Genomic DNA, 57,671 nt, shown 5'->3' on the forward strand with positions numbered 1-57,671 from the left:
TTGAACAATCGCCCCAGAAAACGACTTGGATATCAAACGCCCAATCAGGTATTCTTCGAATCAACAGGCCTTGCACTTCAAACTTGAATCCGCGAAAACAAGTTAATTTTAGCACCATATTTTTCAGCGCTGACGTAAATCCAGCGCTTTCGAAGTTTGCGGGTATTTCGGCCAAGGGATAGCGTTAGTGAGTTCTGGTAAATCATGGGATATTTTTTGTAACGTCATTGATAACTATGGCGATATTGGTGTCTGCTGGCGACTGGCTAGGCAATTATCTTTGGAGCACCAATTGCAAGTACGCCTGTGGGTGGATGATTTGGGGAGTCTCGCAAAAATATGTCCGGGCATTGATCCGTTTGCAGATATCCAGTTTTTCAAGGGTATTGAGGTTTGTCACTGGGTTGTCTCTTTTCCTGATGTGAATCCGGCGAATGTGGTGATTGAGGCCTTTGCCTGCAAGTTGCCAGAAAGTTATATCCAGAATATGGCCGGGCTTGAAACCAAGCCTGTCTGGATTAATCTTGAGTATCTGAGCGCGGAAGACTGGGTTGCAGGCTGTCATGGTTTACCTTCGCAACATCCCCGACTGCCTTTGGTGAAGTATTTCTTTTTCCCCGGCTTTAATGCTAAAACAGGGGGGGTATTGCTAGAACAAGGCTTGATTTCCAGGCGTAATCAGTTTCAGCAAGATAGCTTGGCGCAGTCCAGATTCTGGGAATCTTTGGACGTTTCCCCTCGATGTACTGATGAAATCAGGGTTTCACTCTTTGGTTATGAGAATAGCGCTCTAGCCAGTTTGTTTGATACCTGGGCCAATGGGTCGCAATCTGTATTTTGCCTGGTTCCGGAAGGCAAGATACTAAGCGATGTCACTCGTTATTTTGGTCTTAACGCATTACAGACGGGAGCTGCCAAAAAAAGCGGTAATCTGACTGTGCAAGTGCTTCCTTTCGTTGAACAGGCTCGCTATGACGAATTGCTCTGGGCTTGCGATTGTAACTTTGTTCGGGGTGAAGACTCATTCGTACGTGCGCAATGGGCAGCCAAACCGTTTGTCTGGCATATTTATCCTCAGGATGAAAATGCACATATGAAGAAACTTATGGCATTTCTTTCTGTCTATTCAAAAAATCTGCCTCAGGAAACTGCAACAGATTTAAGGCGGTTTTGGGAGGCATGGAACCGAGCAGCAGGGGCAGGTGATTTATGGCATGCTTTCTGGCAGCACAAAGCGCTGTTTGAGGCTCATGCAGGGCAGTGGGCTAACTGTTTGGCAGAAAACGGAGATTTGGCATTAAATTTAGTGCAATTTTGCAAAAGTAAGTTATAATTTCGGGTTTTATAACCCGCTTTCAGTAGGGCGCAGTGTACATATGAAAACAGCTAAGGAAATTCGTTCAGGTAACGTCATTATGATTGGCAATGACGCAATGGTTGTTCAAAAGGCCGATTTCAGTAAATCCGGACGCAATTCATCCGTGGTGAAAATGAAACTCAAGAATCTGCTTACAGGTTCACCAAGCGAGAATATCTATAATGCAGATGAGAAATTCGAACTGGTTGTGCTTGAACGCAAGGAAGTAACCTACTCTTACTATGCAGAACCTTTGTACGTATTTGTGGATGATGAGTATAACCAGTACGAAGTTGAAGAAGACAACATGGTAGATGCACTCAACTATCTGGAAGATGGTTTACCTTGTGGTGTGGTTTTCTACAACGACAAACCAATTTCAGTTGAATTGCCGAAATATGTTGTACGTGAAATTATCTACACAGAACCAGCTGTTCGTGGTGATACATCCGGCAAGGTCATGAAGCCAGCCAAATTGGCTACCGGTTTTGAACTGCCTGTTGCCGCTTTCTGTGAAATTGGTGACAAGATCGAAATCGAAACTGAAACAGGTGAATTTAAGCGACGCATTGCAGCTTAAATTACTGCTGCAAATTTAAAATAAAAAAGGGACGCTACGCTGTCCCTTTTTTATTTCAATAATACATAGTTAAGCTACAAGTTATATCTCGTCCTGATTTCCCTTCTTTGTTGGGGCTTCTACAAGTTTTTCAAGAAGATCTGCAACACTCGATTTGTCAAAAAAATATGTGTATAGCTGTTTAGGTATATCGTCAATCACCAAAGCTGTCGGTTGATTCAGGCTCTTCTCAACATGGTCTTTGGTCAGTCGAAGTAATACGGTAGGCATTGCTCTATTTGAATCCTTCTCTTTGCCAAACAACTCAAATCCAAATGCATTGTGAAAGAATAATTGACGGCGGTTACTGGTTTCAACAAGTATATCGGTACATCCGTGAATGCGGGTGGCGTAAAGATAGGCTATATGGAATAGTGAAGATAGCACGCGTTTTGAACGGATATTCTGATCCAGAGCAATCTGTGTGAATTCACATACACGATGTCCCCGCTGACGAAGCAGGTCCATCTCCCTTTTATATAAGACATCAGCAGCCAGCCCGGCAGGAGAGTCGATGCTAAGCGTGATAGTGCCGATGGCAGTTTCACCAAAAAACATGGAAAACGTAATTTTGTTAGGGTGACGATTAAAATTGGTTACCGTCGAATTGCCCCATACATAGGCTTGTTTTATCAGCAGCGTCGCCGTCTGACATTGATCGCTACTGCATGGTAATTTGAGTTTGATCAGTTGGGTGGATAGTATTTTTTCTGATTTGTCGAGCTGTTCTAACCCTGGCATGGAAAGCGGCATCAGTCGACCGGCTGCAATGGCAATAGAAGTGCTGGTCTGGCTAGTTTGGTCATGTTTAGAGCTTTGCATTTCGTGCTACTCCTGAATACTTACTTTATCTAGTGAGTTGCACAGAACGTGCCAGCTTTTATATAAAGGGATATTTTCCAGCAGGCGTATAGCATTTCGTGAAAAGTTGGGTAAGCAGGTATGTAGCGATACTTACCAAAATCGTATTAAGCTGACAATTATGGGCACATTGCTTGGTAAGTACTTGCCATGGTTAAGGTCGAAATTAATAACTGATGATCAATGCAGATTGTCTACTTTGGCCCAATCTGATGCATGATGTTGAGTGCCAGTGCTTCAGCTACCTTGATACCATCTACTGCAGCTGAAAGAATTCCGCCTGCATATCCCGCCCCTTCTCCAGTAGGGAAAAGGCCTTGGGTGTTTATACTTTGAAAATCATCATTGCGTTTGATGCGGATAGGTGAAGAAGTTCGGGTTTCAACGCCGGTCAGCACAGCGTCGTGCATGGCAAATCCCTTGATTTGTTTTTCAAAGGCGGGTAATGCTTCCCTGATGGCTTCTATCGCAAAATCTGGTAGTGCTGTACTGAGGTCTCCCAGGTGCACGCCAGGTGTATACGATGGCTGGACTGAACCAAATGCTGTTGAGGGTTTTCCGGCAATAAAGTCACCTACAAGCTGGCCGGGTGCCTGGTAGTTTCTTCCGCCCAATTCAAAAGCACGCTCTTCCCATTTTCGCTGGAAAGCCATTCCGGATAACGGGTCGCCGGGATAATCTTCAGGGGTGATACCCACTACGATACCGCTGTTTGCGTTACGCTCATTACGTGAGTACTGGCTCATGCCATTTGTGACAACGCGACCTGGTTCAGAAGCAGCGGCCACCACAGTGCCACCGGGGCACATGCAGAAGCTGTAAACAGAGCGGCCATTTTTGCAATGATGCACGAGTTTATAATCTGCAGCACCCAGCAAAGGATTGCCCGCATATTTGCCAAAACGGCAATGATCTATCAGGGATTGAGGGTGTTCGACGCGGAAACCGATAGAAAAAGGTTTGGCTTCGATATACACCCCTTGATCATAGAGCATTTGAAATGTATCACGTGCGCTGTGGCCAATGGCAAGGATAATATTATTCGTGGCAATGCGTTTGCCGCTGGATAACACAACCCCGCTGACCTGCCCATTGTTGATATCAATATTATCGACTCTGCTTTGGAAGTGAATTTCACCTCCCAATGCTTCAATGGTAGCTCGCATTTTCTCTACAACACCGACTAATCTGAATGTTCCGATATGTGGTTTGCTGACATATAGAATTTCTGGTGGAGCGCCAGCTTTGACAAATTCGGTCAGCACTTTCTTGCCGTAATGTTTCGGATCTTTGATCTGGCTGTGTAGCTTGCCATCGGAAAAAGTACCCGCACCACCTTCACCAAATTGCACGTTTGATTCCGGATTAAGTACGCCCTGCCGCCATAGAGCGAATGTATCTTTAGTGCGTTCCCGTACTGCTTTTCCCCGTTCCAGAATGATCGGGCGAAAACCCATTTGTGCAAGAATAAGGCCGGCAAAAATTCCCGCCGGACCCATGCCAATAACCACTGGGCGCGTGGTTAATTGCGCAGGTGCCTGAGTGACAAACTGGTATTGGGTATCAGGTGTTAGCGAGAGGTGTTTGTCACTTTTAAGTCGTTTGAGTATGGCTTGTTCATCTTTAACTTCAACATCCAGGGTATAGATGAATGTGATATTGGATAATTTACGGGCATCGAAACCGCGTCTGGTAATAGTGAAGCTGATAAGTTGATCTGCCGGGATACATAGCCGCGTAAGTATGGCATCCTTGATATCGGATTCAGGGTGTTCAAGGGGGAGTTTAACTTCTGTTATTCGTAACATGCACAATATTCCAGATACATTAAGCTGTACAACCGTCAAGCAATGGTCATCAACCAAGATTCTCACATTTTACCTCAATGAGGTTGTTGAGGCATTAAAGACTGGAATAATGTGTGTTTGAGTAGTTGTTCTCAAGACATGCCGGGGGTATGATCATAACTGACTGCTGCTTATTGGCGGAAGATAATGAGTAAAGATTTTATTTTTTCAGAGGGGAATCCACGATGATACTTAGTCTTGTCCTCTCAACGATTGCTTTTTTTGTGGCTGCTTTTTATCTCAGGCGCTATCTGGATACGCAAGGAGTTAATAAGGGGTTTACACGTAGCGTGCTGGTATTTTTACTGGCTACTATTGTTTCCATAGGTACTTCATCAGTAATAGATTTTATCAGCACTGCGTTAGAGGGTGAACAATCACAAGTGGCAAGTACAGACCCACTTCAAATAAGCAATATAAACCAGTTAATGCACTCGCTTTCTGCCGTTCAGGGACGTCAGGCGCAGTAGGCTGGTTTCGGTTCTACTATTGAGGGCAGAGCATACAATGAAAAATTTCAAAAAAGTATGGTACTTCTATGGCTTTCAATAATTTCACTTTAGAAAAAGAAGGTGGTGAATCTTATGACGCTGAGCGTTATAAGCGAAAGGTTCTGCTCGAACAGTATTTTGAGCAGATTGATTCGGTTATTCTGTCTCGACAAAACCCCATAAGCGGTTTACTTCCTGCAAGTACCGCAATCACTGCCCATGGTGATTATACGGATGCCTGGGTACGTGACAATGTCTATAGTATTCTCGCTGTATGGGGCCTGGCACTCGCGTACCGTCAATTGGACCACGATGATGGCAAGGGATACCACTTGCAGCAGAGCGTTGTTAAGCTGATGAGGGGGTTGCTTGTTTCCATGATGAAGCAGGCAGACAAGGTTGAACGCTTCAAACACTCGCAACATACCGTTGATGCACTTCATGCGAAATATGATACCCAAACGGGAGATCCGGTTGTGGGCGATCAGGAGTGGGGGCATCTGCAGGTAGATGCAACTTCACTATACCTGTTGATGCTGGCACAAATGACCGCATCCGGTCTGCGTATTATTTTCACGATGGATGAAGTCAACTTCATCCAGAATCTTGTTTATTACATTGGTCGCGCCTATCGTACCCCTGATTATGGAATCTGGGAGCGGGGCAACAAAATCAACCACGGTATCGCTGAGCTTAATGCGAGTTCGGTAGGGATGGCCAAAGCCGCCCTGGAAGCGCTGAATGGGTTTAACGTATTTGGTGTGGAGGGTGGACAGGCCTCGGTTATTCATGTGGTGCCTGATGAAATAGCAAGGGCGCGCGTTACCTTGTGGTTCTTGCTTCCAAGGGAGTCCAATTCCAAGGAAACCGATGCGGCGCTGCTAAGCATCATCGGATATCCAGCCTTTGCGATGGAAGATGCGAAATTAGTTAAACGTACTCGCGATGTCATCCTGAGTAAACTGGGGGGGCGCTACGGCTGCAAGCGTTTTATGCTGGATGGCCACCAAACCATGCTGGAAGATGCCAGCCGGCTGCATTATGAACCATCCGAACTGAAGCAATTTGAGCACATTGAGTCTGAATGGCCGTTGTTTTTTTCTTATCTGGTGCTGGATGGGCTGTTTCGTGGTGATGAAGACCAGGTCAAAGAGTACAGCGTCAAACTGGAGACGCTTTTTGTTGAACAGAACGGGCAGCGACTATTGCCGGAACTTTATTATGTGCCAGCTGACAAGGTAGAAGCAGAAAGAGAGCAGCCGCAAAGTCAGGAGCGGGTGCCTAATGATAATGTTCCACTGGTTTGGGCTCAGAGTTTGTACTGGCTTGGAGCATTGATTCAGGATGGATTGCTTACTCTGTCGGATATTGACCCACTCAACCGCCGAAGCCGCCTTGGATACAATCGCCAGGTAAGAGTGCTTGTCGCACCAATGGCTGAAAATGAGAAGGTGAAGTCTCAGCTCCAATCTCAGGGTATCCAAACTCAAACTTTGGATGAGGTGGCGCCATTTAAGGTAAGGCAAGCTGAAGATCTGGCCAGCGCTTTTTTACATGTGGGTAAGAATGCAAAGTTAGGCCTTACAGGCCGACCTATGCGCAGACCTCGCGGTTTAACAACAAGCCATGTATACATGTTACGTGGGGAAAAAGTCGTTTTTCTGCCACAATTCATGGATAAACGTAATTTTTATTTAACCCTTGATGATCGTCTTATGGTTGAGCGATTTACGGGTGAATTGGCTTATCTTGCCCGGCACTGGGATAGTGCCGGGAACCCGCTTATCGTATTGTTGATTGATGAATCCATGCTCACCGACGAGTCGGCGGACAGATTAATAAATTGCATGCGTGAAATGCAAACCGGAATGTGTAATGGTGTGGCAGTGCGTGTAGGGGCATTGACTGATCTGGCCAAAGTGGCGGGAAAAGAGAGAATAGATTATGTGCCTGAATTTGCTTTTTCACCTGCTGCCATCACCCCTGAGTTACCCCGATGCAGTCTGGTACGTCATGATCCGGAACTGTGCCGGGTGCTGAGTGTACTTGAATTACCGGGATGGCAAGAAGAATTTGTGACAAAAGACGTGATTGTCCGTTTGTGGGCGAGCCGTAATTTACATGAACAAATTGCATTGCTGAGTTTGTTGTGGAAAGAACTGGGGCCTGATGCCGAAATCGGCTCTTCTGATAGTCCATGCACCATTCGTCAGTTTGTTGCTGAAATTTATGAGCTGGCTGGTGAAACGGATATATGGGCTGTCATTCGTCAAGCGGCAGGTTTGCTGGGCTTGCATGATGCGACTCTGGAAGATGCCGTTGTGATTATTGTCGTACGACAAAAACAGCTGGCTGTGGGTCGGTCCTATAGCAGCAACACACTTATTTCAAAGCCCGAGTGCAATGCGGACATTTTGGAGAAAATTGCGTTATCTTGCGGAGATGATGAGCGTGAGCGCATTTTGAATCAGGAAGTGATTTTGTATCTTGCCATGCTGATCAAGTCCGAAGCTTACTTGTTTGAGGGTATGCGTACCTTGCGCCCAGGTCATTTGTTACAACTGATAACCGGGCAGCTTGCTATGCAGCACGCAGTGCCACAGCATGCTGCATTCGATTATTTGGTAGGGCTGAGTCCGCATTCTTTGCTGGAAAACTTGCGTGAAGTACTCAGAAGTTATCAGGACATGGTCAAAGCATTGGCTAAAGTAGAATCCCTTAATGTTCATGGTGAGCCGGGTAGTCTTGCCTGGGTGCGATTTGATGCTGAAGATGACCCTTTAGAGTGTTCTGATACTCAGGCCTGGCGTGCCTGGCGAGAGTCACACGGCGTGATGACGCGAGTACGAGAAGAATTGTTTGAAGATATCTGGAACGCACTTGAGCATTGCAAAGGGATCATCATTGGGGACAGGTTTAACCCCGGTAATTGCCTGGATAGCGAGGTGATTCATGGTCAGATGACAGCAGGGGAGCGTAATTTTGCATTTCTGGTGGATCATCTGCTAAACAATATTGCGGCTCCAGATTACCGTCATCTCACCATGGAAGCGCTATCTGCACTGACAACCATTATCAAGGCTAATCCGGAAATACATTTGGATGATTATATTGTGCTGGATGTGTTGATTGGATATGCAGTTAGGTTAACCTGGCTTGACATGCATCCGACAGATACAGAGATATACAATGAAAAGCGAAGTGATGCGTGGGCGTATTTTTACCAGTGCTCACCCCATCAGGTGGGTAATGCGATTATGGCAGCATTTGCCTTCCTGGTGAAGAATGGTCGAGAGGCTGATTTGGAACCTGCATTGCTCGAACAAGAGCAATAACTGAAAGCCCGGGGCTTTCAGTGCAGTAGCCAGTTTGGCTAGAAGGTTAGATAAACTGAAATGAGTTTAATGTGCGGGCTAAAGCGATAAGATTTGCTGTTTAGGCGCTGCGCCATGCGTTGATCGCTCGTTTACCAGCAGTTTTGTGGCTTCTTCAACAGGTAACGGTTTGCTGAATAAAAAGCCTTGTATCTCACCGCATTTGAGTGTTCTCAGAAAGTTCATCTGCTCTTCTTTTTCAACCCCTTCTGCAATCAATTCAAGTTTCAGACCGTCGGCCATTGAGCACAATGCAGTAACAATCGAAGAGTTATTGGGATTTCCAGGCAGATCATGCACAAAGCAACGGTCAATCTTGATGGTATTAATAGGGAATTTCTTGATATATCCCAGTGATGAATAACCCGTCCCAAAGTCATCCAGAGCGATTCTGACGCCAAGTTTAGATAACTTTACCAACTTATCGTTGGTCATATTGATATCTCGCAGAATGGTGCCTTCAGTAATCTCAAGTTCAAGAACATGACCAGGTAAGTCAAACTCTTGCAGTAACTCCGAAATATAATCAACAAAATTCGGTTGTTCGATTTGCTGGCTGGAAATATTGACAGCAACTCTTAGCGGGTGCAAATTCATTTTTTCCCAGATTTTTGCTTGCTTGCAAGCACTGCGCAGCACAAACTCGCCAATGGGTACAATTAACCCGGTTTCTTCGGCAATAGGAATGAAATCATCAGGGGAAAGCATACCATGCAAAGGGGAACGCCATCTTATCAGTGCTTCCATTCCAGTGATGGTGTTGGCATGGGTCAGCACCTGAGGCTGGTAGTAAACGATAAATTCGTTTCTTTCCAAAGCCTTTCGCAGCAGATTTTCCAATGAGAGCTTTTCAGCAAATGAAACGTTCATTTCCTTGGCATAGAACTGGAAGCGGTTTCGTCCTTTGCCTTTGCTGTCATACATCGCAATGTCAGCATTTTTGATCAGTGTATCAATGGATTCCCCGTCCGTAGGATAGATAGAAATTCCCACACTGATTGAAGCGTAAACTTCATGGTTTTCAATTTCAAAAGGGAGCGCAAGGGAATCGACAATTTTGCTGGCAGCAGATTCGGCGTCTTCCCTGTCTTTAATCTGTGGCAATAAAATAGTGAACTCATCGCCACCCAGTCTGGCAAGGGTGTCGCCTTCTCTCAGACATTGTTTGAGCCGCGAAGCCACTTCAACCAGTAACAGATCACCAATTCCATGCCCAAGTGTGTCATTCACAACCTTGAACCGATCCAGATCCAGGAACATGACTGCAAACATATGGTTATTGCGCTTGGCTTGCGCCATAGCTAGTTCCATATGGTCTTTAAACATCATGCGGTTGGCCAGTCCGGTCAAAAGGTCATGATAGGCCTGGTAGTTAATCATTTGTTCCGCTTTTTTGCGCGGACTGACATCTTTTGCAACTCCGTATGTGCCTACATAACGTTGTGTTCCGCCAAGCTTGTCTTGTTCGTAAATACCAAAAGAGCTGAATTCGAGGGTAAGTAATTTGATTTCTTCACTATCGTCTTTGAACTCATTAAGGCATTTGACACGGATTTCCGTATTGCGTGTAGCGCGCTCCTCCGTCCTTTTTTCGTTCAGTGTGTAATTGGCGGTTTCCAGGTCTTCGTGGTATACGATATGAGAATAATGCTGGCCGATTAACTGTTCGGTTGGATACCCTAAAAGTGCTTCAGCACGGTCGTTCAGAAAATTAAAGCGACCTTCGGAATCCAATGTGTAAATAATGTCCGGGGAATTGTCTACAAGATAACGGTACCAGCGTTCTGATTGTTCCAGTTGTTGGACCAGATTTTCGTTTTCCTGTTCCAACTGTCTTTTCTTTAACGCGTTATCAACTGTTTTGAGTAGTTCGTCAGGTTCGTAAGGTTTTCTGAGGAAACTATAAGCACCACGATGCAAAGCGCTGATTGCCGAGTCGATGGATGTGTCGCCACTGACGACAATGATGGAAATGTCGATCAGGCTCTCGATGATAAAATCCATTACATCATGGCCGGTTACCTCGGGCATAAACAAGTCGAGCAGGACCAGATCAAATTGAGCGAACTTCAGGAGTTCGATTGCTTCCTGTCCCCCATTGGCACTCGTTACCGAGTACCCCATTGAGGTTAAGAGCGACTTCAAACTGTTTAGTAGTCGTGGCTCATCATCCACAATCAAAATTTCAGGCGTACCAGTAGCGCTCCTGAAATTGATAACTTCCGTCATTTTTCCCATCCTCCCTGCGAGCAGGCTTTATTGCCCGTTCGCAATGTGCTTTATTACAAAGTAATACACTTAAAATTGGTATTACTACTCCGCAAAAACTGTTTTTATAATTATTTTAATTTATTGGTATTAGTATGGTGAAAGTTGTACCTGATTTTATATCACTTTTACAGCTAATTTTACAATCCAGTTCATCTATGATGCTTTTAGTAATCGTGAGCCCCAAGCCGGCATGGCCTTTCCCCTTGGTTGTAGAAACAGGCTCAAACAGGTGGTCAAGGATTTCCTGCGGAATACCAGGCCCATTATCCTTGATAATGATTTCACAATAATTAAATTTATTTTTAACCACATTGTTACGGCTTGAGATGAACAGTTGTCCGCCTCTGCTCATTGCCTCTACTGCGTTTTTGATAAGATTGATCAGAACTTGTTTGAACTTGTTCTTGTCAGTCATGATGTGTGGCAGAGATGAGTCAAGATTTGACTCTACTTTGACTTGATTCGGTTCGAAAAGTGATTCCTGCATTATTCTGATCAGATCAAGGATGATGCCGTTGATATTTAACTCAGTCAGGTTGATCGCAGCATCAGTTGATTCGGTCAGTTGACGGATGATTTTGGCAACCCGGTCGATCTCTTCGTTTAGTATAAGCAAATCTTCTTGCGCGGGGTCCGCTTTATCCAGTTTTACACCCAGCGCTTTAATGTAGTTTTTCATGATGCTTAAGGGATTGTTTGCTTCGTGAACAATCTGCCTTGCTTTGGCACGCGTTGCAGTCAGCGTTTCAAGCTCGATGAGTTTGGTTTGTTCGTCACGTGCATGGCAAGCCGCCAGAGAATGGGTAGCTTGTTGGGCGAAAGCGGTAAGAAGCTTGGTCTGTTTTTCCAATCGGGGAAGCTGCGATTTGTGAATACCAAAAATAGCGACCCCTGCCTGAGTCTGCCTTGAAGTCATGGGTATACAGAAAATCCCCTCTGCTCCAGACAGTCGAACAATTTGCTCATCAATTAATGAGAGGTTCCCCTCATCCTGATAACTGAAAGAGTTTTGCGGTGACTTGCTTAAAAGCGCATCGGCAAGCATATTCTTGCCTTTTTCAAGCGGCATAACCAATTCATTAATCAGTTCGCTTTGGCCACCCATATTGTTGCCATAGATGATGTCGTATTCCTGGTCATAGAGGAAAAACATCGCATTTTGCAGGCCAAACAGGATATAAAAACTGCGTTGGATAGAAACCAGAGTGCTTTCTTGCGTAGCAATTCCGCAATTCAGGCTGGTTCCTTCTATAAGACTAATGTCCCTCACTTCCCGCGCTAACTGCAGTCGTTTCTGATTATCAACTTCAGATTTTGTAATTTTGGGTTCTTTAGAAGTAGTGACAGCTGCCGCTCGAAACTTTCTACGTTCTGACGCTTCCGCTGCGGGCAGAGCCTCCTGAAGCGGTTCTTCTTCAGTATTGGTATTGATGTCAATATCAAGGGACTGAGCAATAATGGCTACTTGTTCAGTAGCTGTTTGTAACATGCTTACAACGTCTTTTGCATCTATCCCAAGTAGCGATTCGGCGAGTGACACTCGATATTCCTGATCAAATTCATCAGAAGTTAAAACGTGTGCCAGCCGTGTGATTTTGATCAACGGGTGCGCATCTTGAATTCTTTCTTGTGGTTCATGATGATATAAAACGGCATCTGACATAAAAGAGCTCAGATTCCAGCTGTTGATAAGCCATGAACCCACTTCGTAATGGGTAATTCCCAGTTGCTTGGTTTCTAATAAACTAAATTCTGTTTCATTTTCAGATGAACCAAGCAGAGAAGCATATTGTTTAGGAAAGTTGCTCCAAAGCACCAACTGTCCAATGTCTAATAACAGGCCTGAAAGATAGGCTTCATCAGGGTAGGGGAAATTGACTTTGTGAGCAATCAGCTTGGCTAAAGTGGCTGAAGTCAGTGAGTTATACCAAAAGCGCTTAAGTGCGAATTCGGAGCTAAAGGTAATATTGCTGAAAACTTGCAGCACAGATGAACTGATTGCGATGGACTTAATTGCATCCAGACCAAGCAATATGAGCTTTTGTTCAAATACAGTAATTTTATGCGGTCTGAGATAATAGGCCGAATTAGCTGCGCCAAGCACCTTAGAGCTTAGCGCTGTATCTTTATTGATGATTTCCGCCAACGTCCTGAAAGATGAATTATCTCGGTTGCATGCTTCCAGCAATTTCAATAAAACATGAGGCAACGAAGGGAGATTCGTTACCTCAAGTCTTTCCAGTAATAGGGCGGAATTTTGATTCATAATATGATTTTTTATAATATTATCAGTCACTAGTCAACTAAATTCTGAGGGACTGCTTTAAGAAATGCATAAAGCATGCTCATTTAATTGAATATTAGTAATGGGTAAAATTTATTGCTAACCTTTATTTATCGACTGAAGCAAGACATTCTTGAATGAAATATTCTGAAGTTTGGAGGTGAGCTGTGAATTTTTATGGAATGGGGCGTTTCTGGATATTGCTGACGTTGAATTTAAAATCGTGAACCGAGTGGTTATATTATTGAGTTGTATTTTTTACTTTTTAACCGTCCATCCTTGTTTTTTTAATTCTTCTATCAAGTTTAAGCAGTGATCACCTTGTATTTCAATAACACCTTCTTTAACAGTGCCACCGGTTCCACATTTTTTTTTAAGTTGTTTGCTGAGTTCAGTTAGTTCAGGTAATGCGAGTGGCAATCCAGTTATGACAGTAACGCCTTTGCCTTTCCGCCCCTTCGTTTCAAGGCTTACCCGAACAATTCCGTCGGTATCTACGGGTGATTTATGTTGCTTGCAAATACAGTCGGCAACAGGTTGGCTACAGACTGGACACATCTTTCCATGTTCTGTTGAATAAACTAGTCCACCTGATCCGGAATTTTTTGATTTCATAGGACTTTTTTTCTCGCTTCAAGGAGAGTTAAATATGAATAATAGTGTCGCTATAGCGAGCAACAGTGTCATCGTGGGTGATAAGTCGCATTGGCTCGACAAGTGCTTGGGCCACTAAAAGTCGGTCAAAAGGATCCTGGTGATGACCAGGGAGTTCCTCTATTGCTACAGCATGCTCCGGCTCAATTGGAAGAAATCGGTACCCTGCCTGTGAGAAGTAATCTAACGCATCTCTGCCAGAAACAGGCATATCGCGTCGTCCCAAGCTATGTTTGATGGAGATTTCCCATATGCTGACAGAACTTATCCAGATTGTATTGCGCGCAGCCAGAATTAATTTTCGTGCTTTGTCAGATAAATTTGGATTGTCTGTGATGGCCCACAAAGCCACGTGAGTATCTAGCAAAATATTCAAGTTGCTGTACCACCAAGAAAAAGTTTCGCTACTTCGTCATTGCTTGCATCAATATCCGCAGGAATATCAAATGTACCCTTGGCTATCCCAATTCGCAGACCGGGTAGAGCAGTATCTATTGGCACCAACTTTGCTGCCGGACGACCGTTTCTGGCGATAACGATTTCACGTTCATTTCCTTGCTCAATTGCTTCAACTAGGCGAGACAAGGTGGATTTTGCTTGCAACATATTTACCGAATGCATAATTTTCTCCTAAATTATATAGGACTTAGTCTAGTCTAGCTAATATAAAAAATCAATGTGTCTGTTATTTGAACGCAAGGATCCATATTCTAATCACAAGTCAAAATGCAATTATATTGAATATTCAACAACAGCATTATTAAAGGAGGGTATGGATGTCGCAATATGATAAAAAACCAGAGAGCAGTATCTGGGGACGTGGGTTGGGCATGATTGTATTGGGTATTTTATTTAGCCTTGCGGGTACTGTCTTGTTCGTGGTTGCTGTGTTTCAGTTTGTATGTGTGCTGGCAGGCAATGAGCCCAATACCCGATTACTTGTTTTTGGGCGTAGCTTGAGTGTCTATATACAACAACTCGTTGATTTTCAGACTTTCAACTCAGAAGTAAAACCATTCCCGTTTAGTGACTGGCCATAATAATCCGTGGTGATGAAGGTGATAGTTAGCGAACACTATTGCCTTCATAGTGTTCCCAACGAAAACAGTAACTGAATTAATTTAAATTTGGACTTGGAGGTTTTGATTTGCGAGTTCTCGTGTTAAATTTGCCGAGGAGTGAATCAAAATTTAATCGCGTGGGTTAAAATAAGCCCAACTATAATCGCAACAAATGCAAACGAGTATTAATGAGTAAGTCATATTCAGATTCTTCAATCCGCGTTTTACGTGGTTTAGAGCCGGTAAAACAGCGACCTGGAATGTATACACGCACGGACAACCCGCTGCATATCATTACCGAAGTTGTTGATAATTCTGCCGATGAAGCCTTAGCCGGCTTTGCTAAAGTAATTGCCGTCCGTTTACACGCAGATAATTCGGTTTCTGTATCGGATGATGGTCGCGGTATCCCGGTTGGGATTCATCATGAAGAGGGGGTGCCAACCGTTGAGGTGGTGTTTACCCGATTACACGCAGGTGGAAAATTTGATAAAAAGGCAGGGGGGGCTTATCAGTTTTCTGGTGGGTTGCATGGCGTCGGTGTTTCTGTAACCAATGCCTTGTCTCATCGCCTTGAAGTGGAAGTCACTCGTGATGGTGGTGTGCACCGCATGGCTTTTGCCGGTGGGGATGTGGTTGAGCCGCTTGCCATGCTCCGCACTGCAGCAAAGCGCGCCTCCGGTACATCCGTACGCGTTTGGCCAGATGCCCAGTATTTCGATAGCGGAGAAATTCCCCCATCGCAATTAGAACGTGTGCTGAAAGCTAAAGCCGTTCTGCTACCGGGCGTACTCGTTAAATTGGCCATCGAAGGTAAAGATGGGCAGCTTAAAGAAGAGAAAGAGTGGATCTATCAGGACGGCCTTTCAGACTATCTCAAGTCGCAATTATCTGAATATCTGATAGACGGCCTTTTCTGGAAATTATCCAAATATGCGCCAGCATCCCATGAAACGTTTGCCGAAGGCGAAGGTGCTGAGTGGGCCGTAGCGTGGACGGACGAAGGCTCAATCGTGCGCGAATCCTACGTTAATCTGATCCATACCCCATCAGGTGGTACCCACGAATCAGGCTTGCGCGACGGCATATACAACGCCGTCAAGAGCTATATTGATCATCACAGCTTGCTACCCAAAGGAGTGAAACTCACGGCTGATGATGTGTTCAGTCGCGTTTCTTTTGTACTGTCGACCAAAATGCTGGACCCTCAATTTCAGGGGCAGACCAAAGATAGGTTGTCTTCGAGAGATGCATTGCGTTTAGTGACGGCTATGGTGCGCGATCCTTTAGAGTTGTGGCTCAATGAACATCAGGAACAGGCAAAAAAGATTGCCGATTTCGCAATCAAGGCCGCTCAGGTAAGACAACGTGCAGGTCAGAAAATCGAAAAACGCAAGTCATCCGGCGTGGCAGTGCTACCAGGTAAATTGGCGGATTGCCAGTCAGATAACCTGGAAGAACGCGAACTCTTTCTGGTCGAGGGTGACTCAGCTGGCGGCTCTGCCAAGCAAGGTCGCAATAAAGACACACAGGCTATTCTGCCATTGCGTGGCAAGGTGCTGAATACTTGGGAGCATGAAGCAGACCGTATTTTTGCTAACAATGAAATCCATAATATCGCTGTAGCACTGGGGGTTGATCCTCATTCGCCTGACGATACGCCGGATATGTCCAATTTACGATACGCCCGCGTGATTATTCTGGCGGATGCTGACGTGGATGGAAGCCATATACAGGTGTTGTTGCTCACGCTGTTTTACCGTCATTTTCCAGCATTGATACGCGCAGGCAGGGTATGTGTCGCTCAGCCACCGTTGTATCGCGTAGATGTGCCAGCCCAAGGCAAGAATAAACCGGCACGTAAGTTTTATTGCCTGGACGATGGTGAACTGGAAGTTACGCTGGACAGATTGCGATTGGAAAAAGTACGGGATGGATCGTGGCAAGTATCGCGCTTTAAAGGATTGGGTGAAATGAATCCGGTGCAGTTATGGGAAACCACCCTTAACCCCGATGCGAGGCATTTATTGACACTGCGTACCGACGATTTTACTGGCTACGTCCGTGAAGTATTTAATAAACTGATGGCAAAATCCGAGGCTGCATCACGTAGAGCGTGGATGGAGGAAGCAGGCCATTTGGTTGAAGCTGATGAGTGATGCTGTTTTTAATAGGCGCATCAATATTTTTAGCTGAAACACTGTCAGTCGATAAGCTCAAGTAATGACATAAGATAACAGAAGGTTCCCTCGCCCCTTGTGGGAGAGGGCAGGGACAGGGGGATTCTCCTCAAAACCCATTCCCACATGTATAGACTAAAGATTATGAGTAATAAAATGAAGGATTCAATCGATAACAATACCCCGGATCTATTCGCAGAACCGGAAGGCCTGCCTGATGCCCATTCAGATGTCGCTCTGGAAGAACCTGCGCAGCCACCTGTGCCGCCCATAATTACAGATGAACCAAACGGCGAAGAACCGGATGAAGAACTGGCAGCCTATGCCAAATCAGCATATCTCGCTTATGCTATGGCCGTATCTAAATCTCGTGCGATCCCAGATGTGCGCGACGGACAAAAGCCGGTACAACGACGCATACTCTTCGCTATGCGCGAAATGGGCAACGAGTGGGACAAACCCCATAAAAAGTCAGCGCGTATCGTCGGTGATGTAATTGGTAAATACCACCCACATGGTGACAGTGCCGTATATGAAGCTGCAGTACGTATGGCACAAGATTTCTCGCTTCGCTATCCATTGATCGATGGTCAGGGAAACTTTGGTAGCTTGGACGGCGATTCTGCCGCTGCCATGCGTTACACTGAAATTCGTCTGACACCGATAGCTGAACTATTGCTCTCTGAGCTGGATCAGGGGACAGTCAGTTTTCGGCAGAATTACGATGGCTCATTCCAGGAACCAACCGTATTGCCGGCTCGTTTGCCTTTCCTGTTACTGAACGGCGCGTCTGGCATTGGCGTGGGTATCGCCACTGAAGTTCCGTCACACAATCTACGAGAAGTCTGCGAAGTGGCTGCCCAGATGGTCGAAACTCCTTCGTTTACCGAAGCCCAGATGCTCGATATGATTCCAGGGCCGGATTTCCCGGGTGGTGGTCAGATTCTCTCCAGCGATCAGGATATTCGTAACGCTTATACCTCAGGTCGCGGATCGATTGCAGTCAGAGCGCGCTACATTTTCGAAGAAATGGCTCGCGGACAATGGCAGATGGTCATAACAGAGCTACCCCCTGGGGCTTCTGCTGCCAAGGTGCTGTCGGAAATTGAAACCCTCACCAATCCCCAGCCAAAAATGGGGAAAAAAACCATTGATCAAGGGCAAACACAGACAAAAACCTTGTTGTTGTCCTTGCTCGATACTGCTCGTGATGAATCAGACAAAGAACAATCAGTCCGTATCGTGTTCGGACCCAAAAGCTCTCGAATCGACCGAGACGAATTCGCACGTACATTGCTAGCTTATACCAGTCTGGAAACCACCGTTTCCTTCAACTTGGTTCAGGTGGGACTAGACGGCAACCCGATGCAGAAATCGTTGTTCACGATTCTTACTGAGTGGTGCCAGTTCAGGGTGGCTACGGTTGAAAAACGTCTGAAATTCAGATTAGGGAAAGTCAATGACCGTATCCATATTTTGGAAGGTAGACACATTGTCTTCCTGAATATTGATGAAGTGATCCGGATAATTCGTCAGTCCGATGAGCCAAAGTCAGCCCTGATAGAGCGATTCGCGCTTTCTGACAGGCAAGCCGATGACATCCTTGAAATACGCCTGCGCCAGTTATCGAGACTGGAAGGCATCAAGATCGAGCAAGAAATAGCCGAACTGATGAAAGAACGTACAAAGCTGGAAGCCATACTAGCCAGTCCAGCTAAAATGAGAACTCTGGTAGCTAAAGAAATCCGTGAAGATACCAAGAAATTTGGCGATGATCGGCGCACATTGATTCAGACAGAAAAGCGCGCCTCGTTATCCGAAGCCGCAGTTTTGGACGAGCCAGTCACAATTATCCTCTCCGAAAAAGGCTGGCTAAGACAACGTCAGGGGCACGGCATAGATATTGCCACATTATCCTTCAAAGAGGGCGATAAACTCTTCGCCTCAATAGAGTGTCGATCACCAGATTCGCTCATTCTGCTTAGCTCAGATGGTCGTTCCTTCACGCTGATCGCGTCACAAATCCCCGGTGGAAAAGGGGATGGTGTGCCAGCTCCTTCGGTGGTTGGCATACAGGCAGGCACCAGTATCGTCAGCATCATGACCGGCCAACCAGAAGACAGAGTATTGCTATCAAATTCTGGCGGTTATGGTTTCGTCACCAAAATATCCGAAATGCTCACGCGCCAGAAAGCGGGAAAACTGCTCATGACACTTGAGGAAGGTGAGAAAGTTTTACCCCCAGTATTGCTACCAAGTGGATCTCTTGAATTACAGCGTTATGTAGCTTGCGTATCCAGCAGTGATAAGTTGCTTGTGTTCCCGTTAGGTGAAGTCAAAGAAATACCTAAAGGCAGAGGTGTGATATTGATGGGTTTGAGTAATCAGGAATCTTTAAAGCTGGTTTGTGTTTTTGAAGATTTACTTACTGCAAAAGGTGTCAGGAGAGGTAGGTCGATTGAGGAAGCGCCATTATTTGAAATAGGCAAACGTGCACGCAAGGGAAGTCTGCTTAATTTGAAGGTAGAAGGGTTGTACGCAACCACCGTGTCTAAATGAGTTGCTTTCAACCGATCTCTTTGCAAATAAATTGATATTTTAGCGTATAGGTATGTGAGTTAAGGAAAGTAAGTTAAAGTCGGTTGCAGCGTGATAGTGTTGCCGCTTATATCGTAAACTTGAGCGCTTATGATGCTGAAAGCTGGCGAACCGGAAAGACCGCGGGGGTGTACTATAAAAAACTGTAGGTAGCGTGGGTCAATCCCTTGAGGTGCGATGATATCAACGTAAAGCTTTTGTCCATCTTGATGCCAGTAAACCATTCGTTGAGTTTTACCAAAAGCGTCTGGTGTGGTCGAGCTTTTTCGCACTTCAGATTCAGGCACATAAATATTAAGGTCGTTTGGATTTAAGATGGTTTTGTCGAAGTCAATTATCATCGAAACGGCCCCAATAAGAGTGGTGCCGCTGAATTTCACTTTTGCGTTTGGTGCGGGTTCTAGTTTGCTAAAGTCAGCGGAAACACTACCACTACTGACTTGGTGCTTGAATTGATCGGAGTTTCCATTGCCAGAAATAATTTCCAACCCAACGTTGAAAGGGTTGCTTGCCCCAGAGCTATTATCGCTAATACCATTAAGTGCAACCGTTAAGCTGCCTTGCCCCGAAGCTACCCCCAATGGTAAGTCAGTTACTAACATGGTTTGTAGGGGTTCATGACCAAAAATCCAAGAGACATAACTATCTAAATAAGATGAATAGTGCTGTCCATATGCACGGCCATCTGTACGGAGATTAAATACAGACCGAACTAGACCCAGAGCTTTTAAATCCCAGTTCTGACCGTTAGCATCTTTAAAAGAGACGCTGACATTGTCTTTGCGTGCATTTTCAGACCCGCCAATCATTAGGGATATAGTGTCTCCAGGCCGTGCTATTCCCGGAAAAGTATTAAGGCTTGTGCAGCCGACAAAAAAAGTAGAGGCACACAAAGCAAATACCCCAAGTAATTGGGTCAAATATTTCATAAATTTCTCTTTAAAATCCTAGCAATCGCCGCATGAGTAAAACATCCCTTATGTCCAACACTCCATCATTGTTCATATCAGCTAGTAATTTCTCTCTTATTGTAGGTGTGTCCAGCCCTTCTACGAAACGAGTTAATATTAGCAAGTCAGAGATATTTACTTTGCCGTCAGGTGCACCTTTTGGCGAAATATCACCCTTGTTTGAAACAGTAGGATTAGTGCCATAAGTGAATATCTCTGCCCAATCAGATAAGCCATCTCCATCGGTGTCTGCGTTAATCGGGGAAGTACCATAAAATAACTCGTCATCATGATTGAGTCCATCGCCGTCAGCGTCAAGACTAATCCGCCCAAACCCTGTTCGGAAATCAAAGCCAGCAGTGCTGATATCTTTAACGGCAGCTTGAATTGTTGCTCTCAACTGGGGTGGGGTCATGTTGGGGTTTTTGGCCAGCAGTAGAGCTGCGGCCCCAGCTACGTGGGGTGAGGCTGCAGAAGTGCCAGCAAAAGAACTTGTAAGAGATGTCTGTACCCTGTTAGGTGCGGATATTTCAGGTTTTGGATTGCCATTGGTTGTGGGGCCTTCTGAGCTGAAATATTCAACTGAGTCGTTAAGGTCTACAGCCCCAACGCCTAACACATTAGCGCAGTCAGCTGGTTGTAGAAGGCTGCTGGCTGGCGTGAATTTACCTAATTCTGGACCTGTAGAAAATAGCGTTAGAGGCAAATTCGTAGTTGATGAACTTACTTTTTTTACAACGATATAGTATGTCCCGTTTGAAGGCGGCGTGTAATCTATAGACTCATATGGATAGGGGAAATAGGATGGACCGCTCCCTGATTGCTTATTTTGAGAAGAAGCGACTAACGTGCCGCCATTATCCGGATTCCCATTATAAAGGTAAAGATTGTAATCCACTTTTGTTGATGGGTATGCATCCCAGTTAAGTATCAGCGATACTGGGAATCCGGCAGAAAGGATAATTGTGTTGAAGTTTTGACCTGTTGAAAACTCATGCCGTAAGTCGTTGTTTATGTCAGTAAAGGTGCCAAGATAATGTGCGGCGCGAGCATTTCCCATGGCATTTACCCACTGAATTCCTTTGCTATCAGCGCTATTGGCTGTGGTGCAAATAGAACCAGTGCCGTCATAAAATGCCGCACCAAACCAAGCAACAGAATGGTTAATAACTCGTACGCCAGCAGCTGCCATGTCATTTAAAGCTTGAGAAAGCTGAACTTCAGTACTGATTTTTGCAAGATAGAGGGAAGCACCAGGTGCCATCTCGTGGACGATCTCAGCCACATTTGTACCGTGATCAATTCCTCCTGTTCCTGTACCTGTATAGTCAATAATACTTAAATTGGAGGGTAAGTCCCCTGAAGCCTGAGCGGTGGATAAACTGGCAAATCCAAGGTCAATGATGCCAATTTTAATCCCCGCGCCCGAATTGCCAATAGCTTGCATATCAGCTGCACCCGTTTTAGCTACGCCTTGTCCAGTGACGGAAACCGCTTCGTGATGGTAGGGAAATCGAGCCAAGGTTGTTGATGGGAGACGCGAGAGTAGTTTAGTTAACTTGCCGGCCGGGATGGAAATCTCATGTAATCGTCCTTGATTATAGCGTACCACTCCACCTTGCGCTTCTACATCAGTCGCAAGCAGAGTATCTGTTTCAAGAATGATAGTAACGGGTTTTGACGCCAACGCAGGAATGTTGGAAACACGATTCACATGCTCGCTTACCCTACCTTCGATCATGGCGCCAGTCTCTATAGGAGGGGCGGCAAAGGAAATAGTAGTGGCAAAAAACCCTGCCAATGAAATGTAAGTTATGTTTTTCAGCTATGTCTCCTCAAGCTGAGAAATGTTCTATTAGGGATGGAACATTAGGTTTTTAGAGAAATATATTATTATATGATTATAAATTAGCTGAATTATCTACCTATTTCAGTTTCATGGGCAATAAAAATTAAATTTCGAGTAGCAAAATTGCATTATTTTTTTGTTAAAAAACGATATTTGATTGTACGTGGTTAAAGATAACCCATGATGATTTTGTTAAATATTAGCAATTGTTTAAACAATTAAATATAGTGAAATATATAGTAAAAACAAAATGTTAATTGTATTTTAAGATATTGGCTAGTTGTTTCAGTGGAGGTTTCTGCGTTAGTAATTATTGCAATTTTAATGGTGAGTTTGCTGATAAAAATGTCGAAAATTTTTACAATCTAATATTCAAAATGAATAATTTTTATATTTAATATTATCAATCCGTTGGCTATTATATTTAATATTTTTGATTCAGAATATTTGATAAGTTTATCAAATATTAACTCAAAATTTGTCGAAAAATTTTACATATTTTTGCAAAAGTATACTTTTTTAAAAAATATGGTTAGCTAATGTAATGATATTTTGTGACAAAATTATTATGGTACAGAATTTGCTAGATTGTTTGGAGTGCTTAGTAATAAAATACTAATCAAATTAAGTGCACACATACTAAAAACAAAATGGCTTATTAGTATTGGAGATGAAACCTATAACTTGATATTTTTTTCTATGTTTAAACTTATTCAATGCAAATAATTTAAAATTTAATAGGGTGTTGTTTTTTTTTTTGTGGCTTGCGTTTTTATGTGTTCGTATTAAAGTTAGTTTTTATGCGGTATTTTATTTTAATAACTGGAGGGGATTTATTATGATTAGAAACATTAAAAAAATATTGGTGATGGTTGCCATGATGGCTTGGGTGCCATTCGCCTTTGCAATGTCCCCTTACATTAAGGGTAATAGTTTGGCAGCAGGAGACATTAACAGTGTAATGTCGCAGGCAGAGACAAAGTTGAAAGCCGCTGGTTTTAACGTAATAGGCGCATACCAGCCTAAAGGTATTTCCGATAGCGGCGTAGTTGTAGTCACTGATAAAGCCATTCTGGATACCATTGCAAAAATTGGTGGTGACGTAATTGTTGGTGCCGGCATTCGTGTGGGTGTGAAATCAGACGGCACATTATCTTATATGAATCCAGAGTATTGGTATCGTGCCTATTTCCGCAAAAATTACGATGCAAACCAAGCGCCAGTAAAAGCTTTGCAAGCACATCTGAAAGAAGCTCTGGGTGCAGGTGAACAGTTTGGTGGTGAAGTAGATCAAGCTAGCTTGGCAAAATATCACTATATGTTTGGAATGGAATACTTTGATGACAATCGTGATTTAGTTGCACACGAAAGTTTTGAAAAGGCAGTAGAAACTATTCGTACAAATTTGGCTAAAGGTGCGGGTAATGCTACTAAGGTGTACGAAGTAATCATGCCTGAGAAGAAAATTGCCGTTTTTGGCGTTGCAATGAATGACCAGAAAACCGGTGACGGCGTTTGGGTAAATAAAATTGAAGGATCAGATAATATCGCTGCGTTGCCCTATGAAGTTTTCGTTGTAGGTAATCAGACACAAGCGTTATATGCACGCTATCGCATTGCCCTTGGATGGTCGTCACTTAAAATGACCAGTTTCGGTAAGATCATGGCAACTCCAGGTAATATTAAATCTACCTTGAAAACAGTAGCTGGTATTGAATAAGGCTCACGGGACGATTAGTAAATAATGACTGTTTGAAAATATGAAGCAGCATGGCGGGTATTTCTGTCATGCTGCTTTTGTATTTTTGAAGATTAATAACATCAGTAATCTCTAATTTTGTAATTTCTGTAACTTTCTTCAGAATTTGAATGAAGATTTAGAGGTTTTAGTAAGACATATGTTAGGTGGAGGAAAAGCATGAGGATTAAATCCAAACGTTTGTTAACAGTGGCAGCAATTGCAGGATTGCTTATTGCGCCTATTAATGCGCTGGCAACGAACGGTTATTTCATGATCGGCTTTGGTGCTGGTTCGACTGGTATGGGTGGTATTGGTGTTACATCTCCTCAAGACTCCATGTGTGTAGGTGGAAATCCAGCATGTTTAGGAGAATTTATAAGCCCGCAGTTTGATATGGGTGCCGGAATTATAAAAGCTGAGAGGTATTCTGGCACTAATATTATGGGGGCAGGCGATGTTGCTAAGTTTGGCCCAAATGGTGTGACAGTATGGAGTGACGTCAACACATATCTTTTACCCGGGATGGGGTTCGTTTTTCCATTTACAGAGCAATTGTCTATCGGAATTGCTGCGCTTGGTAACGGAGGGGCTGGTACAAATTACAAAACTAACTTTTTTTCAGGTACAAATGATCGATTAGGGGTTGACCTTGTTCAATTGATTGTGCCAATTACTGCTGCCTATAAACTTGACGCGACGCATACAATAGGTGCTTCTATCGTGCCTGCGAGCCAACGCTTTAGAGCGAATGGTTTGCATAGTTTTGATGCATTTTCGTCAGATAAAGAGCATTTAACTGATAATGGTCATGATTATGTGAATGGTTTGGGAGTGCGTTTTGGTTGGACAGGTCATTTTTTTGATAATAAGCTCACTTTAGGTGCGACTTATGCATCTAAAGTGTATATGGCAAAATTTGAAAAATATAAAGGGTTGTTTGCTGAACAAGGTACTTTTGATATCCCGGAAAATTATGCTGTAGGAATTGCAATTAAGCCAATTGAAAATTTGACTGTAGCGCTTGATGTGCAACAAATTTTATACTCGGGTGTCTCTTCAGTTGGTAATCGTGGGCCAACCCCAACCGTACTTGGCGTAACTTCATGTGACCAAACGCAACCAGTAACCGCTAACAATTGTGGTGGTACATCGCTAGGTGCTGACAATGGTGCTGGCTTCGGGTGGAAGGATCAAACCGTATACAAGCTGGGTGTGGCTTACAATAACGCATTTCCAAGCTTGGTGGGAGCAAATAAATTAACCCTTCGTGCTGGCGTGAATTACGGCAAAACGCCAATTCAGCAAGATCAACTGTTATTTAGTTTACTTGCACCGGCTGCTAGTGAGTGGCATTACACCGCTGGCTTTACCTATAGTTTGGGTGATCAATCCATAATGGGTTTTGGTAGCGAAGGATTAATTTCGGGAGCCTGGACGCATGCGCCGATGGTAAGAATGTCTGGCCCGGTAATTGGCACGTCAGGTGAATTTGGTATTGCTCAATTTGGCATGCGAATGAATATTTTTGAGCTTGCTTATACCTTAAAATTCTAGGATGAAGAAACTCATTATGTAGCAAAAGAAAATGAGTAGATCCAGAAATTTATGGTTGTAAAAATTGCGTTGTTTGGCAAGTGAGGTTGATAGTGCTCCCTTGCTCAGGACGTTACAGATAATTCAGTACGGAGAGGGTAATGAAAAAAACTTTAATCAGCCTGTCGCTAACCGCGTTATTTAGCGCAGGTATGGCACAAGCGGTCGGTTACACACCAACTGTTACCACCGTTGGTAACAACTTCACTATGGTTAGTGCCGCAAATGGTCTTACCGGAGGCACCAATGATGTAACTTTCACTTGGGATGGTACCTATCGTGGGGCTGTCGTGACAGACGGCAGTAATAACGCTACTTTGTCTTCTCCTACCGCATTTGCCGGTAAAAAATGGACCGCACACCATGTGAACGTCTATGGACCGGGCACCTATACTTTTAATACAGGTTGTGCATCGGGTGGCGTTGCTAGTACTACTTTCAATCCTTCATGCGGAACTGGTCCTTCTTACACGCTAACCGTACCTGCCGGTAAGGTGGGTGCGCATATGCTGTTTGACTGGTCGACCAGCACTGATATCGATGTAGTGTTAGTGTGGGAAATGAACAACTCTTGGGCTGGCACTGGTACCGCATCGGCGTTTAATGCAGGGGGAACAAACACGGTCAATACTGTGTGGAATGGTGTTTCTGCGGACGCTGATGGTGACGGATGGAACGGTGCCAAGATGATCGATGGTCCATTTGTTGGTCAAAGTGCAAATTTCAGCGTGAATGGAATCTCATCTGCAACCCCAGTAGTGTCGACAAATAATCCAACTGGTGCGAGCGTAGGAACAGGAGCTACAGTTGTAGTTGATTTTAATCAGGCAATGAATCCTGCAACACTGACCACTACATCCTTTACAGTGAAAGCTGGGGGGGTTGGGGCAACAGTCTGTGGTGGGGCGATTGTTGCAAGTAATAGCAATAAAACCTTTACTTGCACGCCTACAGCATTAGCCGCAAGTACAGCTTATACGGCGACGATCACTACAGCAGCAACAAGCGCAGCTGGTTTTACGTTGGCAACTAACTATACCTGGAACTTTACAACGGGGGCGGCTGCAAGCACCCTGGCACTATCAGCAACAGGTACTGCCGGTACAACGACTGTAACAATTCCGGGGGGCAATGGAAGTTTAGCTTCGGTAGGGCTTTTAAACGCTTCGCAAGTTAATGCGACACCACCTGCAGGTCTAACGTTCAACGAAGGATTGGTTAATTATAAGATTACGGGAGTTGGTGCAGGTTCAACCGTACCGGTGACAATAACTTTCCCAGCTAGTATTGTTGGGAAAACGCTTTACAAGGTGAATAGTTCTGCTGTTACCCCCGTGTACACAGCGATTCCTGAAGCTGCGTTTACCCGAAATGGTAATGGAACAACAATCACTATGAATGTCACGGATTGTACTGTTGGTCCGTGCGCAGGATATGATACAAATGCTACAGCAGGCATAATTGAAGACCCAATCGGGGCAGGTGCTCCCGTAGCTGCTGCAACTGTCAGTACCTTAAGTAGTCCTGGTGCATCTGGAGGGGGTTGTACTATTAATCACGAAAAATCAGATTTAAGTTTGATTGTGGTGTTATTTGCTAGCTTGGGCTATCTGAGCTGGAGGCGCAAAGCCAATAATTAACATCTTTGTTTCATGGAAGTAAAAAATGCCCCTTTAATATAAGGGGCATTTTTCGTAAATCTGCCTAGACTATAAAAAAATCACAGTTTAATCGCGTTTGACGCGAGCCAACGTATTGTTGTTGTGAGGTTGATTTGCAGAATCATGGGCATTTTGGCATGTGCGGCTAGATTATATTGCTTGGCGCAGGGTCTTAAAGTATTGGTGATGTATTGTTTGCCAAACCTATTACGCAGCCACCTGAAATTCTCTATTTGATTATAATCAATTGTGTAGCAGTATCGTTACAGGTTAATTGGTGTTAGAACTTCATCCTTATATTTTGATTCCACTCCCCCCAACGTTCGTTGGCGCATTGTACTAAAAATTTCCAAAGCGCACCTTCTAATAGAATAAGCAATACTTGAATTACCTCATTATAGAATTCAAGGGCAAAAAACTGGCAGCTTAGTCAGAGTTGATGAATGATGTAAGCAGTAGGCTATAGCGCCACACAATACAGATTAACTGAGCTGTTCTTATATCTAGTGAATACAGTGTGTATTTTTAGACCCGGTAAATAATGCATATCAAAAGTAAAACAGACTGATTTAAAGAAAGGATTAGCAAAATAAGATAGTAATATTATTTAAAAACAATTTACTAAATCGTGGGTGGCTCAGTTGTCTTGTATTTAATTTATGTAGTAATGAAGGAGTTGAGGCGAATTTTAAGTCAAATGCGTAGGGTAAAGCTGTTAAAAGGGGTGAATTTATTTGCAAAAAAACTGAAATGTTTGCAATTTTCAAGGGGGAAAGCTATCTGGTTGGCTGAGGCTAGATATTTTTATAGAAAACATAACTGATTGAAATAAAGAAAATATTGGAATTGTCGGAAATATTTACACAATTGATTGTAAATATTTATGTTTATATTCATTATGTTATGATTTGACAGGTGTTTGTGGTAAATCAATATAAATAAATTAAATAATTATTTCTCCTTTTAAATCAAAGTGGTTATGTAACGTTTGAAAAAAAATTTAAGGTAAGATCAACCTTGGTAGCATGAATAATAATTAATGTATGTCGGTAATCTTTACAAGATAAATCATATTTATATATATTAATATATGAATTAAACGTACTAACTATATGATTTTATATAAATTAATATAATATTATAAATTCTGGCACAGTGTTTGCTTTGTATGAATTGCGGAGTAAGTGGTAGGAATGTACTGCACGTATCCATTCATTTGGTACCGCAATTTAAAGACAGGGAAGTGGATTTATTGGCGCTTATTTATAAGCAAATAACAACTGGACGGAGTTAAAAAATGATTAACATGAAAAAAACAGTATTAGCTGCTGCAGTATTGATGTCTATGGGTGCTGGAGCAACTGCTGCTCAAGCGGCGGTTACAGACTTTTCTTTTAACGGTGTTTTTGTGATGTTTGACGGTTACGACCCAACCTTCAGCAACCCAGCTGATGTGGTTAATAATGGAAATGGTATCGCTGGTGATCCAGTTACAGGTGCGATGCACATGGACTTTGGTACAGGTGCTGGTACAGCTACCATGACTGGTCAGCCATTTTTTGGTTCTGATTGGTTTGCACGAAATATCGTCATGCAAGCTGGACCTACAGGTGTTGTGACCACTATGATGTTTGACTGGGGTTCAACCGTTGGGGCAAGCACCAGTTGGGCTGCGCCAGGTGCTACGGATAACACGGGTGCCAATTACACTCCTGGCACATGCGGTGTGACCAACTGTGATATTCCTGTGACTGTAACGTTTAGCATGACCCCGATTGATCCGATGCACTTTCAAGTAACTACAATTGATAGTTCAATGCCAGCTGGTCCGTTTGCTGGTTTTCAACCAACCTTTAATGGTGTAGCAACCGTTGTTCCTTCAGCTGTGCCAGTGCCAGCTGCTGCTTGGTTGTTAGGTTCTGGTCTGCTTGGTTTGGTTGGTGTTGCACGTCGCCGTAAAGCAGCTTAATTCTGTAAGCTGTTCTTAAAAGCTAATTAGAGCTTTTAATGGGGTTGTGCTGTATTGCACAACCCCAATATCCAATAAGTTTGAGGATAAAATGAATAAATCATCTATTAGTATAGTTTCATTAGCTGCATTAGCTGCGCTAGCTGCGTTAGAAGGGACGGCAACTGCGGCGACCCCAACAACATGGGTGTCTAACTATGATATTAATTCTGCTCAAACAACTATTAAATTTAATGATTGGGGTTATACACCGATTGCAGGTGTAAACGCAAATACTTACCAAATTGGCCCCGGGTTTGACTCGTCCCGGATTGGTCAGATTCAGCATGTTGTCACCACAGGACCGGACGGAATAACTCCGGACCCAGGTCATACTGTATACCAGGATTTTAACGAGCAAAACCCTCCCTTCACCAATGCAAATATGGATAGTGCGGTGAATTTCTACAAGTGGGGTTATACCACAGTAGCTGGCAGCACCTTCAACAACATGCAGATCGATAAGGCTGGTAATTATCATGTTGCTCAAAACGATATGAAATTTCAGTTTTATGACAGCTTTAAATATAGCGATAAGACGGGGGCTAATCCGAATTCGACCTATGATACAAGTATTAATTTTCAACCCTATGCGGTTTCTGATGCAAAGGGATGGTGTGGTTCGGTAATGAGTTCCAATCCGGATAGCCTAGAGAAGATGGCTGGTCAAGTGACTTTTGATTTTGCATTTGATGCTTACTTATCTAACAATTTTCAGGGGGGTGGCCCTGGTGTGACGGGAAACCCGAATTCGGCAATTCAAATTGTGCCGGGCTTTGTTATGCGTAGCTATGGTGACTACGAAGTGAGCTACACCGAAGACGGTTATTCAACCACATATTATGGTAGCGCAGTTGCTAACAACATCAATCCAGTGACAGGTTTGCCTGATCCCGCTTACCATGACAAAGTTTCTTTTCTCGGTGCCGGGGTTGTGCCTAACGGTGTATGGATTAAGATTAATCAGATCAGACCTGATGGGAGTTGGGATTATTCCGTAGCTGCAACACAGGGCGCGGATGGCACGGTAGACGGCGAAGCACGGTCAGATGGTACGGTTTGGCACTTTAACGCTTTCGGTGGCTATGCATTCCTGATGCGCGCTGACGGAATGCGTATTCTTGATTACGTAAACCCTACGGGTCATTCGGATTATGTAACAACGACAAGTGCTGTGCCGCTACCTGCAGCTGCATGGTTGTTGGGTTCTGGTTTGTTTGGTTTGTTTGGTGTCACACGTAATAGGAAACAAGTGTTTTAAAGGGGGCAAAGTTGCCTCATGTAGTTGTTCATTTGCAATGTTTTTATATAATTAATTGGAGGATTTGAAATGATTAGTATGAAAAAAACAGTTTTGGGTGCAGCTCTGGCGATTGCTTTTAGTGCAGGCGCGGCACAAGCTGCTTATACACCGATAGTAACCACCACTGGTAATAACTTTACTATGGTAAGTGCTTCTAACGGACTAACTGGTGGTACGAATGATGTTACATTCTCTTGGGATGGTACATTCAAAACATCAGTTGTGACAGATGGTTCCTACAATGCAACCTTGTCTTCTCCTACCGCCTTCAGCGGTAAGAAATGGACAGCACATAATGTAAATATTTATGGCGCTGGTACCTATACGTTTGATACTGGTTGTGCAACTGGTAATCCTTCTTGCGGTACAGGCCCTAGTTACACTATGACTGTTGGCGCAGGTCAAGTTGGTGCACACATGCTTTTTGACTGGTCAACAAGTGCAAATATCGACGTCGTCGTATTGTGGGATATGAATAATTCATGGGCCGGAACAGGTACAACTTCTGCTTTCTGTGCAGGTACAGGGGCAAATTGTGCTGGGGTAGGTAACTCTGTTACAACGATTTGGAACGGTGTGTCTATCGATACCAATATGGATCCTGATAACTATAGTGGTACCAAGATGATTGATGGTCCATTTGTTGGTCAAAGTGCAAACTTTAACATCAACGGTATTCATGCTCAACCATCTGCTGTACCTGTTCCTGCTGCTGCATGGTTGCTGGGATCTGGTTTAGTTGGTTTGGTTAGTGTGGCACGTCGCAGAAAGGTTGTTGCTTAAGATGTGATAATGGCATGTAATTGTAAGTAACGCATGTCAAATTCAATAAGGGGTCGGTGAGTCATTCCGATCCCTTATTTTTTTGTATTTTATTCAATATTTTTTACATAACATTATGTTATTCTAGGTAAAAGAGTTAAGTGAGTAATATATTCGGTTATAGAAATAAATTTTTATTGATGAATGATTAAAAAATGTAAAGTCATCTGATGCTGTTACTTCAATATAGTTTGGATGCTAATTATTAAATATAATAGTATTAGGAGCATTGAATAAAGCATGCCCAATAAGCAATCTGTTAAGGCGTTGGTTCAAAGTGGGAAATGGGAAGAGGCTAAAATTGAGTGTGTAACTTTTTGCCAGTTAAACCAGAAGGATGCAGAGGCATGGTTTTTATTAGGTGTTATTTATGGACAACTTAATAATTTTGTTGAAGCTGAGAAATGTTGTAATAGAGTAATAACCTTAAGTCCATCCGTCCCTGTTGCACATTTTAATCTAGGTATATCCTTGCAAAAGCTTGGTCGGTATGATCAGGCTGCTAAATCGTTCCGAAGAGCCATATCTCTTAACCCTCTGTATGCAGAAGCGCATAATGAACTGGGCGCAGTGTTACATCTAGGTCGGTACGAACTTGACAAAGTGGCAGATTGCTATCGGCAAGCCCTTGCCTTAAAGCCTGAATATGCAGAAGCGCATTACAATTTGGGTGCGGCGCTAAGAGATATGAAGTTGATTGTGGATGCTGAGGCGCATTTTAAGAATGCTATAAGGCTGAGGCCCGGCATGATTGTGGCTTATGTTGCCTTAGGTCAGATGTATATGTCAGTAGGTTATCTAGATGAGGCTTTTTCAATTTATAAGGAAGCTTTGCTGCTTCATCCCAATGAACCAGATTTAAATTTTCAGTTTGCGATAGTTCAAATGGCCATGGGGCAAAATCAAGATGCGCTTGAATCTTTTCAACACGTATTGAATTTGAATCCTGGAAATCCTGCAGTATGTTCAAACATAGCTAAGCTGTTAGAACGTGAAGGGAAATATGATAAGGGATATGACCTGCTGCGACCATTTCTTGCAAGTGAGGCCCCGGATGCTGAAGTCGTTCTTGCTTATGCAACTTTGGCTAAGCACTTAGGTCACCAGAGTCAAGCTATTGAGTTGATGGAGCGTACTTTGAAGCAGCGAACTTCGGTTGAACAATGCAAACTGTTGCATTTTGCTTTAGGCAAGCTTTGTGATGAAGCACAGAATTATGAGGTAGCTTTTTCTCATTGGGAAGAGGCAAACGGACAAGACAATAAGAAGTTTGATCTGCAACAAAATGTGCAATTGTTTGCGGATTTAAAATCAGTATTTACTGTGGAAAAAGTCTCAAGACGACCTATTGCTTCAAATAAATCTGCTTTGCCTGTATTTATAGTGGGTATGCCTCGCTCAGGTACCAGTCTGGTTGAGCAGATTCTTGCAAGCCATCCTGAAGTGTATGGTGCTGGTGAACTGCATCATATAGGAAATATTATCAATGTGTTGCCAAATGGTTTGAAGAGTAAAATGCGTTATCCATTTTGTATTGAAGATATGGGGGCTGAGCAAGCTGATATTTATGCAAATCGACACTTGGAAAGATTGCAGCAGTTTTCTGCAAAGGTTAGCCGTGTGACGGATAAAATGCCCCATAATTTCCGTCACTTGGGCTTGATCGATATGCTGTTTCCAGGTTCGAGAGTTATACATTGCCTGCGTGATCCGATTGATACTTGTTTATCGATATACTCCTTACCTTTCGGTGTAAACCATGCCTATGCAGCTGACCTTGATCAATTAGGCGCATATTACAAACAATATCAAAGTTTGATGATGCATTGGAAAGAGAACTTACGTATTCCCATTATGGAAGTTCGGTATGAGGATATCATTGCCAATCAGGAAGAAATGACTCGCAAGATGGTTGATTTTTGTGAACTCAATTGGGATGAGCGATGCTTGCAGTTTCATGAAGTCGATCGGGTTGTAACGACGCCAAGTTATGATCAGGTTAGGCGCCCCATTTACAACCAATCAGTGGCTCGTTGGAAAAATTACAAACGACATTTGGGGCCGCTTATTGATGCATTGGGTATGGAAGAAAGTGGAGCGCTAGATCAGTAGCCTAGTTTATAAATATGCTGGATTTTATAGAATACTGCGCTATCCAATTGACTTTCTTATGTATTTTATTCAGCGATATCTAATAATTATGCCTCAATTTAATTTTCATAATTGTTTGTTTTTGTTATTTATTAAGGTTTGATAGTTGTTGTTTTTTAGCAAAGGTTAAGATATTAAAAATTATGAGTAATCAACAAGGCCACTTGCCTGAAGTTAAGGAGCTATTAAAAATCGGGCGCTATGATGATGCTGAACGACTGTTGAGAGATATTTGTGTAGATTCCAATGTGAATGCTGAAAGCTGGTTTTTATTAGGGGCGCTTTCAGGCATGCGAAGCGATGCCATTGGTGCGGAATGTAATTTCCGTAAGGCGCTTTCGCTTGATGCTAGTTTGCTTCAAGCGAAATTTAATTTGGGGATTGCTTTACGTGATCAGGGTCGGTTTGATGAGGCTTGCCTCGAATTTCAAGAGCTTGTTACCAAACAACCCCAGCATGCAGATGCCTTTAATGCTCTTGGTTATGTATATATGCGCATAGAAAATCTTGACGAAGCGGAACGTTGTTTTCGCTCCGCACTGGCAGTCAACAACATGTTTCCGGATGCATTGACGAATCTTGGTAATGTTCTTGCATCCCGCCAACGTATAGAAGAGGCAATTGAATATCATCGTCGTGCACTTATTGTAGCGCCTACTCATGAAGGTGCTGCAATCAATCTAGGTGGTGCACTTTTAATATTGGGACGCTTTGAAGAGGCGATCGTCGCATTCAAGCAGGCTATTGCCACTAATCCCGAAAATGTCGATGCGTATGTTCAGCTTGGCTCAACACTTAATCATATGGGTAACCGGAAAGGGGCGGAACAAGCATTTCGTCAAGCACTTCAATGTTCTCCTGAGCATGATGAGGCGCGATACTTTCTAGCAGCCTTGGGTAATGGCGATCGTCCCCAGACCGCTCCGTCTCAGTATGTTTCAAAGCTATTCGATGGTTACGCTGAAACCTTCGATGCTGAGTTGGTTGGAAAGCTCCAATATCGAATTCCTGAAATGCTTTTTGGTGCGGTATCCGCGGAGATTGCTGAAAGGCGGGATCTGGATGTGCTGGATCTTGGTTGCGGTACCGGTTTATGTGGATTGTTATTTAAACACTTTTCACGCACGCTAGCTGGTGTAGATCTATCATCAAAAATGTTGGCAAAAGCTAATTCCAGAGCGGTTTACGATGAATTGGAGGCTGGAGAATTAACTGCTGCGTTGCATAGGCGTGTAGGAGTGCTTGATGTTGTGTTAGCTGCAGATGTATTTATTTATGTTGGCGATCTCTCATCTGTATTTGAAGCAGTTGCAAAGGCGCTACGTATCAAGGGTGTTTTTGCGTTTTCTGTAGAGAGTGCAAGGACTGAAGAAGATGAGGGATATGTGCTCCGTAGCACAGGCCGCTATGCTCACGCTCAGTCTTATATCATTCAGCTCGCGCATCGCTTTAAATTTGATATAGCTTCGGTTGAGGATTTATGTATTCGCATGGATGACGATCAGCCTGTCAACGGTTCGATCTATGTTTTACGACAGTCGGCATCATCACAGATGTTGGTAGAAGATTATTCTGAGCATCTGATTGCAGTAAAGGATGTTGTGTCGCGTACGCCTGAAGCTACACAGGTAACGGCAAAAAGAAATTACGAATCGTTTCTAGCAGCCATTCCTCTTGAAGTTCATCGACGAGAAGAAAAGCTGCCTGCTGAGCTGAAAAAAATGAATGCGAAACCCATGGTTAAGCTGGCAACTATCCGTAAATCAGTGGAAACCCTGTTTAGTTATGCTGAAAGTTACGTTGCTTGCAGGAAAGGGTGTGCATTCTGCTGTCATCAAGCAGTAGATATTTCCAGGCTGGAGGCAGAGTATATACAGGAAAAAACTGGGGTTAAGTATACTCAGGTAACTAAGCCATCAAGGCGTGATCCACTTGGCTTTTCTGAGAAAACGCCTTGTCCTTTTCTTAAACATGGTTCGTGCTCAATTTATGAGCACCGTCCACTGATTTGTCGAATTGCGGTAAACCTGGATAGTGATCCATATTGGTGTGAATTCGAAAATTGGCATAAACCTGGTGGCGCAGTTCCTAAGCCATCATTTCGTTCAATACACACTGCATATACCGATCTGAATGAAAAGGTTGGTAGCATTAAGGCGGATATTCGTGATTTTTTTCCGATTGTGCCAGATTAGCGTTATCCAAAATATTTTAAATTGGATCGGTGATATTTCAATCCATGTTAATTAGCACAGCCATTAGCTACATGGATTTTGGTTTCTGGTGGAAATATAAATAGATTTTTTTCATTTTCAAGGAAAGTTTAGTGAATCAGATTAATAGAATTAGAGATGAGAACGATCCGCAAACTTTTCCTGCTCCAAGGCAGATAATGACTCGTGAATCGGCAGATATGATAGTTTCAAAGGCTCTTGACAAGTGGAAGTTGGGGTCTAAGGAGGATGCGCAGCGAGTTGCAGCTACTCTTGAAAAAGAATTTCCTGATCAGGCAAGTCCCAATGATTTCTGGCATTCACAATCCTCAGGGGCATTTAGGGATTTTTTTGTTTGGGGGCATAACCATGATTTCGGTTGTGGAATTACTCGACTTGGTGCTATGGATGCCAGGCATCAGGAAATAACATCAGAGGCAATACAATATGGAATGCTTCCCCAAACGCTTGAAGGTAAACAAGTTTTAGATGTTGGATGCTGGTCAGGGGGGGATCTTCTGGTATTGGCAGGCCTCGGTGGCCAAGTCACTGCAATGGAAGAGCATCCTGTTGCTTCTAGAGCTACGCGTCGTCTTGTTGAACTCTTGGGATTAGATACGCCTGTGGTAGTAGAAAGTTTGTATGCTGATAGGCAAGAATGGGCAGGGCGATTTGATTACGCATATTGCTCTGGAGTAATTTATCATGTTACTGATCCGATGCTTTTGCTGCGAATTTTATTTGCTTACCTTAAACCTGGGGGGGAAGTGTTTCTTGAAACCAAGGCGACTACCGGCGAGGGAAGTGTCTGTAGTTATTCAGGCACTGTCGAAAAAGGTTGGAACTGGTATGCACCTAACGAAACAGCATTAGGTCGATGGTTGGTGGATGTTGGATTTGATACTCAATCTGTACGTGTTTATAGACGGGCTAATGGGCGTTTGCTGGCTTATGGTCGCAAAACTGAAGCCTGTGCTTTGCGTGAGACGGCGGGATTCTCACGACCTGGTAGCTGGTTAGAAGGAGTAATCTGAAGGTGAAATTGCATCTAGGGTGTGGCTCTCGTTACATACCGGGATTTGTGCATGTAGACGCTCAGTCAGCTCCACATGTGGATATTGTCGGACCCGTGGAACAGTTGCCTATGGGCGACGATAGCGTTTCCTTGATTTATGCTAGCCATATTCTTGAGCACTTTGACCGGAGCGAATATAAGTCCGTACTTAAGGAATGGTTCAGGGTGCTAAAACAAGGTGGCATATTGCGGTTATCGGTTCCGGACTTTGCAGCATGTGCGGCTGTCTATTATGAAAATGGGTTGGCAGATGGTCTTAGCGGTCTGGTCGGTTTGATAGTCGGTGGACAACGGAATGATTATGACTATCATAAGATGATTTTCGACGAAAAATTCTTGGAGCGTGCTCTCCTTGATATTGGTTTTCAGGAAGTTCGCCCCTGGGATTGGCGGGCCACAGAGCATGCTGAAATAGATGATTATTCTCAGGCTTATATACCACATCTAGAAAAAAGGGATGGCAGATTGATGAGTCTTAATCTTGAAGCAGTTAAATAACTTTAATAGCACAATTTTCCACAATTTAAAAGATATCGAAATAATCGTTGGATCACTCCCTTAAGTATATGTTCTTCTGAAAATTGCGAATGAGTAGTCTTTAGTTCATGCTATTTTTAAGTATGTTTTTAAAACAATAGCCGAATTATAACTTATGGCTGATCGTGGTTAACAAAACCCCTTTTTAACCTTGAAAATGCTCAAAATTTTTAACTAAACTCTAATGGCATCATGGTAAAAAAAAATATACTGACTCACTCCAAAATGAAAAAAGTTGCGGAGCATGTCCAGCGAGGGGCTTTTGCTGAGGCAAAGACGCTTCTTGAGCAGGTTTGTAAAGTTGATCGTGTTGATGCTGAAGCTTGGTTTATGCTGGGTGTAGTAAATTGGAAATTGGAGCTTCCTGATGAGGCACTGACATGCTTGCACTTGGCAGTTAGGCTCCGCCCCGATCATGCCCTCAGTCATTACAATTTAGGTACCATCTTTCGTGCCCAAGGGCGGTTGGAGGATGCAGTGCAGTCATTTGGGGAAGTATTGCGTCTTGATCCCAGCCAAATGGCAACCTATGAAACATTAAAAGCGATATTGCTGGAACTGGATAGGGCTGAGGATGCTGCGCGGTGTCATCTAGAGATGCTGAAGCGTTATCCACTCAATGCAGATACCTATGCAAGCAAAGGCTCGATGCTTCATATTCTCAGCAGGCTTGAGGAGGCGGCTGATTGTTATCGAAAGGCATTGCAACTCAAACCAGGTAGTGCTTCACTGCATGATAGTCTGGCAAGCGCTTTGTGTGTACAGGGTCAATATAAAGAGGCAATTGAGAATCACCGGATTGCATTGCAACTCGATCCGGGGAACTATCAGTTCCATTCCAATTTTTTGCTAACCTTGCAGTACTCGCCGGGAATTGATTCAGCAGAAATCTTTGATGAGCATTGTAGTGCGGCCAAAGCCTATGCATTCAAGCCTATTAAAGAGGTGGTTTATGCCAATAAAAGTGAGCCAGAGCGGCGTCTTCGGGTAGGTTATGTATCGTCGGATTTTAGATTGCACTCGGTCGCTTTTTTCCTGGAGCCGCTTTTGGAAGCTCATGATGCAAATCACATCGAAATTTTTTGTTATTCTGGAGTGTCGCACCCAGATGTCATGACGCACCGTATGCAAAATATTGCGCACCATTGGCGGGATATTAGTAGTTTGTCGGATGAACAGGTGGCAGCTATGGTGAACTCAGACGGTATAGATATTCTGGTGGATTTGGCAGGCTACACTGGTGGTTGCCGCTTGGGTTTGTTTGCACAAAAGCCGGCGCCATTACAGGTGAGTTGGTTGGGGTATTTGGACACAACCGGCCTCGAAACAATGGATTATCGCCTAACAGATTCGTTTGTTGATTCTCACGGTCGAGATTCGTTTTATGTGGAGTCGCTGATTCGATTGCCTGGTTGCTTCCTTTGCTATAAGCCTTTTCAGAATGCTCCGGAAGTAGCTATGCTTCCAGCCCTTGGAAATAACTTTGTGACCTTCGGATCGTTTAATGCGTTACCAAAGATCAATGAAGAAGTAGTTGCGTTATGGGGGGGGGTTCTAAACGCTGTTCCTCGTTCAAGGTTGTTCATAAAAAGCTCAGCTCTTACAGATAGAGCTACGTCAGAGCGATATTATAATTTGTTTGAATCGCAAGGTGTCGGGCGAGATCGAGTTGAATTAATTGGTCATACTGTGACTCAGCAAGAACATCTGGACCTTTACAAGCGAATTGATATTGCTTTGGATACATTTCCATATAACGGTGCTACAACTACTTGCGAAGCGTTGTGGATGGGGGTGCCTGTAATAACCTTGGCTGGAGTGAGAAACTCCAGTCGAATGGGGCTGAGTCTGTTAAATTCAGTGGGGATGCAGGGCTGGATTGCGGAAACACCAGAGCAATATCTAGAGATAGCAGTGAAAATGTCAGCTGATCTATCAAATCTTTCTGGACTAAGGAGTGGGTTGCGTGAACGCGTGGCTACATCGCCCTTAACTGATGGAAAATCGTTTGCAAAAAAAATAGAAAATGTTTATCGGGAAATATGGTGTAAATGGTGCGCTTAACTAGTTTCATAAACTTAAGTTTGAATATTTACTTAGCATGAATTTTGTGCCAAAGTGATTTGCTGGTTAAGTCCACGGCACTTTGGCGCTTATGAGAGACGAAAAAACTGTTTGTCGAAAAATTTTACATCTATTTTGTAGATAAAAAGACTATTTTCTTGCTGCTTTAAGGATGCTAGAAAGTGATGTTATGCGTGATATTTGAAGGTGAAAGTAAAAAAATCTTGTATTTACTGGGTTGCGTTGATTTAAATTTTTAATTTTGCTGTCTGATATTGCGCTTTGTAAAAAGTTATGGATTTTATTTCGAGTATATAAACGCATTAAAATGTCGAAATAATTTACACATTAATGCGAATAAATTCAAAATTATGACAAAGGGTAATGTAACTCAATGAAATTAAATAAGTAGTATTTTCTGGTACGAAAATTGCTTAAATAATTATTAAGTAAATATTATCTGGTATTAAAGTGCTAGGTTAATGTAGATATATGGAACATTAATGCTAACAATAATTGTTAAACGGTAGTTGAAAATTAACTGGGGATTGAGGAAGATGGAGAATATTAAATTCTTAAGTAAGCGTAGATTGGCTTTGGTGTCTATGTTGGCAGCATATGTAGGACTAAGTGCAAATGCTCAAGCATCAGCCTATGCTGTTTCCACTAATACAATTTCTAATTTTGGAATGACATTTTCTCCAACATCCAGTTTTTCAGCCTTTACGTTTTCATCTGATGCTGCCACTTTAGGTAGCACAGGTAATGGCAATGCTGCAACAATGAATGCGCCTGCTGTTTGTATTGGTTGTAGTTATTCGGACTCCTATTTTTCACATGGTATGAGTGCAACCGAATATTCTTATGGTGATGCACGAATTACTAACGCTAACGTATTGTTAGGTTCTGGTGGAGCATCTACGATTGGTGAATCATCAATAAACAATGGTACTGGCTCGGGTTATGGAAATAACACGATGGTAGGCTTCTTTTCAATAAGTGCACCAACCAGTATTGGTATTAACTTTGATGCTACACCTTTCTTGTTAACTCAACTTGCAGCCGGGGGATTGGCCTCTACTGCCAATATCAGTACGACTGTTACAATTAGAGATAGTAACAATGTTACTGTTTTTTCTTGGGCACCAAATGGTAAGTTGGATGGTTCCGAAACAGCTGATACCTACGATCTAAATTGGGGGATCGGTCAGGGAGGCAGTTTTACTGGATCGGCGGGACATTTCTCTAATTCTGTTACGTTGAATAATAGTGGTTTTTATACTTTGAATATTGCAATGAATAACTCCGTATTTGTTAGTGCAGTACCTGTGCCAGCAGCATTATGGTTGATGGGCTCTGGATTGGTTGGGTTGGTGGGGTTCGCGCGTCGCAGGGCTATCTAGTGCAAAGTTAAGTCTAATAATTTAGCGCAAGCTTTGTGATTTGCATAATTTAGTTTGAATGCTGTGTGCTGAGAATATAAAAAAATTAGGTAGCGGAAAAGTATACCAATTTTAAAGGGTGCGTCATAAAGACGCTCAATAAATAATATGTTAATTGAACAAAAAAAAACAATGTCGATTGGTAGGGGTGCATTATTAGCCTTTGCAATTATGGGTGTTTGTAGTCAGGCGGAAGCTGGTGCAATTGCTTCATCCAATACTACACTTTCCAATTTTGCAATAGGTTTCTCTAGTCCGAATTCTATCTCTTTTAATGGGTTTTCTGGTGGAAATGCTTCTATTACGGCGCCACCAGGTCCATTTGGAGGTGCAGTTTCTAGTGCACAAGTGTCGGGTAATGGAGCAAGTACCGGAACTAATACTTGGGTTGGGACTTTTTTTGTTAATACCCCAACCTCTGTTTCGTTTAGCTTTTCAGCGGATTCAAATCTAGTAGCGAGCCTGACTCCGGGAGGTGTGGTTTCTGCTGCCAACCTTTTTATGACGATTAGTATCAACGATCTTTTGGCTAACACTTCTGCATTTTCATGGGCGCCTAATGGTTTAGTGGGTGGGATTGTGGGTGGGGTCGAAACGTCAGATGCTTTTGATCTTAATTATGGAATAACTCAGTTTGGTTCTTTAGGAACTACTTCTTTCCAATCCGGAAATGGATTGTTTGCTGCAAATAGTTCATTGTTGAACCCTGGGTTTTACTTGATGAATATTTCAATGTCTAATTCGGCATTCGTATCTTCGGGAGGGTTGCCGGTTGCTTCAGTGCCAGAGCCTTCGGTTTTATGGTTGGTCGGTGTTGGTTTCCTCGGTTTTCTAATTGCTCGCCGTAGGTGCTGGTATTAAGTGAATGCAAGTCAGTTACACTTATTGATAATTAGCCAGCATAAATTGCTGGCTTTTTTATTTGGTTAAAGCTTAAGAAGATTTAACCTGTTGTTATATAGTTGGATATCTGATTTTTCAATGTGGTATTCAGTAATGTTTTACGTTACCTTGATCGTATTTCTAAATATAACGTAAATATACACTTTGTTGCAGTTTCACTTTCTGTGAAATTATTTGGTATTAAATAACTATATACGGTATTCTTTCGTGACATGTCAGGTATGCAGGATTTAAATATATTGTTTCGAAATTATTTTCAAGCGCGTGGGGTTTTATTGTTATCAGGCGGGTTAGTCGTTTTGTTGTGCTGGTTTTTGGCGCAGTGGACGTGGCTAGTTATAACTCCAAAAACTCATGGGGTTTCGTTTGAAAAATTGATTTTTTCTGCTCAGGACTCTGTGAACGTGATCATCTCAAGCCAACTATATGGAGGAGTGGGTTATTCACATGCTGACGGGACTTTAACACTATCTAATTATAAATTACATGGTGTATATTCGGCAAATGATTCGCAGCTAGCCTTTGCTATCATAGCGGTGGATGGTAAACCTGACCAACCCTTTCTGGTTGGGGATGAAATTTCGCAATCATCGTTTCTTAATGCGGTTTATCCCGATTATGTGGAGATTCGTAGGCAGGGTAAGTTGGAACGTTTGGATTTGGATATAAAATTTTTAAGCCAGAGCGTGGATGCTGCTGATGCAACTGAATTTAATTTAAATGTGCGTTCTGAAGGTGCTGGCAACTTTTCATTTTCACGTAAAGAATTAACGAAGGCTTTGCAAAACCCAAAACAATTGAAAGTATTAGGCAATTTGGCCAAGCCTCCGCATGGATCAGGTATAGCTGTAAATACTGCGCCAAAAGGTAGCTTAGCTCAGAAATTAGGGTTGCAGCAAGGGGACTTGATTTTAGCGGTGAACGGTCAAGTTGCCTCTAATATGGGAATAATAAATCAGCTTTATCAGCAATTGAATGAGATCGGTCAGGTGAAATTACAGTGTCTGCGTAATGGTCAGACGCTTTATATGAATTATACGGTTCAACAATAATTCGAAGGGCAGGGAGGAGTATGAGGTTTACATCTAGTAGTATTTGGTCTGTTGTTGGATTGATTTTAAGCAGTTTATTGGTATTTCCATCGTTTGCTGAAGATGAGCAGGTTACGCTGAATTTTGTTAACGCAGATATAGATTCGGTTGTGAAAGCAGTTGGTGTGATCACAGGAAAGAATTTTGTTATTGATCCACGCGTCAAAGGAACAATCAATATTGTTTCCTCTAAACCTGTACCACGCAATCTGACATATCAGATTTTGTTATCAGCCCTACGTTTGCAAGGATTCGCAGCGGTAGAAGGCCAGGGCGTTGTTAAGATTCTTCCTGAGGCTGACGCGAAACAAAACTTTAGTGTGACAACTGGAAAAACATTAACGACCAGTGGTGATAAGATCGTCACACAAGTCTATCCACTTCAATATGAGTCAGCGGCACAATTAGTCCCCGTGCTTCGTCCATTGATTGGCCCCAATAATTCTATTTCTGCTTATCCCAACACAAATACCTTGGTGATTACAGATTACGCTGACAACATTAAACGCATCAATAAGATAATCGATTCAATTGACCAGCCAAGTGGCAGTGAATTGACCATTATCAAATTGCAATATGCATCTGCTTTGGATATGGCACAGCAGCTCAGTCGCTTGATAAGTGAGGGTCCTGGGGTGCCAGCGGCACCTGGTGCACAAGCTGGTGCGGGGCAGCAATTTGTTGTTTCGGCTGATGTACGTAGCAATAGTTTGCTTATTCGCTCCAGTAATCCTGCACAGTTAACTCGTTTGCGCAGTTTGGTGACTCAAATGGATGTGCCGACAAGTGAGTCAGGAAATATGCATGTAGTGTATTTGCGTAATGCTGAAGCAGGGAAGTTGGCGGAAACGCTACGTGCCGTTCTATCCGGTGAGGTAAAGAGTGCTCAGGTTGCAGGTGCGGTTGCAGGGCAACCGGGGTTGCCTCAGACCTCTCTTGGGACTGGGATTATTCAGGCGGATACGGCTACTAACTCGCTCATTATTACAGCGCCAGATAATGTTTATAATTCGCTGCGTTCTGTTATTGATAAGCTGGATGCCAGGCGAGCGCAGGTTTTTGTTGAAGCATTAATCGCTGAAATAACGATGGATAAAGCGGCTGAATTTGGTATTCAGTGGCAAGCCCCGCTCGGAAGTGGTGGCAATAATAGTGCAGTAGTAGCCGGGGTGAACTTTGGATCGGGTGGTTCTAACATTGCCAGTTTGTCTACCGGAACTGTGTTGCCATCTGCCGGTTTGAATTTGGGTTTACTGCAAAGGTTGACGATTGGTGGTAAGGAAATTGTTGGGTTAACCGCTTTGGCGCGTGCCCTTGAATCCGATGTCAATGCGAATATCCTCTCCACCCCAAATCTGTTGACGATGGATAATGAAGAAGCAAAAATCGTTATTGGTAAGAATGTGCCGTTTATTACGGGTAGTTATGCCCAAGCGGCATCATCGACTGGTGGAGCGGTTACAGTTAACCCTTTCCAGACAATTGAACGAAAAGATGTGGGATTAACGCTAAAGATAAAACCGCAAGTAGCTGAGGGCGGGACGGTAAAATTGCAGATTTTGCAGGAGGCTTCTAGTATTCAGGATACGACCAACCAGGCTGGTATTATCACTAATAAGCGCTCTATTGAATCAACGGTGTTGGTGAATGATGGTCAAACGATTGTATTGGGTGGTTTGATTCAGGATGATGTTCAGGATGGGGTGGATAAGGTGCCTGGTTTAGGTGATATTCCGGTTTTTGGTAGTTTGTTTAAGTACGAAAAACGTAAACATGTGAAAACCAATTTGATGGTTTTTATCAGACCAATAATTATACGAAATGCCATTGCATCTGACTCATTGACTGGTGATCGGTATGATTATATCCGTAATGTTCAAGGGCAGTCAAAATTGAAATCGCATTTGTTCTTGCCGGATATTGCTAATCCTCAGCTACCTGAACGCAAGGTAAACCAAGTTGCTGTCGAAGGTGAACAAACTGGGGTGATCAAGGGTGCAGATGTGCCAAAAATTGAGGTAATTCATTAGGGGTACACTTGGCTCTAGTGACCTCAAGACTTATTCCATCATTTTATATCTATGCTGAATCAAAATTTATCCACTCCTGATCCCAAGGTAACTGGACTGCTTCCTTATCATATTGCCAAGAGTAAAGGTGTGATAGCAGTCCGCCAGATTGGCTATGAAATCGAAGTGTGGGTGAGGGATGGCTTGCAGGCTGAAACGCTGGCTGAGACCCGCAGAATTCTAGGAAAGCCGCTGCATCCTGTAGTGTTGGAGCCGGCAGTTTTTGAGCAATGTCTTACGTTAGCCTATGCTCGCCCGGATGACCATGCTGCCCGTTTAATGGGGGATATGGAGCAGGATTTTGATCTTCAGCAACTTTCACAGGATTTGCCGGTAATCGGCGATTTGTTGGAAGCAGAAGATAATGCACCGATTATCCGACTGATTAATGCCTTGCTGACTCAGGCGTTGCGGGAAAATGCTTCAGATATACATATTGAGCCTTACGAAACCAGATCGGTTGTGCGCTTTCGGGTAGATGGTGTGTTGCGCGATGTGATAGAGCCTCAACGTTCTTTGCACGCTGCAGTAGTGTCGCGGGTAAAGGTGATGTCGCAACTGGATATTTCTGAAAAACGCCTGCCGCAGGATGGCCGCATTACGCTGAAAATTGCGGGTCGGCCCGTTGATGTGCGCGTTTCCACCCTGCCTACTGGACATGGTGAGCGTGTTGTATTGCGTTTGCTTGACAAGCAACATGGCAGACTCAATCTTGATGGCTTGGGAATGGGCGCATCAACGATGGATGGGCTTGATCGGCTCATTCATCAGCAGCATGGTATTGTGCTGGTCACCGGTCCTACAGGCTCAGGTAAAACAACCACGCTTTACGCTGCGCTTTCACGTCTGGATGCTGCGACGCGTAACATCATGACAGTAGAAGATCCCATTGAATATGATCTTGATGGGGTAGGGCAGACACAGGTCAATGCGCGCATCGACATGACTTTTGCACGGGCATTGCGTGCGATTCTGCGCCAGGATCCGGATGTGATCATGATTGGTGAGATTCGAGATCTTGAAACGGCGCAGATAGCTGTACAGGCTAGCCTGACTGGGCACTTGGTATTGGCAACACTACACACTAACGATGCGGCAGGAGCGGTAACGCGTCTGATTGATATGGGGGTAGAGCCTTTCTTGCTTGCGTCCAGTCTGTTGGGGGTTTTGGCGCAACGTCTGGTTAGGCGAACTTGCCCTGAGTGCCGTAACGCATATACGCCCGATGCAACTGAACTAAACATGCTGAACTTACCAAACCCACCAAGCACTTTGTTTACCGCGACCGGATGCCCGAGTTGCAATATGACTGGTTATAGAGGGCGGACTGGTATATACGAATTACTGAGTGTAGATGCTAATTTAAGGCGAATGATCCACGATGGAGAATCTGAGCAGTCCTTGCGTGATTACGCATTGAAGTCTGATTTAATCAGCTTGCGTCAGGATGGGATGCGCTGGGTGGTAACTGGAGATACAACGCTCGAAGAGGTGTTGCGCGTGGCGAGAGATGTCCGGATTTAGATACGAAGCAGTTGATTCTGAAGGTAGATCCAGAACTGGGGTGCTCGAAGCGGATACCCCTCGGCAAGTTCGCTTGAATTTGCGTGAACAGGGTTTAATTGCAGTTAGCGTTGAAGCACTTTCTGAAAAAGCAGCATCTCAAGGGAGAAGGTGGCAGTTAAGGCGTGGGTTGCCACTTTCAGAACTGAGTTTGCTGACAAGGCAATTATCAACTTTACTGAACGCCGGACTGACAATTGATCAAACATTGAATGCTTTGATTGAACAGACGGAATCGCAGTACCAACGGCAAGTTCTAGCCGGTGTGCGCAGCGAAATATTGGCTGGCCATACCTTGGCTCGGGCTATGTCCCAATACCCTACAGTATTTCCAGAACTTTATCAGACCCTTGTGCAAAGCGGGGAACAATCAGGCCAGTTGAGCCGTGTATTGTTGCGTTTGGCAGATTACATGGAAGACCGGTATGCGCTTCGGCAAAAAGTAGTGCTGGCCTTTATTTATCCTGCTGTGGTGACATTTGTGGCAATTGCCGTTGTTGCAGGATTGCTTACCTATGTGGTTCCCCAAGTAGTCAATGTTTTTCTGAATACCAATCAGCCTTTACCCTGGTTAACTCGTGCTTTGATGGGTTTAAGTTCATTTTTGCGTAGTACCTGGTTTATCTGGATTGCAATTATAGTCATTGGAACTTGGGGAGGTCGGAAAGCTTTAAAACGCCCTGATATACGTTACCGTTTCCATTCCTGGTTGTTGAAACTGCCGCTAGTTGGCAGGTTGATCCGCGGCTTGAATACTGCGCGTCTTGCCAGCACATTGGCTATTCTGGTTGGCAGCGGTGTGCCATTGTTAACTGCATTGCAGGCTGGGGTGGGAGTGTTAAACAGTTATCCGATGCGAAGTGCGTTGGAAGAGGTAGTAAGCCGAGTAAGAGAAGGGGGGAGCTTAAGCCGTTCTTTAGCACGTACTAAAATGTTTCCACCGGTGATGATCCATCTTATTGCCAGTGGGGAGGCCAGTGGCAAACTGGATCAGATGTTAGAGCGTATTGCTACACAGCAGACGCAGGAGATGCAAAGTCGTGTGGCCACGCTTACTGGATTGATGGAACCCCTGTTGATATTGTTGATGGGAGGGGTAGTGCTGGTAATTGTATTGGCAATTCTGCTGCCAATATTTGAAATGAATCAACTGGTACACTAATGTATAAAGCGGTGCTTGCAGATGCGGGGCTAACTGGGTATCGACCATTTTTCCGAGATATTCAATTTTTATTGGCGTTATTGGTTGGTGTTTTTGTATGGTTCGAGATGTGGTTTCTTTCATCGAACTTGCTGCCTGTTTTTTTGGTTCAAAACAGTTTTATTTTCTTTCTTTCTGTAGTGTTATGGCAGCCATTTTTAGAGGAATTGCTATTTAGAGGGGTAGTTCAGGGGCAATTCAGGTTACATAACTGGGGCAAGGAAAAGCGCTGGGGAATAACGCGAGCGAATTTGTTTGCCTCGCTATTATTTGTACTCGTCCATTTTATTTATCATTCGCCACTTTGGGCTATTGCAGTTTTTTTCCCTTCGCTTGTGTTTGGGTATTTTCGGGATAAATATGGCAGCATTTATGCCGCGTTGGCGTTGCATGTATTTTATAACGCGGGCTATTTTTTGCTAGGGTTATTGAAAATGGTTTGAGGTGGAAATAATTTGGGTTCGGAATCGAAAACTAATGTCTGGAGTTAAAAAATGTTGAGTAAGTATCACGCGAAGAAGAAAGCGCTGCAGAGTGGTTTTACCCTTATTGAGATTATGATTGTAGTGGTTATTCTGGGAATTCTCGCGGCATTGATTGTGCCTAAGGTCATGGGGCGGCCTGATGAAGCGCGGATTGTTGCTGCCAAACAGGATGTTGCTGCATTGATGCAGGCACTTAAACTTTATCGGTTGGATAATATTTCATACCCAACGACAGATCAGGGCTTGCAGGCGTTAGTGGTTAAACCCGCGAGTGCGCCGGTCCCTCCAAACTGGAAATTAGGTGGATATTTGGATCGGCTTCCTAAAGATCCGTGGGGACATGACTATCAATACCTAAGTCCTGGCATCAGAGGGGAAATCGACGTGTTCAGCTTGGGTGCGGATGGCGCGCCAGGCGGCGAGGGGAATGATGCTGATGTGGGTTCCTGGAGTCAGTAATCGCGTATTTTCTGCTGGCATGCCTAACCTGAAATCAAAACGACAGGCTGGTTTTACGCTTGTAGAAATTTTGATTGTGCTTGTCATTATCGGGATTACGGTAGGTTTGATTAGCGTGAATTTCATGCCTGACGATAAACAAAAATTGATGGATGAGGTCAGAAAGCTCTCTTTGCTGATAGAGCAGGCACATGATGAAGCGATAGTGAGTGGAAGAGAAATTGCGTTGTCGTTAGACGGTGACAAGTATCAGTTTTGGCGCAAAGATGAATATGGCAAATGGGTGCAATTTACGAATGATGACTTGTTCCGTGAACGATTGTTGGGATCCGAAATAAAGCTTTCGGAACTGAGTATTAATTCAGCCAAAGTTGTTGCGAATGAGCGTTTGATTTTTTCCCCAGCAGGAATGAGCGCGCCATTCAGCATCAATTTAGAATTAAAAGGGCATCATATGTGGATCACTTCTGACAGTCAGGGAAAGATAGCCTTGAAGAGCGATGAATAAACAGGCAGGGTTTACCTTACTGGAAGTGTTGATCGCGTTAGCAATTCTGGCCATTGCAATGGCGGCGGTTGCGCGCGCATCCATGCAAATGACTGACAGTTCCAATGAACTTAAGCGTAGATTGTTGGCAAGTTGGGTTGTTGATAATCGCTTGGCTGAGCATATGGCCCGGTCTGAATGGCCTCCAGTTGGATTAAGTAATGGTATGGAAGACCAGGCAGGATTGTCACTACGCTGGGAAGAAAATGTTTCAAATTCACCTAATATTGCATTTAGACGCGTCGAAATAAAGGTTTACGCAGGTGTTGATAAACAAGCCTTGGCTCAGTTGGTGGGTTATCTAGGTAGAGGTAAAGAGTAAATGGTATTTTGGAGTTTAGCTGCGCAAAGCAAGGAAAAAGTTACTCATCAGAGCAATAAATGCGCCAATGTTTACACCATTTCTGGCTTTACGCTGCTCGAGTTGCTGGTTGCAATAGCCATATTTTCTGTTATGTCAGTGGTAGCATATAGGGGATTAAACGCGACGCTGGAGACACGTGCACATTTATTGGACGATAACCGAAAATGGCGTGAACTATCTTTATTTTTTGCTCAAATGAAAGATAGTCTGACAAATGTAGTCAATCGTCCAGTTCGTAATAATAATAATGATCTAGTGCTGCCAGCATTTGCAGGAAAACCCGAAGTGATTGGTGAGGATGACGCTCAACTGGTATTTACCCGGATAGGTTTGCCTGGGCAACTAGGAAGCTTAGGGGGCTTGCAACGATATGGTTATCGTTTGCGTGAACATAATATTGAACAATTGGTCTGGCCGGTTTTGGATCAGGCTCCACGCACTCAACCTGCAGTTTTTCAGGTGTTGCCCCATGTAACCAGCTTTGTGATGCGCTATTTAGATAAGCAGGGGAAATGGCAATCAAAGTGGCCAGTATTAGGGCAGAATGATGTTGCGCCGCAGGCAGTAGAGATTCGGGTTGGTTTGCAATCTGGTGAGCAAATAGTGCGGTTATTTGCGCTATGATTTTGTTCAAACCTTCAGCCAGTAAAGTCGGGGAGAGTGGCATCGCAATCATTACGGTGATACTGATTGTCGCATTGGCTTCCAGCGTAGCGGCATTTATGGCGTGGCAACAACAAATCTGGATCAGACAGGTGGAAAATTTAAGGGACCAAGCCCAGGCACAGGCAATTTCCCGTGCAGCAATTGATTGGGCACGCGCAATTTTAGCTGATGATGCACGTAATAATAATGTAGATTATCTGGGGGAAAAGTGGGCAACGGTACTGGCGCCAATACCGGTTGAAAATGGCCAGGTAACCGGAAGCATCACAGACCAACAGGGATTATTTAACCTGAATAATGTGGTCCGTAATGGTGCAGTGAGTCCACCAGATTTGGCTATTTTCAAACGCCTACTAAATCAACTCAAACTTTCGACAGATTTGGCAAATGCAGTAGTGGACTGGATAGATTTAAATTCTGATGTAACCTCGCCCGGTGGAGCAGAAGACATGGATTACCTGGCACTGGATATACCTTATCGTTCAGCAAACCAGAATCTGACCGATCTTAATGATTTGTTACGGATAAAAGGATTTGACCGGGGGATTGTTGATCGTTTAAGTCCCTTTGTAACGGTATTACCCGAGCCAACACAAGTGAATGTGAATACAGCACCAGCAGAAGTGCTGCTTGCGCTGTTTGAGGATTTATCTTCAGAAGATGTAAAAGCCCTTGTAAACAAAAGGAAGTCTGAGCATTATGTAAACCAGGCTGATTTTAGGGCGCAACTGCCGGCTACAAAAGTTGGGCAAATCAATGATAATATTTTCAGTGTAAGCAGCCGGTATTTTATGGTAACAAGTTTGGCAAATTTTGGTCGAGCTCAGGCTGGTTATAAGGCATTGTTAATGCGACAAGGTGACGTTTGGCCCGCTGTAGTATGGAAAAAAACTAACTAAAATTATGGGGCAACATTTGTCACTTTTACAGATATATATACCAGAGCATTTTGCGGAAAATACTGTCGCCACCATTGTTCAGTCTACTGGTGGGTCAGAATCTGAAGTTGGTGTTGAAAGTAGCGATAAATCACTGTGTCAATGGGTTCTGCGAGATACACAGGGCAGAATCGTTCATCGAGGAGATAGTCCCCTTTCGGCCATACCAAAAGCCGATAATGTTCAGGTGGTTGTACCTGCAAGTATGGTGTTATTAGCGCAAGTGCGTGTGCCAACGCGAAATCGACGGAAAATGCTGCAATTGCTCCCTTATGCAGTTGAAGAAAAACTGATGTACGATCCTGACGCCATTCATGTTGCAGCGGGCCCCCAATTGCTTAATGGCGAAACGGTTGTGGCATTGATTGATAAAGGCTGGATGAAGCGAGTATTGAGTGAGTTACAGAGCAATGGACTGTTACCTCGCCAAATGTTGCCTGAAACGCTTCTCCCCTGTGTGAGCCCTGGTAAATGGACAATGGTGTGGAATGGTCGTGAAGGGTTTGTACGTAAAGATAGCGTCTCTGGCTCATCTATAGATGGTGGCAATCTGGAAACTCCCCCACTTGGTTTAATGCTTGCGGTTAAAGAAGCTGCAGCCAAAGGAAACGCCCCGCAGAAAATCAGGTTGCAGCTTACAAAGGGAGCTGAAATGCCCAGCTTGGAAAGTTGGGCGACTAAACTTGATGTGGCAGTTTCTTTGGAGCCAATTTGGGAATGGTATTCAGCTACAGATAAGCTGGACAAAGGGATCAATCTGCTGCAAGGAGAATTTGCTCCGGCAGGCTTCAATTCTGATTGGCTGACTAAATATAAACTGCCTTTAATTCTTGCAGGTCTTATCTTGTTATTGCAGTTTGGCGGTGGGATAACTGAGTGGTCTATTCTTACCTATCAAAAGCATCAATTGGAAAATCAGATCCAACAATTTTTTCATCAAGCGTTCCCTGAAGCTAAGGTTATTGTGGATGCGCCATTACAAATGCAACGAAATCTTGCACAGTTAAGGCATGCCAAAGGGTTGTCTGACCCGACAGACTTTTTGCCAATGCTGGCGAAAGTGGTGCCATTGCTTTCGCAGTCAGGTATGGTGATAGCTCAGGATTTGCAGTATGATAACGGCATCCTAAAAATAAGCTTGCAGTTAAAAGCCTCACAAACCGCCGAACAAATACGTAGCAGGTTTCAAAATGCGGGTGTGAAAATGGAGGTAGAAAAGATTGAAGTCCTCAAATCAGGTGGAATAATTGCGCATCTGATTGTTAAAGGGGGCGTTTCATGAGCGACAAAATACAGATGTACTGGAAATCACTGCCTTTGCGTGAGCGCTGGCTGCTTGGTGTTGGATTTTTCGCGCTATTTACTGTCATTTTAGTGTTTTACATTTGGCAACCGATGAATCAGGCGCGTTATAAGTTACGAGCAAATTTGCCACAACTCAAAGCAAATGCGCAGCAGATGCAATTAAATGCCTTAGAGGTCGCCAGGATAAAATCACTTCCGGTTGTAGCACCATTGCCTATTGGCAATGTTAAGGAAGTGTTAGAACATTCAGCGGAGAAGTTTAATTTAATGAACGAACGCACGTTCATCAATGTTGATAGCGCTGGACGCATTAGCATTGAGATGGAGAATGTTTCTTTTGATGGATGGATAAAGTGGTTGGGTAATTTGCAGGAACAAAACCGAATTCTGGTTGAAAGTTGCCTTATTGAAGGGGTAGCTCAGCCAGGCTTGGTGAAGGTGAAAGCCAAATTGCTGGTGAAGGTTGCCGGATGACTTTTGGTAAAACGGTTGAACGCAGTAAGCACCTAAAATATTTATTTGCAGGCTTAGTCTTGTATGTTTTCTTTTTAATTGTAACTGCGCCAGCCAGTCTGATGGAATGGTTGTTACCAAGACTGTCAAACGGTAGGTTAGAAATCACACAGTCTGAAGGCGGCTTTTGGCATGGCAAAGCACAGCAGGTTGTGCTCAAAAAAAATGATAGTAGCCAGAGGCAGCTTGGTAGTTTGGAATGGGAAATACTTTTGTTGCCAATGTTTAAAATGGAATTGGCAACAAAAATAGCACTTGAAAATGGCCAAAATAAATCGCAGGGTGTTGTTGCAAAAAGCTTTGGAACGTTCCATATTAGTAATATGAATAGCATTTTACCTATTGAAGTACTGGCAGATTTTATGCCGGCTTGGCAAATGTGGAAACCTGAAGGTGAACTGATATTTAAAGCAAAAGACTTTTCTATTGGAAAAAAATTGGCGGGTGAAGCAATGGTTGAGTGGAGAAATGCTTCTGTAAGCTTGAGTCGTATAAACCCTTTAGGTAGTTATCATATGGATCTTCAGGGAGATAATAGTGTTTCCAAGATTCGATTATCTACCCTGTCCGGCTTGCTGCGTATAGCGGGAGAAGGTGAATGGTCAAGTGATAGGGGTATTGAGTTTCGAGGAACAGCACAGGCAGAACCAGCAAGAAAAGCAGAATTAGAGGATTTGCTAAAATTAATGGGTAAGGAGCAGAGGAATGGTGCTTACCAGATTGAAATCTCACAAATGCAAAAACCAAAATAGTGCATTCAGTTTCAAGTGTTTTGAACAGATATTATTTTATTGATTTGAAAAGCAAGAGAAAAATAGTATATTTGTACCAACTGTAAGGCATTTTTGTCATAATTTAACAATAAATTTGTTTTAAAATAAGGTCCTAATGATGAAATTTAATAATATTTTGACTATTCCAGTTTTTATTTTAGGCTTGCTGATAAGCAGTGTTTCTCAGGCAGAAAAAGTTATTGAGCAGGTGCCATCTGATACGCCAAAAGCTGAAGCAGGGATTGTCGATCAGGGATACCAGATTGGGCCTGAAGATGTGCTATCGATTTCTGTCTGGAAAGAAGAAGGTCTTAAAGCTGAAGTATTAGTTAGGCCAGACGGGGGGTTGTCTTTTCCTCTGGTAGGAGAAGTTCAAGCGCAAGGGAAGACCACAGAACAAATTCAGAAAGAAATTACTGCGCGGCTTGAAAAATTCATTCCTGACCCTGTAGTATCGGTTTCGGTACTGAAAGTGGTTGGTAACAAAATTTATGTAATTGGAAAAGTAAATAAGCCGGGTGAGTATCCGGCTGGTCGCTATGTTGATGTTTTACAAGCGCTAAGTATGGCGGGAGGGTTAACGCCATTTGCTGCAGAGAACGATATAAAGGTGTTACGTAAAGAAAACGGTAAGGATTTGGTTTTACCCTTTCGATATTCACAAGTCCAAAAAGGACAAGAACTAGATCAGAATATTATGCTTCAAAGTGGGGATGTGGTTGTGGTTCCATGAAATTTCAAGTGTTGCTTACATCTAGAAAAGAATAATTAGAGGATCTTATTTTGAATCTTTTTTTTGTTACAAAAAAGAGTTTTGTGTCGTGTAGCACTTCATTGTTGATGCTGCTTCCTTTGGTTTCGTTGGCAGCAGAATGGTCGGCAGAGCCTTCTGTAAGCCTAAAGGAAGAGTATAACGATAATATTCACCTTACAATGGTAAAGCACCCTTCAGTTACTGCTACTACACTTTCGCCATCTGTTAAATTTAATTATGCTACTGAGATTTCTAATGTCAGTGGAGGCGCGACATTAAGTGCCAATAAATACTCAGGCGAGCAGGGATTGGACAGGGTTGATCAATTTTATACCTTGTCTTCAAACTATAAAACTGAGCGGAGTATTTTTGGTTTGAATGCTAACTACACGAAAAGCTTCGCTTCTCAATATGACAACATCGCAACTGGCTCACTTATTCGGCGTACCGATTCAAATATTGCGCCTTCATGGATTTGGTCGTTATCTGAAAAAAATGCTTTACGCCTTGATTATCAATTATCGCAAGTTAAGTATGATAGTGGCACGGATTATAAGGTAAATACAGCAACATTCAGCCTGATACAACAATATACTGAAAGAGATAAACTTATATTTCAAACTTATAATCAGAAGACTGACATAAATAGTGGCGTGGTGAAATCGGATTCTTATGGATTGAGTGGTGGTGTTACACACGACTTTTCAGAAACTTTAAGCGGTTCATTAACTATTGGTGGGTACACAGTAAAAACAACGACAATCACCGGAACTCAATTATGTCCTTCATATAGTTTGGGATTTAATGGTAGCGGATTCTTTATTTATTGTGGTCAACCGTTAGTCACTGTTTTTTCAACATCTGAATCAAGAAATCGTGGTATGTCTTTTGATATGTCACTGAACAAACAATTTGAAACTGCAAATTTAACAGCGCAATACAGCAGAAAATTACAACCTGGTGATAATACCTTGGTAGAGACTGATCAGGCGACTTTGATTTTGACCGATAAATGGTCACCTTTGGTATCAGGATCAATTAGCTCTTTCATTTTGCGTAGTAGAAATAAAGGCGGTGTTCTAGCAAATAATAGGAGATATTATACAGTATCTCCTAGCCTGAGTTGGCGTTTGTCAGAATCGTGGGTTTTAGACACAGGGTACCGATATGAAAGAAATGAATATGAACAAACAAATTTTAGCGCTTCAGCAAATTCGGTATTTGCGCAAATAAAGTATGATTGGCCAAAATTTGCTATATCCCGTTAATTGAAATAAGCCATTCCATTTTCAGTATATAAATTTTTTTGGTTGTGGATAGCGAGCATGAAATTGTAGTAAATGAATTTTGGTGAACCATGAAGTAGATAATTTTAGTTTAATTATGCTAGTAGGAATGAACTAAAATTTGACATATATGTCAAAAAACTGACAGAAATAGCCATAAAAAAATATTAAAATTTGTATTTATTTGAAGCTTTTTGGAGTTACTAAGGGCATGGTCTGATTTTTGCTTTATTTAGAGTTCAAGCTTTAATAGCGATTTGATTAATACTTTATTTTGTAAGCTTCAGATGAATTAAATGATGAGAAATAATAAAGAGGAAACATGGAAGAGCAAACAAAAGATCTGAAGGATTACCTGGTAGCATTGCGTCGTCGAAAAAAACAAATTTTTATTGTGGTGGGTGTACTAATGCTAGCCAGCGTTTTACTGGCATTTTTACTTCCACCAGTTTACCGGTCAACCGCTACTATTCTAATTGAAGAACAGGAAATCCCACCAGAACTTGTGCGGTCAACTATTACTAGTTTTGCTGATCAGCGAATTCAGGTTATCAGTCAAACTGTGATGACACGTGCTAATTTGATGGGAATTGTAGATAAGTACAAATTATATGCCTCAAAGCGTGAACACGATACGACAGAAGAAATTCTTGAACGTATGCGCAAAGACATAAAAATGAATATTGTTAGTGCTGATGTAATTGATCGGCGCAGTGGTATGAAGACAACAGCCACAATCGCATTTACTCTGGCATTTGATGGAGAAACAGCTGAGGGGGCCCAGAAAGTAGCAAGTGAATTAACTTCATTATACCTTAGTGAAAATTTAAAAACTCGAAAAGAAAAATCAGCAGAAACCTCTACATTTCTATCGGAAGAAGTTACCAAGTTAAGTCGTCATATATCTGAAACAGAAGCTAAGTTAGCAGATTTCAAGTCGAAGAATGTGGGGCGATTGCCGGAATTAGTGACATTAAACATGCAACTACGTGACCGTACCGATTCAGAAATTATGGATGTTGGACGGCAAATTAGTGCCGGGGAAGAAAGGAAGTTTTATTTAGAAGGTCAGTTAGCGCAAATAAAGCCCAATACTCCAATGATGTCAACTTCAGGTGATCGAATTTTAGATCAAGATGAACGTCTAAAGTCATTGCAATCACAATATGACAGTCTTTCTGGTGTGTATTCAGCGAAGCATCCTGACGTGGTTAAAATGCGCCGCGAGATTGAATCTCTTAAAAAAGCAACTGGTGGGGGTGTTGATACTCAAGAGCAGGCTAAGCAATTGACACGTCTTCGCGCTGATTTGGCGATGATGAATGAAAAATACTCAGAAGATCATCCTGATGTTATTAAGTTAAAAAAATCTATCGCCTCTTTAGAAGAGTCTTATAAAAAAGCGATGGCTGCTGGAGAAACGCCTAAATTTAAGAAACCAGAAAACCCAGCATATATATCTTTGCAATCACAACTTGAATCTGTAAACAGCGATTTAAATTCGTTAAAAAGAAAATTGGCTGATTTGAAAGCAAAAATGAATTCATATGAAACACTTTTGCAGCAAACGCCGCAGGTTGAACAAGAATATTTATTATTAAGTCGTGACCATGAAAATTCTGTGCATCGTTATCAAGAGTTAAAAGCCAAACAGATGGAAGCTCAAGTGGCGCAAGAATTAGAAAAAGATAGCAAAGGTGAGCGTTTTTCATTAATTGATCCCGCACAGCTTCCTGAAAAACCTCATA

General features: G+C 43.1%; 45 protein-coding genes (1 of these 45 running past the window's edge). 36 read left to right on the forward strand and 9 right to left on the reverse strand.

Annotated features, from left to right (window positions below; translation table 11 throughout):
- Window positions 1-187: 187 nt before the first annotated feature.
- Together earP and efp are read left to right on the forward strand one after the other, a co-directional pair.
- Window positions 188-1,333 (forward strand): elongation factor P maturation arginine rhamnosyltransferase EarP, encoded by a 1,146-nt coding sequence (gene earP, locus EDC63_RS13350; protein WP_124947173.1) that lies wholly within the window; start codon window positions 188-190, stop codon window positions 1,331-1,333.
- Window positions 1,334-1,376: 43 nt separating this feature from the next.
- Window positions 1,377-1,937, forward strand: a complete 561-nt coding sequence (gene efp, locus EDC63_RS13355) for an elongation factor P (protein WP_124947174.1) — start codon at window positions 1,377-1,379, stop codon at window positions 1,935-1,937.
- A gap of 81 nt (window positions 1,938-2,018) precedes the next feature.
- Here efp and EDC63_RS13360 read toward each other — a convergent pair whose 3' ends face one another.
- Together EDC63_RS13360 and EDC63_RS13365 are read right to left on the reverse strand one after the other, a co-directional pair.
- On the reverse strand, window positions 2,019-2,798 hold the full coding sequence (locus tag EDC63_RS13360; RefSeq protein ID WP_124947175.1) for an N-acyl amino acid synthase FeeM domain-containing protein: 780 nt from the start codon (window positions 2,796-2,798) through the stop codon (window positions 2,019-2,021).
- A gap of 233 nt (window positions 2,799-3,031) precedes the next feature.
- Entirely contained in the window at window positions 3,032-4,645 is a 1,614-nt protein-coding gene (locus EDC63_RS13365; RefSeq protein ID WP_124947176.1) for an NAD(P)/FAD-dependent oxidoreductase, read from the reverse strand.
- Window positions 4,646-4,869: 224 nt separating this feature from the next.
- On the opposite strand from EDC63_RS13365, the gene EDC63_RS13370 reads away from it, so the two are divergent.
- On the forward strand, window positions 4,870-5,154 hold the full coding sequence (locus EDC63_RS13370) for a hypothetical protein (protein ID WP_124947177.1): 285 nt from the start codon (window positions 4,870-4,872) through the stop codon (window positions 5,152-5,154).
- Between the two features lie 68 nt (window positions 5,155-5,222).
- A complete protein-coding gene (locus EDC63_RS13375) occupies window positions 5,223-8,510 on the forward strand; it encodes a glycoside hydrolase family 15 protein (RefSeq protein WP_124947178.1) in 3,288 nt (1,095 codons plus the stop codon).
- Window positions 8,511-8,588: 78 nt separating this feature from the next.
- Here EDC63_RS13375 and EDC63_RS13380 read toward each other — a convergent pair whose 3' ends face one another.
- The 5 genes from EDC63_RS13380 to EDC63_RS13400 form a co-directional block, all read right to left on the reverse strand.
- A complete protein-coding gene (locus EDC63_RS13380; protein ID WP_124947179.1) occupies window positions 8,589-10,778 on the reverse strand; it encodes an EAL domain-containing protein in 2,190 nt (729 codons plus the stop codon).
- A gap of 115 nt (window positions 10,779-10,893) precedes the next feature.
- Window positions 10,894-13,086, reverse strand: a complete 2,193-nt coding sequence (locus tag EDC63_RS13385) for an HDOD domain-containing protein (protein WP_124947180.1) — start codon at window positions 13,084-13,086, stop codon at window positions 10,894-10,896.
- Window positions 13,087-13,362: 276 nt separating this feature from the next.
- The gene (locus EDC63_RS13390) at window positions 13,363-13,719 is read right to left on the reverse strand and encodes a translation initiation factor Sui1 (RefSeq protein ID WP_124947181.1); all 357 of its coding nucleotides are present in this window, start codon (window positions 13,717-13,719) and stop codon (window positions 13,363-13,365) included.
- A 28-nt stretch (window positions 13,720-13,747) separates the two neighbouring features.
- A complete protein-coding gene (locus tag EDC63_RS13395) occupies window positions 13,748-14,134 on the reverse strand; it encodes a type II toxin-antitoxin system VapC family toxin (RefSeq protein ID WP_124947182.1) in 387 nt (128 codons plus the stop codon).
- Complete coding sequence (locus tag EDC63_RS13400) at window positions 14,131-14,379, reverse strand: type II toxin-antitoxin system Phd/YefM family antitoxin (protein WP_124947183.1); 249 nt, start codon at window positions 14,377-14,379, stop codon at window positions 14,131-14,133. Before EDC63_RS13400 ends, EDC63_RS13395 begins: the two co-directional genes overlap by 4 nt.
- A 155-nt stretch (window positions 14,380-14,534) precedes the next feature.
- On the opposite strand from EDC63_RS13400, the gene EDC63_RS13405 reads away from it, so the two are divergent.
- The 3 genes from EDC63_RS13405 (at window position 14,535) to parC (ending at window position 19,558) form a co-directional block, all read left to right on the forward strand.
- Window positions 14,535-14,798, forward strand: coding sequence for a DUF4389 domain-containing protein (locus EDC63_RS13405; protein WP_124947184.1), 264 nt, complete (start codon window positions 14,535-14,537; stop codon window positions 14,796-14,798).
- 209 nt (window positions 14,799-15,007) lie between these two features.
- Entirely contained in the window at window positions 15,008-16,978 is a 1,971-nt protein-coding gene (gene parE, locus EDC63_RS13410) for a DNA topoisomerase IV subunit B (protein WP_124947185.1), read from the forward strand.
- A gap of 177 nt (window positions 16,979-17,155) precedes the next feature.
- Window positions 17,156-19,558, forward strand: coding sequence for a DNA topoisomerase IV subunit A (parC, locus tag EDC63_RS13415; RefSeq protein WP_132920940.1), 2,403 nt, complete (start codon window positions 17,156-17,158; stop codon window positions 19,556-19,558).
- 59 nt (window positions 19,559-19,617) lie between these two features.
- On the opposite strand, the gene EDC63_RS13420 is transcribed toward parC, so the two are convergent.
- Window positions 19,618-20,526 carry a hypothetical protein gene (locus tag EDC63_RS13420; protein WP_124947186.1) on the reverse strand — a complete coding sequence of 303 codons (909 nt, stop codon included), beginning with the start codon at window positions 20,524-20,526 and terminating at the stop codon, window positions 19,618-19,620.
- Between the two features lie 10 nt (window positions 20,527-20,536).
- Window positions 20,537-22,348, reverse strand: a complete 1,812-nt coding sequence (locus EDC63_RS13425; protein WP_124947187.1) for a S8 family serine peptidase — start codon at window positions 22,346-22,348, stop codon at window positions 20,537-20,539.
- An 805-nt stretch (window positions 22,349-23,153) separates the two neighbouring features.
- Between EDC63_RS13425 and EDC63_RS13430 the strand changes: the two genes are divergently transcribed.
- The 29 genes from EDC63_RS13430 to EDC63_RS13570 all read left to right on the forward strand — a co-directional run.
- Entirely contained in the window at window positions 23,154-24,116 is a 963-nt protein-coding gene (locus tag EDC63_RS13430) for a hypothetical protein (RefSeq protein ID WP_223272291.1), read from the forward strand.
- A 198-nt stretch (window positions 24,117-24,314) separates the two neighbouring features.
- Window positions 24,315-25,691 carry an OmpP1/FadL family transporter gene (locus EDC63_RS13435; RefSeq protein ID WP_124947188.1) on the forward strand — a complete coding sequence of 459 codons (1,377 nt, stop codon included), beginning with the start codon at window positions 24,315-24,317 and terminating at the stop codon, window positions 25,689-25,691.
- A 140-nt stretch (window positions 25,692-25,831) separates the two neighbouring features.
- On the forward strand, window positions 25,832-27,370 hold the full coding sequence (locus EDC63_RS13440; protein WP_124947189.1) for an Ig-like domain-containing protein: 1,539 nt from the start codon (window positions 25,832-25,834) through the stop codon (window positions 27,368-27,370).
- A 1,318-nt stretch (window positions 27,371-28,688) separates the two neighbouring features.
- Window positions 28,689-29,360, forward strand: a complete 672-nt coding sequence (locus tag EDC63_RS18830; protein WP_223248361.1) for a VPLPA-CTERM sorting domain-containing protein — start codon at window positions 28,689-28,691, stop codon at window positions 29,358-29,360.
- 91 nt (window positions 29,361-29,451) lie between these two features.
- Window positions 29,452-30,660, forward strand: coding sequence for a VPLPA-CTERM sorting domain-containing protein (locus tag EDC63_RS18675; protein WP_189836533.1), 1,209 nt, complete (start codon window positions 29,452-29,454; stop codon window positions 30,658-30,660).
- A gap of 69 nt (window positions 30,661-30,729) precedes the next feature.
- Window positions 30,730-31,485, forward strand: coding sequence for a VPLPA-CTERM sorting domain-containing protein (locus tag EDC63_RS18835; protein WP_223248362.1), 756 nt, complete (start codon window positions 30,730-30,732; stop codon window positions 31,483-31,485).
- 279 nt (window positions 31,486-31,764) lie between these two features.
- A complete protein-coding gene (locus EDC63_RS13460) occupies window positions 31,765-33,636 on the forward strand; it encodes a tetratricopeptide repeat-containing sulfotransferase family protein (protein WP_124947190.1) in 1,872 nt (623 codons plus the stop codon).
- Window positions 33,637-33,818: 182 nt separating this feature from the next.
- A complete protein-coding gene (locus tag EDC63_RS13465) occupies window positions 33,819-35,870 on the forward strand; it encodes a tetratricopeptide repeat protein (RefSeq protein WP_124947191.1) in 2,052 nt (683 codons plus the stop codon).
- A 131-nt stretch (window positions 35,871-36,001) separates the two neighbouring features.
- Window positions 36,002-36,922 (forward strand): class I SAM-dependent methyltransferase, encoded by a 921-nt coding sequence (locus EDC63_RS13470; RefSeq protein WP_124947192.1) that lies wholly within the window; start codon window positions 36,002-36,004, stop codon window positions 36,920-36,922.
- Window positions 36,923-36,924: 2 nt separating this feature from the next.
- A complete protein-coding gene (locus EDC63_RS13475; protein WP_223248363.1) occupies window positions 36,925-37,461 on the forward strand; it encodes a class I SAM-dependent methyltransferase in 537 nt (178 codons plus the stop codon).
- Window positions 37,462-37,725: 264 nt separating this feature from the next.
- Complete coding sequence (locus EDC63_RS13480; RefSeq protein ID WP_165922997.1) at window positions 37,726-39,564, forward strand: O-linked N-acetylglucosamine transferase, SPINDLY family protein; 1,839 nt, start codon at window positions 37,726-37,728, stop codon at window positions 39,562-39,564.
- 557 nt (window positions 39,565-40,121) lie between these two features.
- Window positions 40,122-40,967, forward strand: coding sequence for a VPLPA-CTERM sorting domain-containing protein (locus EDC63_RS13485; RefSeq protein ID WP_132920942.1), 846 nt, complete (start codon window positions 40,122-40,124; stop codon window positions 40,965-40,967).
- A gap of 147 nt (window positions 40,968-41,114) precedes the next feature.
- The gene (locus EDC63_RS13490) at window positions 41,115-41,867 is read left to right on the forward strand and encodes a PEP-CTERM sorting domain-containing protein (RefSeq protein ID WP_124947194.1); all 753 of its coding nucleotides are present in this window, start codon (window positions 41,115-41,117) and stop codon (window positions 41,865-41,867) included.
- A 254-nt stretch (window positions 41,868-42,121) separates the two neighbouring features.
- A complete protein-coding gene (locus EDC63_RS13495; protein ID WP_124947195.1) occupies window positions 42,122-42,961 on the forward strand; it encodes a type II secretion system protein N in 840 nt (279 codons plus the stop codon).
- Window positions 42,962-42,981: 20 nt separating this feature from the next.
- A complete protein-coding gene (gene gspD / locus EDC63_RS13500) occupies window positions 42,982-45,030 on the forward strand; it encodes a type II secretion system secretin GspD (RefSeq protein ID WP_124947196.1) in 2,049 nt (682 codons plus the stop codon).
- Between the two features lie 51 nt (window positions 45,031-45,081).
- Complete coding sequence (gene gspE, locus EDC63_RS13505) at window positions 45,082-46,593, forward strand: type II secretion system ATPase GspE (protein WP_124947197.1); 1,512 nt, start codon at window positions 45,082-45,084, stop codon at window positions 46,591-46,593.
- On the forward strand, window positions 46,580-47,794 hold the full coding sequence (gspF, locus tag EDC63_RS13510) for a type II secretion system inner membrane protein GspF (RefSeq protein WP_124947198.1): 1,215 nt from the start codon (window positions 46,580-46,582) through the stop codon (window positions 47,792-47,794). The genes gspE and gspF overlap by 14 nt, the downstream gene beginning before the upstream one ends.
- A complete protein-coding gene (mrtJ, locus tag EDC63_RS13515) occupies window positions 47,794-48,276 on the forward strand; it encodes a JDVT-CTERM system glutamic-type intramembrane protease MrtJ (protein ID WP_124947199.1) in 483 nt (160 codons plus the stop codon). Before gspF ends, mrtJ begins: the two co-directional genes overlap by 1 nt.
- A 51-nt stretch (window positions 48,277-48,327) precedes the next feature.
- Window positions 48,328-48,777, forward strand: a complete 450-nt coding sequence (gspG, locus tag EDC63_RS13520; protein WP_124947200.1) for a type II secretion system major pseudopilin GspG — start codon at window positions 48,328-48,330, stop codon at window positions 48,775-48,777.
- Window positions 48,746-49,285, forward strand: coding sequence for a GspH/FimT family pseudopilin (locus EDC63_RS13525; protein WP_165922998.1), 540 nt, complete (start codon window positions 48,746-48,748; stop codon window positions 49,283-49,285). Before gspG ends, EDC63_RS13525 begins: the two co-directional genes overlap by 32 nt.
- The gene (gene gspI / locus EDC63_RS13530; RefSeq protein WP_124947202.1) at window positions 49,278-49,646 is read left to right on the forward strand and encodes a type II secretion system minor pseudopilin GspI; all 369 of its coding nucleotides are present in this window, start codon (window positions 49,278-49,280) and stop codon (window positions 49,644-49,646) included. Before EDC63_RS13525 ends, gspI begins: the two co-directional genes overlap by 8 nt.
- On the forward strand, window positions 49,647-50,312 hold the full coding sequence (gene gspJ, locus EDC63_RS13535; RefSeq protein ID WP_124947203.1) for a type II secretion system minor pseudopilin GspJ: 666 nt from the start codon (window positions 49,647-49,649) through the stop codon (window positions 50,310-50,312).
- Window positions 50,309-51,253 carry a type II secretion system minor pseudopilin GspK gene (gene gspK / locus EDC63_RS13540; protein ID WP_124947204.1) on the forward strand — a complete coding sequence of 315 codons (945 nt, stop codon included), beginning with the start codon at window positions 50,309-50,311 and terminating at the stop codon, window positions 51,251-51,253. Before gspJ ends, gspK begins: the two co-directional genes overlap by 4 nt.
- A 4-nt stretch (window positions 51,254-51,257) precedes the next feature.
- Window positions 51,258-52,574 carry a type II secretion system protein GspL gene (gene gspL / locus EDC63_RS13545; RefSeq protein WP_124947205.1) on the forward strand — a complete coding sequence of 439 codons (1,317 nt, stop codon included), beginning with the start codon at window positions 51,258-51,260 and terminating at the stop codon, window positions 52,572-52,574.
- The gene (gene gspM / locus EDC63_RS13550; protein ID WP_124947206.1) at window positions 52,571-53,071 is read left to right on the forward strand and encodes a type II secretion system protein GspM; all 501 of its coding nucleotides are present in this window, start codon (window positions 52,571-52,573) and stop codon (window positions 53,069-53,071) included. Before gspL ends, gspM begins: the two co-directional genes overlap by 4 nt.
- Entirely contained in the window at window positions 53,068-53,862 is a 795-nt protein-coding gene (locus EDC63_RS13555; RefSeq protein WP_124947207.1) for a type II secretion system protein N, read from the forward strand. Before gspM ends, EDC63_RS13555 begins: the two co-directional genes overlap by 4 nt.
- A 139-nt stretch (window positions 53,863-54,001) precedes the next feature.
- The gene (locus EDC63_RS13560) at window positions 54,002-54,616 is read left to right on the forward strand and encodes a polysaccharide biosynthesis/export family protein (protein ID WP_124947234.1); all 615 of its coding nucleotides are present in this window, start codon (window positions 54,002-54,004) and stop codon (window positions 54,614-54,616) included.
- A gap of 50 nt (window positions 54,617-54,666) precedes the next feature.
- Window positions 54,667-55,905 (forward strand): porin family protein, encoded by a 1,239-nt coding sequence (locus tag EDC63_RS13565; protein WP_124947208.1) that lies wholly within the window; start codon window positions 54,667-54,669, stop codon window positions 55,903-55,905.
- 340 nt (window positions 55,906-56,245) lie between these two features.
- Window positions 56,246-57,671 carry the 5' portion of a Wzz/FepE/Etk N-terminal domain-containing protein gene (locus EDC63_RS13570; RefSeq protein WP_124947209.1) on the forward strand. Its footprint extends 317 nt past the window's final position, so 1,426 of the gene's 1,743 nt are visible here — the first part of the coding sequence; its start codon is at window positions 56,246-56,248; its stop codon lies off the right edge, out of view.

The organism is Sulfurirhabdus autotrophica (genome assembly GCF_004346685.1).
Taxonomy (GTDB): domain Bacteria; phylum Pseudomonadota; class Gammaproteobacteria; order Burkholderiales; family SMCO01; genus Sulfurirhabdus; species Sulfurirhabdus autotrophica.

Bases quoted from the DNA above. Each gene is read 5' to 3' on its own strand.
- parC (WP_132920940.1), top strand. From the start codon at position 17,156: ATGAAGGATTCAATCGATAACAATACCCCGGATCTATTCGCAGAACCG.
- gspL (WP_124947205.1), top strand. From the start codon at position 51,258: ATGGGGCAACATTTGTCACTTTTACAGATATATATACCAGAGCATTTT.
- gspF (WP_124947198.1), top strand. From the start codon at position 46,580: ATGTCCGGATTTAGATACGAAGCAGTTGATTCTGAAGGTAGATCCAGA.
- gspG (WP_124947200.1), top strand. From the start codon at position 48,328: ATGTTGAGTAAGTATCACGCGAAGAAGAAAGCGCTGCAGAGTGGTTTT.
- EDC63_RS18835 (WP_223248362.1), top strand. From the start codon at position 30,730: ATGATTAGTATGAAAAAAACAGTTTTGGGTGCAGCTCTGGCGATTGCT.
- EDC63_RS13365 (WP_124947176.1), bottom strand. From the start codon at position 4,645: ATGTTACGAATAACAGAAGTTAAACTCCCCCTTGAACACCCTGAATCC.
- EDC63_RS13495 (WP_124947195.1), top strand. From the start codon at position 42,122: ATGTCAGGTATGCAGGATTTAAATATATTGTTTCGAAATTATTTTCAA.
- mrtJ (WP_124947199.1), top strand. From the start codon at position 47,794: ATGTATAAAGCGGTGCTTGCAGATGCGGGGCTAACTGGGTATCGACCA.
- EDC63_RS13385 (WP_124947180.1), bottom strand. From the start codon at position 13,086: ATGAATCAAAATTCCGCCCTATTACTGGAAAGACTTGAGGTAACGAAT.
- EDC63_RS13390 (WP_124947181.1), bottom strand. From the start codon at position 13,719: ATGAAATCAAAAAATTCCGGATCAGGTGGACTAGTTTATTCAACAGAA.
- gspD (WP_124947196.1), top strand. From the start codon at position 42,982: ATGAGGTTTACATCTAGTAGTATTTGGTCTGTTGTTGGATTGATTTTA.
- EDC63_RS13560 (WP_124947234.1), top strand. From the start codon at position 54,002: ATGAAATTTAATAATATTTTGACTATTCCAGTTTTTATTTTAGGCTTG.
- EDC63_RS13525 (WP_165922998.1), top strand. From the start codon at position 48,746: ATGATGCTGATGTGGGTTCCTGGAGTCAGTAATCGCGTATTTTCTGCT.
- EDC63_RS13420 (WP_124947186.1), bottom strand. From the start codon at position 20,526: ATGAAATATTTGACCCAATTACTTGGGGTATTTGCTTTGTGTGCCTCT.
- EDC63_RS13435 (WP_124947188.1), top strand. From the start codon at position 24,315: ATGAGGATTAAATCCAAACGTTTGTTAACAGTGGCAGCAATTGCAGGA.
- EDC63_RS13480 (WP_165922997.1), top strand. From the start codon at position 37,726: ATGAAAAAAGTTGCGGAGCATGTCCAGCGAGGGGCTTTTGCTGAGGCA.
- EDC63_RS13460 (WP_124947190.1), top strand. From the start codon at position 31,765: ATGCCCAATAAGCAATCTGTTAAGGCGTTGGTTCAAAGTGGGAAATGG.
- EDC63_RS13400 (WP_124947183.1), bottom strand. From the start codon at position 14,379: ATGCATTCGGTAAATATGTTGCAAGCAAAATCCACCTTGTCTCGCCTA.
- EDC63_RS13485 (WP_132920942.1), top strand. From the start codon at position 40,122: ATGGAGAATATTAAATTCTTAAGTAAGCGTAGATTGGCTTTGGTGTCT.
- efp (WP_124947174.1), top strand. From the start codon at position 1,377: ATGAAAACAGCTAAGGAAATTCGTTCAGGTAACGTCATTATGATTGGC.
- EDC63_RS13375 (WP_124947178.1), top strand. From the start codon at position 5,223: ATGGCTTTCAATAATTTCACTTTAGAAAAAGAAGGTGGTGAATCTTAT.
- EDC63_RS13380 (WP_124947179.1), bottom strand. From the start codon at position 10,778: ATGACGGAAGTTATCAATTTCAGGAGCGCTACTGGTACGCCTGAAATT.
- gspK (WP_124947204.1), top strand. From the start codon at position 50,309: ATGATTTTGTTCAAACCTTCAGCCAGTAAAGTCGGGGAGAGTGGCATC.
- EDC63_RS13490 (WP_124947194.1), top strand. From the start codon at position 41,115: ATGTTAATTGAACAAAAAAAAACAATGTCGATTGGTAGGGGTGCATTA.
- EDC63_RS13360 (WP_124947175.1), bottom strand. From the start codon at position 2,798: ATGCAAAGCTCTAAACATGACCAAACTAGCCAGACCAGCACTTCTATT.
- EDC63_RS13440 (WP_124947189.1), top strand. From the start codon at position 25,832: ATGAAAAAAACTTTAATCAGCCTGTCGCTAACCGCGTTATTTAGCGCA.
- EDC63_RS18675 (WP_189836533.1), top strand. From the start codon at position 29,452: ATGAATAAATCATCTATTAGTATAGTTTCATTAGCTGCATTAGCTGCG.
- parE (WP_124947185.1), top strand. From the start codon at position 15,008: ATGAGTAAGTCATATTCAGATTCTTCAATCCGCGTTTTACGTGGTTTA.
- EDC63_RS13555 (WP_124947207.1), top strand. From the start codon at position 53,068: ATGACTTTTGGTAAAACGGTTGAACGCAGTAAGCACCTAAAATATTTA.
- EDC63_RS13370 (WP_124947177.1), top strand. From the start codon at position 4,870: ATGATACTTAGTCTTGTCCTCTCAACGATTGCTTTTTTTGTGGCTGCT.
- gspM (WP_124947206.1), top strand. From the start codon at position 52,571: ATGAGCGACAAAATACAGATGTACTGGAAATCACTGCCTTTGCGTGAG.
- EDC63_RS18830 (WP_223248361.1), top strand. From the start codon at position 28,689: ATGATTAACATGAAAAAAACAGTATTAGCTGCTGCAGTATTGATGTCT.
- EDC63_RS13405 (WP_124947184.1), top strand. From the start codon at position 14,535: ATGTCGCAATATGATAAAAAACCAGAGAGCAGTATCTGGGGACGTGGG.
- gspJ (WP_124947203.1), top strand. From the start codon at position 49,647: ATGGTATTTTGGAGTTTAGCTGCGCAAAGCAAGGAAAAAGTTACTCAT.
- EDC63_RS13465 (WP_124947191.1), top strand. From the start codon at position 33,819: ATGAGTAATCAACAAGGCCACTTGCCTGAAGTTAAGGAGCTATTAAAA.
- gspI (WP_124947202.1), top strand. From the start codon at position 49,278: ATGAATAAACAGGCAGGGTTTACCTTACTGGAAGTGTTGATCGCGTTA.
- gspE (WP_124947197.1), top strand. From the start codon at position 45,082: ATGCTGAATCAAAATTTATCCACTCCTGATCCCAAGGTAACTGGACTG.